Annotated in this window: 54 protein-coding genes and 1 tRNA gene (2 of these 55 running past the window's edge); 32 read left to right on the top strand and 23 right to left on the bottom strand. The window is 62.6% G+C overall.

All coding sequences use genetic code 11. The features are described 5' to 3' along the window. Window positions 1-411 carry the 3' end of a biosynthetic arginine decarboxylase gene (speA, locus tag FE240_RS09785; protein WP_193000587.1) on the top strand. It extends 1491 nt beyond the left edge of the window, so 411 of the gene's 1902 nt are visible here — the last part of the coding sequence; the start codon falls outside the window, past its left edge; it ends in the stop codon at window positions 409-411. Window positions 412-864: 453 nt separating this feature from the next. Beyond that, window positions 865-2199 carry a metal-dependent hydrolase family protein gene (locus tag FE240_RS09780; protein WP_193000585.1) on the top strand — a complete coding sequence of 445 codons (1335 nt, stop codon included), beginning with the start codon at window positions 865-867 and terminating at the stop codon, window positions 2197-2199. A 90-nt stretch (window positions 2200-2289) separates the two neighbouring features. Here the strand turns inward: FE240_RS09780 and rsmS are convergent, their stop codons facing one another. From rsmS to FE240_RS09765, 3 genes are all read right to left on the bottom strand, one after another. Next, the gene (gene rsmS, locus FE240_RS09775) at window positions 2290-2445 is read right to left on the bottom strand and encodes a pleiotropic regulatory protein RsmS (protein WP_084214669.1); all 156 of its coding nucleotides are present in this window, start codon (window positions 2443-2445) and stop codon (window positions 2290-2292) included. Window positions 2446-2510: 65 nt separating this feature from the next. Beyond that, window positions 2511-2981: an acyl-CoA thioesterase gene (locus tag FE240_RS09770; protein ID WP_193000583.1), complete on the bottom strand. Its 471-nt coding sequence runs from the start codon at window positions 2979-2981 to the stop codon at window positions 2511-2513. A 9-nt stretch (window positions 2982-2990) separates the two neighbouring features. Beyond that, window positions 2991-3284 (bottom strand): hypothetical protein, encoded by a 294-nt coding sequence (locus tag FE240_RS09765; protein WP_193000582.1) that lies wholly within the window; start codon window positions 3282-3284, stop codon window positions 2991-2993. A 104-nt stretch (window positions 3285-3388) separates the two neighbouring features. Between FE240_RS09765 and FE240_RS09760 the strand changes: the two genes are divergently transcribed. Next, the gene (locus tag FE240_RS09760) at window positions 3389-4009 is read left to right on the top strand and encodes a tellurite resistance TerB family protein (protein ID WP_193000581.1); all 621 of its coding nucleotides are present in this window, start codon (window positions 3389-3391) and stop codon (window positions 4007-4009) included. Between the two features lie 252 nt (window positions 4010-4261). Continuing rightward, window positions 4262-4897: a tellurite resistance TerB family protein gene (locus FE240_RS09755; RefSeq protein ID WP_193000580.1), complete on the top strand. Its 636-nt coding sequence runs from the start codon at window positions 4262-4264 to the stop codon at window positions 4895-4897. Window positions 4898-4937: 40 nt separating this feature from the next. Here FE240_RS09755 and FE240_RS09750 read toward each other — a convergent pair whose 3' ends face one another. Continuing rightward, on the bottom strand, window positions 4938-6350 hold the full coding sequence (locus tag FE240_RS09750; RefSeq protein ID WP_193000579.1) for an aminotransferase-like domain-containing protein: 1413 nt from the start codon (window positions 6348-6350) through the stop codon (window positions 4938-4940). Between the two features lie 125 nt (window positions 6351-6475). Between FE240_RS09750 and FE240_RS09745 the strand changes: the two genes are divergently transcribed. The 3 genes from FE240_RS09745 to FE240_RS09735 are packed head-to-tail and all read left to right on the top strand — an operon-like array spanning window position 6476 to window position 9306. Further along, window positions 6476-8041, top strand: coding sequence for a cytochrome ubiquinol oxidase subunit I (locus FE240_RS09745; RefSeq protein WP_193000578.1), 1566 nt, complete (start codon window positions 6476-6478; stop codon window positions 8039-8041). After that, window positions 8041-9168 (top strand): cytochrome d ubiquinol oxidase subunit II, encoded by a 1128-nt coding sequence (cydB, locus tag FE240_RS09740; protein ID WP_193000577.1) that lies wholly within the window; start codon window positions 8041-8043, stop codon window positions 9166-9168. Before FE240_RS09745 ends, cydB begins: the two co-directional genes overlap by 1 nt. Window positions 9169-9183: 15 nt before the next feature. Further along, window positions 9184-9306, top strand: coding sequence for a CydX/CbdX family cytochrome bd oxidase small subunit (locus tag FE240_RS09735; protein WP_193000575.1), 123 nt, complete (start codon window positions 9184-9186; stop codon window positions 9304-9306). Between the two features lie 30 nt (window positions 9307-9336). Here FE240_RS09735 and FE240_RS09730 read toward each other — a convergent pair whose 3' ends face one another. From FE240_RS09730 to FE240_RS09715, 4 genes are all read right to left on the bottom strand, one after another. After that, window positions 9337-10008 (bottom strand): NAD(P)H-dependent oxidoreductase, encoded by a 672-nt coding sequence (locus FE240_RS09730; RefSeq protein WP_193000573.1) that lies wholly within the window; start codon window positions 10006-10008, stop codon window positions 9337-9339. Between the two features lie 95 nt (window positions 10009-10103). Further along, window positions 10104-11279, bottom strand: a complete 1176-nt coding sequence (locus FE240_RS09725) for an MFS transporter (RefSeq protein WP_193000571.1) — start codon at window positions 11277-11279, stop codon at window positions 10104-10106. A gap of 167 nt (window positions 11280-11446) precedes the next feature. Then, window positions 11447-12247: a 2,5-didehydrogluconate reductase DkgB gene (gene dkgB, locus FE240_RS09720; protein ID WP_193000569.1), complete on the bottom strand. Its 801-nt coding sequence runs from the start codon at window positions 12245-12247 to the stop codon at window positions 11447-11449. Between the two features lie 11 nt (window positions 12248-12258). Beyond that, window positions 12259-12552 carry a putative quinol monooxygenase gene (locus FE240_RS09715; RefSeq protein ID WP_193000567.1) on the bottom strand — a complete coding sequence of 98 codons (294 nt, stop codon included), beginning with the start codon at window positions 12550-12552 and terminating at the stop codon, window positions 12259-12261. 474 nt (window positions 12553-13026) lie between these two features. On the opposite strand from FE240_RS09715, the gene FE240_RS09710 reads away from it, so the two are divergent. The 6 genes from FE240_RS09710 (at window position 13027) to FE240_RS09685 (ending at window position 20208) form a co-directional block, all read left to right on the top strand. Next, the gene (locus FE240_RS09710; RefSeq protein WP_193000565.1) at window positions 13027-14340 is read left to right on the top strand and encodes a sodium-dependent transporter; all 1314 of its coding nucleotides are present in this window, start codon (window positions 13027-13029) and stop codon (window positions 14338-14340) included. Window positions 14341-14446: 106 nt separating this feature from the next. Beyond that, on the top strand, window positions 14447-15343 hold the full coding sequence (locus FE240_RS09705; RefSeq protein ID WP_193000563.1) for a LysR substrate-binding domain-containing protein: 897 nt from the start codon (window positions 14447-14449) through the stop codon (window positions 15341-15343). 468 nt (window positions 15344-15811) lie between these two features. Then, complete coding sequence (gene hcp1, locus FE240_RS09700; protein ID WP_193000561.1) at window positions 15812-16330, top strand: type VI secretion system effector Hcp1; 519 nt, start codon at window positions 15812-15814, stop codon at window positions 16328-16330. A 150-nt stretch (window positions 16331-16480) separates the two neighbouring features. Further along, window positions 16481-18496: a type VI secretion system Vgr family protein gene (locus FE240_RS09695; protein ID WP_193000558.1), complete on the top strand. Its 2016-nt coding sequence runs from the start codon at window positions 16481-16483 to the stop codon at window positions 18494-18496. A 2-nt stretch (window positions 18497-18498) separates the two neighbouring features. Next, window positions 18499-19242: a DUF4123 domain-containing protein gene (locus FE240_RS09690; protein WP_193000556.1), complete on the top strand. Its 744-nt coding sequence runs from the start codon at window positions 18499-18501 to the stop codon at window positions 19240-19242. Window positions 19243-19290: 48 nt separating this feature from the next. Further along, a complete protein-coding gene (locus tag FE240_RS09685; protein WP_193000518.1) occupies window positions 19291-20208 on the top strand; it encodes an IS5 family transposase in 918 nt (305 codons plus the stop codon). 22 nt (window positions 20209-20230) lie between these two features. On the opposite strand, the gene FE240_RS09680 is transcribed toward FE240_RS09685, so the two are convergent. From FE240_RS09680 to FE240_RS09670, 3 genes are all read right to left on the bottom strand, one after another. Next, on the bottom strand, window positions 20231-21247 hold the full coding sequence (locus FE240_RS09680; protein WP_193000555.1) for an alcohol dehydrogenase catalytic domain-containing protein: 1017 nt from the start codon (window positions 21245-21247) through the stop codon (window positions 20231-20233). Window positions 21248-21297: 50 nt separating this feature from the next. After that, window positions 21298-22404 (bottom strand): alkene reductase, encoded by a 1107-nt coding sequence (locus FE240_RS09675; protein ID WP_193000553.1) that lies wholly within the window; start codon window positions 22402-22404, stop codon window positions 21298-21300. A gap of 139 nt (window positions 22405-22543) precedes the next feature. Beyond that, entirely contained in the window at window positions 22544-23458 is a 915-nt protein-coding gene (locus FE240_RS09670) for a cation diffusion facilitator family transporter (RefSeq protein ID WP_193000551.1), read from the bottom strand. A 230-nt stretch (window positions 23459-23688) separates the two neighbouring features. Here FE240_RS09670 and ydiJ point away from each other — a divergent pair, with 230 nt between their 5' ends. The 6 genes from ydiJ to FE240_RS09640 all read left to right on the top strand — a co-directional run bounded on the left by ydiJ (window position 23689) and on the right by FE240_RS09640 (window position 32226). Next, window positions 23689-26736, top strand: a complete 3048-nt coding sequence (gene ydiJ, locus FE240_RS09665; protein ID WP_193000549.1) for a D-2-hydroxyglutarate dehydrogenase YdiJ — start codon at window positions 23689-23691, stop codon at window positions 26734-26736. Continuing rightward, entirely contained in the window at window positions 26733-27218 is a 486-nt protein-coding gene (locus tag FE240_RS09660; protein WP_404800018.1) for a hypothetical protein, read from the top strand. The genes ydiJ and FE240_RS09660 overlap by 4 nt, the downstream gene beginning before the upstream one ends. A gap of 35 nt (window positions 27219-27253) precedes the next feature. Beyond that, window positions 27254-27682, top strand: a complete 429-nt coding sequence (locus FE240_RS09655) for a hotdog fold thioesterase (protein ID WP_193000545.1) — start codon at window positions 27254-27256, stop codon at window positions 27680-27682. Window positions 27683-27864: 182 nt separating this feature from the next. Then, on the top strand, window positions 27865-29736 hold the full coding sequence (locus FE240_RS09650) for a DEAD/DEAH box helicase (RefSeq protein ID WP_193000543.1): 1872 nt from the start codon (window positions 27865-27867) through the stop codon (window positions 29734-29736). Window positions 29737-29915: 179 nt separating this feature from the next. Further along, window positions 29916-30833, top strand: a complete 918-nt coding sequence (locus FE240_RS09645) for a homocysteine S-methyltransferase family protein (protein ID WP_193000541.1) — start codon at window positions 29916-29918, stop codon at window positions 30831-30833. Continuing rightward, window positions 30826-32226, top strand: a complete 1401-nt coding sequence (locus FE240_RS09640; RefSeq protein ID WP_193000539.1) for a basic amino acid/polyamine antiporter — start codon at window positions 30826-30828, stop codon at window positions 32224-32226. The genes FE240_RS09645 and FE240_RS09640 overlap by 8 nt, the downstream gene beginning before the upstream one ends. A 54-nt stretch (window positions 32227-32280) precedes the next feature. Here the strand turns inward: FE240_RS09640 and FE240_RS09635 are convergent, their stop codons facing one another. The 3 genes from FE240_RS09635 to FE240_RS09625 all read right to left on the bottom strand — a co-directional run bounded on the left by FE240_RS09635 (window position 32281) and on the right by FE240_RS09625 (window position 34825). Next, complete coding sequence (locus FE240_RS09635; RefSeq protein WP_193000537.1) at window positions 32281-33024, bottom strand: amino acid ABC transporter ATP-binding protein; 744 nt, start codon at window positions 33022-33024, stop codon at window positions 32281-32283. Next, entirely contained in the window at window positions 33008-33982 is a 975-nt protein-coding gene (locus FE240_RS09630; protein WP_302341731.1) for an amino acid ABC transporter permease, read from the bottom strand. Before FE240_RS09630 ends, FE240_RS09635 begins: the two co-directional genes overlap by 17 nt. 63 nt (window positions 33983-34045) lie before the next feature. Next, the gene (locus tag FE240_RS09625) at window positions 34046-34825 is read right to left on the bottom strand and encodes a transporter substrate-binding domain-containing protein (RefSeq protein ID WP_193000535.1); all 780 of its coding nucleotides are present in this window, start codon (window positions 34823-34825) and stop codon (window positions 34046-34048) included. A 368-nt stretch (window positions 34826-35193) separates the two neighbouring features. On the opposite strand from FE240_RS09625, the gene FE240_RS09620 reads away from it, so the two are divergent. Continuing rightward, on the top strand, window positions 35194-36348 hold the full coding sequence (locus FE240_RS09620; RefSeq protein WP_193000533.1) for a GGDEF domain-containing protein: 1155 nt from the start codon (window positions 35194-35196) through the stop codon (window positions 36346-36348). Between the two features lie 43 nt (window positions 36349-36391). On the opposite strand, the gene rnk is transcribed toward FE240_RS09620, so the two are convergent. The 5 genes from rnk to FE240_RS09595 form a co-directional block, all read right to left on the bottom strand. After that, window positions 36392-36799 carry a nucleoside diphosphate kinase regulator gene (gene rnk / locus FE240_RS09615; RefSeq protein WP_042048345.1) on the bottom strand — a complete coding sequence of 136 codons (408 nt, stop codon included), beginning with the start codon at window positions 36797-36799 and terminating at the stop codon, window positions 36392-36394. A gap of 225 nt (window positions 36800-37024) precedes the next feature. Beyond that, the gene (locus FE240_RS09610; protein WP_193000525.1) at window positions 37025-37750 is read right to left on the bottom strand and encodes a substrate-binding periplasmic protein; all 726 of its coding nucleotides are present in this window, start codon (window positions 37748-37750) and stop codon (window positions 37025-37027) included. Between the two features lie 63 nt (window positions 37751-37813). Beyond that, window positions 37814-38488: a hypothetical protein gene (locus FE240_RS09605; RefSeq protein WP_193000523.1), complete on the bottom strand. Its 675-nt coding sequence runs from the start codon at window positions 38486-38488 to the stop codon at window positions 37814-37816. Between the two features lie 49 nt (window positions 38489-38537). Beyond that, complete coding sequence (locus FE240_RS09600; protein ID WP_193000521.1) at window positions 38538-39902, bottom strand: alkaline phosphatase; 1365 nt, start codon at window positions 39900-39902, stop codon at window positions 38538-38540. Between the two features lie 10 nt (window positions 39903-39912). Continuing rightward, window positions 39913-41298, bottom strand: a complete 1386-nt coding sequence (locus FE240_RS09595; protein WP_193000520.1) for an alkaline phosphatase — start codon at window positions 41296-41298, stop codon at window positions 39913-39915. A 211-nt stretch (window positions 41299-41509) separates the two neighbouring features. Here FE240_RS09595 and FE240_RS09590 point away from each other — a divergent pair, with 211 nt between their 5' ends. From FE240_RS09590 to FE240_RS09575, 4 genes are all read left to right on the top strand, one after another. Continuing rightward, window positions 41510-41962 (top strand): type III secretion system chaperone family protein, encoded by a 453-nt coding sequence (locus FE240_RS09590; protein WP_193000519.1) that lies wholly within the window; start codon window positions 41510-41512, stop codon window positions 41960-41962. Window positions 41963-42159: 197 nt separating this feature from the next. Beyond that, a tRNA-Ser gene (locus FE240_RS09585) sits at window positions 42160-42247 on the top strand. Between the two features lie 322 nt (window positions 42248-42569). After that, window positions 42570-43487, top strand: a complete 918-nt coding sequence (locus FE240_RS09580; RefSeq protein WP_193000518.1) for an IS5 family transposase — start codon at window positions 42570-42572, stop codon at window positions 43485-43487. A gap of 250 nt (window positions 43488-43737) precedes the next feature. Continuing rightward, complete coding sequence (locus tag FE240_RS09575; protein WP_042048337.1) at window positions 43738-44355, top strand: YagU family protein; 618 nt, start codon at window positions 43738-43740, stop codon at window positions 44353-44355. 191 nt (window positions 44356-44546) lie between these two features. Here FE240_RS09575 and FE240_RS09570 read toward each other — a convergent pair whose 3' ends face one another. Beyond that, complete coding sequence (locus FE240_RS09570) at window positions 44547-45515, bottom strand: GlxA family transcriptional regulator (RefSeq protein ID WP_193000517.1); 969 nt, start codon at window positions 45513-45515, stop codon at window positions 44547-44549. On the opposite strand from FE240_RS09570, the gene FE240_RS09565 reads away from it, so the two are divergent. Then, entirely contained in the window at window positions 45514-46530 is a 1017-nt protein-coding gene (locus FE240_RS09565; protein WP_226798781.1) for an MBL fold metallo-hydrolase, read from the top strand. The genes FE240_RS09570 and FE240_RS09565 overlap by 2 nt on opposite strands. Before the next feature lie 45 nt (window positions 46531-46575). Here the strand turns inward: FE240_RS09565 and FE240_RS09560 are convergent, their stop codons facing one another. Beyond that, window positions 46576-47310, bottom strand: coding sequence for a UTRA domain-containing protein (locus FE240_RS09560; RefSeq protein WP_193000516.1), 735 nt, complete (start codon window positions 47308-47310; stop codon window positions 46576-46578). Window positions 47311-47496: 186 nt separating this feature from the next. Between FE240_RS09560 and FE240_RS09555 the strand changes: the two genes are divergently transcribed. From FE240_RS09555 to FE240_RS09530, 6 genes are read left to right on the top strand one after another with little or no spacing between them, the layout of a single operon-like run. Continuing rightward, window positions 47497-48543, top strand: a complete 1047-nt coding sequence (locus tag FE240_RS09555) for an ABC transporter substrate-binding protein (protein WP_193000515.1) — start codon at window positions 47497-47499, stop codon at window positions 48541-48543. A gap of 11 nt (window positions 48544-48554) precedes the next feature. Continuing rightward, window positions 48555-49370: an alkaline phosphatase family protein gene (locus FE240_RS09550; protein ID WP_193000513.1), complete on the top strand. Its 816-nt coding sequence runs from the start codon at window positions 48555-48557 to the stop codon at window positions 49368-49370. After that, a complete protein-coding gene (locus FE240_RS09545; RefSeq protein WP_404800017.1) occupies window positions 49367-50287 on the top strand; it encodes an ABC transporter permease in 921 nt (306 codons plus the stop codon). Before FE240_RS09550 ends, FE240_RS09545 begins: the two co-directional genes overlap by 4 nt. Next, entirely contained in the window at window positions 50280-51077 is a 798-nt protein-coding gene (locus tag FE240_RS09540) for an ABC transporter permease (protein WP_226798780.1), read from the top strand. Before FE240_RS09545 ends, FE240_RS09540 begins: the two co-directional genes overlap by 8 nt. A gap of 6 nt (window positions 51078-51083) precedes the next feature. Continuing rightward, window positions 51084-52094 (top strand): ABC transporter ATP-binding protein, encoded by a 1011-nt coding sequence (locus tag FE240_RS09535; RefSeq protein ID WP_193000511.1) that lies wholly within the window; start codon window positions 51084-51086, stop codon window positions 52092-52094. After that, the gene (locus FE240_RS09530) at window positions 52094-52750 is read left to right on the top strand and encodes an HAD family hydrolase (RefSeq protein WP_193000509.1); all 657 of its coding nucleotides are present in this window, start codon (window positions 52094-52096) and stop codon (window positions 52748-52750) included. Before FE240_RS09535 ends, FE240_RS09530 begins: the two co-directional genes overlap by 1 nt. 46 nt (window positions 52751-52796) lie before the next feature. Here the strand turns inward: FE240_RS09530 and FE240_RS09525 are convergent, their stop codons facing one another. Further along, window positions 52797-53963 (bottom strand): benzoate/H(+) symporter BenE family transporter, encoded by a 1167-nt coding sequence (locus tag FE240_RS09525; RefSeq protein ID WP_193000507.1) that lies wholly within the window; start codon window positions 53961-53963, stop codon window positions 52797-52799. A 79-nt stretch (window positions 53964-54042) separates the two neighbouring features. On the opposite strand from FE240_RS09525, the gene FE240_RS09520 reads away from it, so the two are divergent. Next, window positions 54043-54615: a helix-turn-helix domain-containing protein gene (locus tag FE240_RS09520; protein ID WP_193000498.1), complete on the top strand. Its 573-nt coding sequence runs from the start codon at window positions 54043-54045 to the stop codon at window positions 54613-54615. Here FE240_RS09520 and FE240_RS09515 read toward each other — a convergent pair. Then, a protein-coding gene (locus tag FE240_RS09515; protein ID WP_193000496.1) for an NnrS family protein crosses the window boundary here: on the bottom strand, window positions 54612-55220 show its 3' portion. Its footprint extends 588 nt past the window's final position; 609 of the gene's 1197 nt are visible here — the last part of the coding sequence; its start codon lies off the right edge, out of view; its stop codon occupies window positions 54612-54614. The genes FE240_RS09520 and FE240_RS09515 overlap by 4 nt on opposite strands.

Here is a 55220-nt window from a genome sequence, read left to right as displayed (position 1 = left end):
CTGATGGACATCACCTGCGATTCTGACGGCCAGGTGGAGCATTACGTGGATGGCCTCGGGGTCGAGACCACCCTGCCGATGCCCGAGTATGGCGAGAACGAGGATTGCCACATCGGCTTCTTCTTGGTCGGTGCCTATCAGGAGATCCTGGGGGATCTGCACAACCTGTTCGGCGACACCCACTGTGCCGAGGTCTCGCTGGGCGAGAACGGCGAGATGGACATTCGCAACATAGTGCGCGGTGACACGGTCGATCAGCTGCTGCGTTACGTGAACATCGATCCGTCGGTCATTCGCGAGAACTATCAGAAGATTGCCAACCACCCCTCTCTGTGCCCGGAGACCCGCAAGGCACTGCTCGACGAGCTCGAACTCGGCTTGCAAGGTTATGCCTATCTGGAAGAGGAGTGATCCCATCAGGGATGACGAAGTGCAATAAGATGACGGCGCCTGCGGGCGCCGTTTTTCATGGATAAAAAAAGCTCCGCAAGGGCGGAGCGAAGTATACACAGATGACAGAAACACAGCTTGACGACTGCGGGGCCATTGTCTGCGCAATCCTCAGTGGCGCCACTTGTCAGATGTGACAGGTGGCGGCGGATGACGGTCTATTCCTACGGCAGGTCAGACAGAGTCTGTCGGAGGCATGAGCAAGGGCGCGCGGGCCGGCAACGGGAACAGGCGCTGCCGCGCGGGTGCCGGTAGGGCAGAAGGGGAGGGGGATGAAGGAGAGAAGGGGCTGTATGGGGGCTGTTCTGGAACCCAAAAAAGGAGGAGACTGACACGCTCGTTCAGTTTGGATTCAGGCTGTGGCGAAAGGGCTAAACTAGAATCCGTGCTCTCAAGACCCAAGGAGATCTCTTCATGTCATTGCGATTGTTGTGTAGCGCCGTGTGCGGCGCCCTCTTGGCAGGCGGCGCCGCCCATGCGGCTGAGCCGGCCAAGTCCGCTATTTTGTTTGAAAACGTTCGCATCTTCGATGGCAAGGGGAGTTCTCTGAGCGCCCCCTCCTCGGTGCTGGTGGAAGGTAACCTGATCAGCAAGATCAGCCAGGGCGAGATCAAGGTCGAAGGCGACGTGCAGCGCATCGACGGTCAGGGCAAGACCCTGATGCCGGGTCTCATCGATGCCCACACCCACCTGATGTTTGCCACCCTGCCGCAAATCGCGGTGCTGACCAACGACATCACCTTCACCACGGTGGCGGCGACCAAGGCTGCCAATGACATGCTGATGCGCGGCTTCACCAGCGCCCGTGATCTCGGTGGCCCCGTCTTTGGCCTCAAGAAGGGGATCGACATGGGGCTGACCAACGGCCCGCGCATCTGGCCGGCCGGCGCCATGATCTCCCAAACCGGTGGTCACGGTGACTTCCGTATGCCCAACGAGCTGCCGGCCCTGGAAGGGCAGTACTCCTTCGGTGAGAAGGCCAACGCGGCCATGGTGGCGGATAGCCCCGATGCGGTGCGCCAGCGTACCCGCGAGCAGCTGGCGCTCGGCGCCTCCCAGATCAAGGTGATGGCCGGCGGTGGTGTGGCTTCCAACTACGATCCCATCGACGTGGCCCAGTACTCGGTGCCGGAGATCCGCGCTGCCGTTGAGGCCGCTGACAACTGGGGCACCTACGTGACCGTGCATGCCTACACCCCGAAGGCCGTGCGTCAGGCCATCGAGGCCGGCGTCAAGTGTATCGACCATGGTCAGATGCTCGACGAAGACACCGCCAAGCTGATGGCCGAGAAGAAGATCTGGTGGAGCCTGCAGCCGTTTACCGACGATCGCAAGTCCCCCTTCCCGGAAGGCTCGGCGAACCGCCTGAAGCAGCTTGAGATGTACAAGGGCACCGATCACGCCTATGCCATGGCCAAGAAGTACGGCATCAAGACCGCATTTGGTACCGATGCCCTGTTCAGCGCCCAGGCCGCTGCCGATCAAGGCACCATGCTGGCCAAGATGAGCACCTGGTATACCCCGGCCGAAGTGCTGAAGATGGCCACCCACGACAACGCCGAGCTGCTGGCCCTCTCCGGCCCGCGCAACCCCTATCCGGGCAAGCTGGGTGTGGTGGAAGTCGGCGCCCTGGCCGACCTGTTGCTGGTCAACGGCGATCCGCTCAAGGAGCTCTCCCTGGTGGCCGATCCGGCAACCAACTTCAAGGTGATCATGAAAGACGGCAAGGTCTACAAGAACACCCTGTAAGCTATCTGGATGACAAAAGGCCCCTGAAGGGGCCTTTTTTTATGTCTGAATGCGGGAGCATGCGAGAGGTAGGCTGGCACAGGGCCGCACCTAGCTGGGTTTTCCCTCAGCCAGTTTGCGCTGGTAGTCGCGCTGAACGATGGCCAGCGCCTTGAGCGCCAGCTCGGTGGGGATCTGGTGGCTTTCGAGCAGCTCGATGAGATCGACGGCGAGCTGAACTTCCTTGGGCGCCTGCTCCAACGACATGGCACTTCCTCGACAAGATGAGACGGGGCGGAAGTATAGCGGGGGCGCGTGCCGCGCCCAAGCCTTCACAGATGCTGGCGCATCTCCCTGTCTATCTGCTCGCGCAGGGCCACCAGCTTCAGGGCATATTGCTCGAGCTGGTGCTGGGCGTCGGTTTCGGGCTGCCAGCTCGGCACCGGGCGCGGTTTGCCCTGCTCGTCCATCGCCACGAAGATGATGATGCAGTGGGTGGTCTTGTGGCGCTCGCAGGCGGCCGGGTGACGGCTGTAGACATCGACGGCCAGGTGCATGCTGGTGCTGCCGGTGTGGATCACCTGGGCGTGTACCTCGACCAGCTCGCCGATCTGGATGGGGCGGATGAAACGGATCCCCCCCACATACACGGTGACCGCGTAGCCACCGCTCCAGCCGGCGGCGCAGGCATAGCCCGCCTGATCAATCCACTTCATCACCATGCCGCCGTGCACCTTGCCGCCAAAAATGACGTCCGAGGGCTCGGCCAGAAATTGCAGGGTCAACTCTCTGGGCGGGGTCATCCTCTCTCCTTACTGTCGGTAATGCTTGCGAAACAGCTCCGCCTGTAGGCAGGCGGGCAGCTGGGAAAAATCGGGGCGCTTGTTGCCCTCGCGCTGGCCGAAGCGGGCGAAGTCGCGCTCGCACTCGGCCTGGCTCTTACCCTCTTTGACGCAGGCCTCCACCCGCTGGCGGCGTCCTGTATCGATGTACTGCTGCTGGGCGCTGATGCAGGCGGTGTCGAGGCGGGCCTGCTCGGCCTCCCTGTCCATGATAACGGCGCCGACGGGGGCCGCGAGCAGCAAACAGCCAAAGAGGATCTTCATCACACATCTCCTAATGGATAGTAGGAACAGGAGCAAACCACCCCCCTGTTCAACCCGGATTCAGTGACCGCCACCCAGTCTGACAGAGATGGGATGGAGGTCCTATGAGAAACATACTTGACCAACTGTTAGGGGGCGGCAAGACCTTGCCCCGCCGTGCGGGGGAGAAGTACCAGGGACAGCGGCAGGGGGCACTCGGTCTGCTGTTGGGCCATCAGAAGGCGCGTAAGTATCGCGACAAGGTGGCCACTTTGGGGGGGATCAGTGCACTGGGCAAGCTGGCCTACAGCCTCTATCGGGATTGGTTGCAGCAGCAGAAAGTATCCCCCCCGACTCACGTCATTCCACAGCCACTTCACATTTTGCAAGGCAATGCACTGGAGATCCGTGCCGATCTGCTGGTGCGCGCCATGATTGCGGCCGCTCGGGCCGATGGTCATGTCGATGAGGTTGAGCACGAGACGATCACCGGGCGTCTGACTGAGCTTGGCTTTGACAATGCCGCCCACTTTATCGGTCGGGAGCTGATGCGACCGCTCGATCCTTATCTTCTGGCCCGCGAGGTGACCGACATGGAGCAGGCCACCGAGGTCTATTTCGTTTCGCTGCTCGCCATTGAGGTGGATCACTTCATGGAGCGCGGTTACCTCGACGAACTGGCCAAGGCGCTGCGATTGGCGCCTGAGCTCAGAGCCCACATCGAGGCCAGGGTGGCGGCGCTGTAAGCCACGCCAAGACCCGGCTAAGAGGCGCCTCTTCCTCTGCCATGGGGGCCGCCCTGCGCGGTTCGCTGCTCGCGCCGGCAGGCGCTGCGCCCTTGCTGCTCACCACGCCATTTTCTTTGCTCGCGAGATAGGAGAGAGGCCAAAAGGGGCGCTACGCCACCGGGGGAATTCGTTTTTTCCTGTGCTCTTTATCATTCACATCTGATTCACGCAGCCGGGTACAGCATGGCGGAAATTGCACAGGAGACAGGTATGAAGCAGATACTCGATCAGTTGCTTGGCAGTGGTAAGGGGTGGCTCGAGCAGGGAGGCGAGCAACGTAAAGGGCAGGTGCAAGGAGCGCTGGCCGGCGGAGCACTCGGCCTGCTGCTGGGCAACAAGAAGATGCGAAAATATGGCGGCAAGGTGGCGGCGGTGGGCGGGGCGGCGGCCCTCGGTGGCCTTGCCTACAAGCTCTACAAGGATTGGCAGGCGCAGCAGCAAAGTGCCCCTGCTGGCCAGGTCTCTCCCCAGCCGCTTTCTGCCCTTGAGGGGCCCGCCCTCGATCAGCGGGCCGAGCTATTGGTGCGCGCCATGATAGCGGCCGCCCGCGCCGACGGTCATATCGACGAGCACGAGCGCGGCAAGATTGCCGCCCACCTGACCGAGCTGGGGCAGGGCGATGCGGCCCGCTTCATCGATCGGGAGCTGGCCCGTCCCCTCGACCCCCATGCCCTGGCCCGCGAGGTGACCGACATGGAGCAGGCCACCGAGGTCTATTTTGCCTCACTGCTCGCCATCGAGGTGGATCACTTCATGGAGCGCGGCTACCTCGATGAGCTGGCGCGGGCCCTGCAACTCGATGGGGATCTTAAGCGCAACATTGAAGCGCAGGTGGCGGCGCTCTAAGCGCCATGCGATGAGACAAGACCCGCCACGGCGGGTCTTGTCATGTCTGGGGGCAGAGGGCGCGGATCCAGCCGGCCAGGGTGGAGAGGGCCTGCTCCAGCTCCGGGCTCCAGGGAAGAGAGGCGTTCAGGCGCAGGCCGTGCTCGTGCTCGCCGCCCCCTGAGAAGAGCGCCCCTGGGGCAAGTGAAAACCCGGCAGCCAGCGCCTGGCGATGCAGAGCGCGGGTGTCGCAGCCGGGGGGCAGGGTGAGCCAGAGAAAAAAGCCCCCCTCGGGTTGGCTGAGGGTGACCGATTCGGGCAGCAGGGCCAGCAGGGCCGAGCGCATCTGGCTCATGCGCCGCGCCAGCGTGGTGCGCAGGCGGCGCAGGTGGGCGTCATAGCCCCCTTGGGTGAGCAGAGCGGCCAGGGCCAGCTGGCTTGGCACATTGGTCGCCAGGGTCGAGATGAGTTGCAGCCGCTCGATGCGCGGGGCGTACTGTCCGGCCACCACCCAGCCGACCCGAAAGCCCGGCGCCACACACTTGGAAAACGACGAGCAGAGCAGGCTGGTGCCCGCCTTGTCCCACGCCTTGAGGGGCAGGGGCCGCTCGCGCCCGAAATAGAGCTCCCCGTAGACATCATCCTCCACCACCGGCACCCGGTAGCGGGCCAGCAGCGCCATCAGAGCCGCCTTGTGTTCGTCACGCTGGGTGTGGCCGAGGGGGTGCTGCACGTTGGCCATCAGCCAGCACGCCTTGATGGGGCGATCGCGCAGGGCCGCCTCGAGCCGGCTCAGGCAGATACCGACCCCGGGGATCACCGGGATCTCCACCGCCCGCAGCTTGAGGCGCTCGATGGCTTGCAGGGCGCCGTAAAAGGTGGGGGACTCCACTACCACCCAGTCGCCGGGCTCGGTCAGGGCTTGCAAGCTCAAAGAGAGCGCCTCCATGGCGCCGGTGGTGATGATGATCTCGCCAGGGTCTACCGGCAGCCCGTGCCGGGCGTAGCGCTGGGCGATGGCACGGCGCAGCGCCTCGTTACCGGGAGGCAGATCGGTGACGGTGCTGAACGGATCGAGGCTGCGCATGCAACTGGCCAGCAGGCGGCCGAGGCGGGGCAGGGGGAACAGGTGGGGATCGGCCACTGCCATGCCGAGGGGCACCAGGTTGCGGGCCTTGCTCGCCTGCAACACCTCGAACACCAGATCGTTGATGTCGACGGCGCCGGTGTAGCGGGTCACCCCCATGGCGGTCGGCTGGCGCGCCGGGCTCCCCTTGACGTAGTAGCCGGATTGGGGACGCGCCTGCAACAGCCCCTGGCTTTCGAGCAGTTGATAGGCCTGCAATACCGTCATGGGGCTCAGGCGGTGGGCCTGGCAGCTCTGGCGGATGGAGGGGATACGCTCCCCCGGTTGCCAGACGCCGGCCTCGATCTGGGTGCGCAGTCGCTCGGCGAGATCGCGGTAGAGGGGCATGATTGGGTCAAACTGTTATAGGTGTAATTCACTATAACTGCATCTGTTATAGGTGTCATGCTCCGTGGTGTACTGGCGCGGCACAAAAAACGTGCCTACCAAGTACATCAAAAGAGAAGCGACACATGATCAATCCGGATGACGTGGTAAACCTGTCGCGCCTGCAATTTGGCGCCACGGCCATGTTCCACTTCCTGTTTGTGCCCCTCACCTTGGGTCTTTCCTGGATCTTGGTGATCGCCGAGTCGGCCTATGTGATGACCGGCAAGATCGTCTACCAGGAGATCACCCGTTTCTGGGGGAAACTCTTTGGCATCAACTTCGTCATGGGGGTGACCACAGGCCTCACTCTGGAGTTCCAGTTCGGCACCAACTGGGCCTATTACTCCCACTATGTTGGCGACATCTTCGGCACTCCCTTGGCGGTCGAGGGGCTGATGGCCTTCTTCCTCGAATCGACCCTGGTGGGCCTTTTCTTCTTCGGCTGGGACAAGCTCTCTCGGGGTCAGCATCTGCTGGTGACAGCGCTGGTGGCGCTTGGCTCCAACCTCTCGGCCCTGTGGATCCTCATCGGCAACGGCTGGATGCAGAACCCGGTCGGTGCCGAGTTCAACCTGCTGACCCAGCGCATGGAGCTGACCGACGTGGCGGCGGTGCTGTTTAACCCGGTAGCCCAGGTCAAGTTCGTCCACACGGTGGCGGCGGGTTACGTGGCGGCCTCCATGTTCGTAATGGGGGTGAGCAGTTGGTACCTGCTGCGCCGGCGTGAGCAGGCCTTTGCCCTGCGCTCGTTTGCCATCGCCTCGGGCTTTGGTCTGGCGGCCATCCTCTCGGTGATCGTGCTTGGCGACGAGTCGGGCTATCGCACCGGCGAGGTGCAGAAGGTCAAGCTCGCCGCCATCGAGGCGGAGTGGGAGACCGAGCCGGCGCCAGCGGCCTTCACCCTGTTTGGCTTTCCGGATCAGCAGGCCGAGACCACCCACGCCGCCATCAAGATCCCCTACATGATGGGGCTTATCGCCACCCGCTCCCTCGATGAGCCGGTCACCGGTATCAAGGATCTCAAGCGCGAGCACGCCCAGCGTATTCGCCAGGGGATCGAGGCGGTCGACGCTCTGGAGCGGATCCGCGCCGGGGATGAGAGCGAGGCGACCCGGACGCGTTTTGAGCGCCACCGGGCCGATCTCGGCTATGGCCTGCTGCTCACGCCGTATGCCAACCCCATCGCCAGCGCCGACGAGGCGGCCATCGCCAAGGCGGTCGATGACTCGATCCCGCCGGTGGCGCCGCTGTTTTGGTCGTTTCGCCTCATGGTGGGGCTTGGGGTGGTGATGCTGGGACTATTTGTGGCGGGCTTTGTGCAGTTGTGCCGCCACCAGCTGACCCGCTCGCCGCGCCTGCTGCGGGCCCTGCTTTGGTCGATCCCGCTGCCCTGGCTCGCCATTGAGGCGGGTTGGTTTGTGGCCGAGTTCGGTCGCCAGCCCTGGACCATCAGCGACGTGCTGCCGGTGTCGGCCTCGGTCTCCTTGCTCAGCGCAGGGCAACTCTGGTTCAGCCTGATCGGCATCTGCACTATCTACCTGAGCCTGCTGGTGGTGGAGCTGTTCCTGCTTTGCCACGTCATCGGCAAGGGGCCGGCCATGGTGCGCGCGCCGCTTGTCTCCTCATCTTCGCTGCCAAGGAGCGCCTGATGGATTACGCAACCCTGAAACTGATCTGGTGGGGCCTGGTGCTCTTCATGCTGGTGGGCTTCGTGGTGCTCGATGGTTTCGACCTCGGCATCGCCATGCTGCTGCCGCTAGTGGGCCGCGACGACGAGGAGCGCCGCTTGGTGATCAACAGCGTCGGCCCGGTGTGGGAGGGCAACCAGGTGTGGATCATCGCCGGTGCCGGTGCCCTGTTCGCCGCCTGGCCCTTAGTCTATGCCGCCGCCTTCTCGGTGCTCTATGTGCCCCTCATCGTGCTGCTGTTTGGCCTGTTCCTGCGTCCGGTCGGCTTTGATTATCGCAGCAAGCTCGAGCACGCCGCTTGGCGGCGCTGGTGGGATCGCGCCCTGGTGGCCGGTGGCCTGCTGCCGACCCTGGTGCTCGGGGCGGCCCTGGCTCTGGTGATGCAGGGGCTGCCGTTTCGCTTCGACAGCGCCCTGCGCCTGCACTATGGCCCCTTCGACCTGCACGGCCGCTTTATCGCCGCCGTCATGCTCTGCGTGGTCGCGGCCTTGCTGTTGCACGGGGCCAGCTTTTTGCACGTCAAAGTCGAGGGGGCGGTAGCGCAGCGGGGCCGCGCCCTAGCTATGGGGCTGGGGGGGCTGGTGAGCGGCGCTTACCTGCTGGCCGGCTGGCAGTTGGCGGCCCTGCCGGGTTATGCGCTCGCCCCAGGGCTTGCCACCGACGCGGCCCTGAGCCCGCTGACCAAGCTGGTGACCTTGCACCCAGAGGGCTGGCTGGCCAACTACCGGGCGACGCCGGCCCTGTGGCTGGTGCCCCTGCTGGGGGCTGTGCTGCCGCTGCTAAGTGCTCTGCTAGCCTGGCGCCGCTTGCCACGGCTGGGACTGCTGGCCAGCGGCGGCGCCTGCGCGGCCATGCTGGTGTCGGTCGCCATCGCACTGTTTCCGTTTGTGCTCCCCTCGTCACTTGATCCGGGCAGCAGCCTGACCCTGTGGGATGGGGTATCGAGCTTTAAGACCCTGGCCATCATGCTCGGCATCGTGCTGGTGCTGATGCCCATCAACCTCGGCTACACCCTCTGGGTCTACCGGGTCGTGCGCGGGCGGATCGACCGGGCACAGCTGCGCCGCCGCAGCCATCAACTCTACTGACAAGGAGAGAGACGTATGTGGTATTTCACCTGGTTCCTTGGGCTTGGTTTTGCCCTGCTGGTCGGTCTGTGCAACCTGCTCTGGCTGGAGGCGCGCTGGGCCGCCGGGTTGGGGGATGATGAGACGCATCACGAGTGACAAAAAGAGGAGCCGATGGCTCCTCTTTTTTTATCGGTAGCGGCCGACCTCGATGGGGGATTCGCGCTCTATGGTCGTCAGGCGCGCCGCCCACTCGTCGAGCCAGTGCTCGCGCACCACCAGCTCGGCACCTTCCGGCCCATGGAACAGGGCAGGGGCAAGCACCTGATAACCGACACATTGCAAGATGCCGCGCTCAATGGGACGCAAGATGGCATGGATGTCGCCGTGCAGCCCCTCTGGCTGGTAGGCCGGCTCATCGGCTCCCGTGGTCACACAGAGCAGGGCGCGCCGCTTGGCAAAGCGGCCGTGCTGATACAGTTGGCCCTCCTCATAGATACGTCCCATGGCAAAGACCCGGTCGACCCAGCCTTTGAGGATGGCCGGCAGGCCAAACCACCAGAGGGGAAAGAGCAAGATGAGCAGCTCGGCCTCCTCCAGCTTGGCCATCTCGCCGTCAATCTCGGCGGTGAAGCTGTCGCGCCGGGCGGCGTAACGCTCCTCTTGCTGCAACCTGAGGTAGGTGGGGTGGTGCTGGGTATGGAAGTTGCGCCGATCCGAGACCGGATCAAAGCCCATGGCATAGAGATCGCTGGTCATGACGGTGTGCCCGGCGGCTTCCAGCGTCTCGATGGCGGTCTCGAACAGGGCGCCACAGAAGCTTAAGGGTTCGGGGTGGGCGTGGACGATGAGCACTTTCATGGGCGATCTCCGATGCAGTCATGGGGCCAGCATAACGGCCCCATGGCACGGCGCCCAGCCGCCGGATGAGCAAGCTGGGCGCACGATCACACGGTTTACTTGCAGGTGGCGAGAGCCGGGGTATCGGCACGGCGACCGGTATAGGTCAGCGCCAGGGCCATCAGCACGATGAGGGCGCCGATCCAGGGGGTGTGAATGAGGCCGAGGTGCTCGACGGTGGCGCCACCGACCACAGAGCCCAGCGCGATACCGATGTTGAAGGCGGCGATGTTCAGGCCCGAGGCGACGTCCACCGCCTTGGGGGCGTGGCGCTCGGCTTCCTGTACCACCAGCACTTGCAGACCCGGCACGTTGCCGAAGGCGAAGGCGCCCCACACCAGTACGGTGAGCACCACCAGCACCGGGCTCGATGCGGTGAAGTTGAGGGCCAGCAACACCAGGGCCAGGCCGGCGAACATCACCCGCAGAGCGCGCACCGCACCGAGGCGATCGGCCAGCTTGCCACCCCAGATGTTGCCGACGGCAACCGAGGCTCCGTAGGCGAGCAGCACCAGGCTCACGGCGTTGGCGGAAAGACCGCTCACCTGCTGCAAGATTGGGGCGAGGAAGGTAAACGCAGTGAAGGAGCCGCCGTAGCCGAGCGCCGTCTTGGCATAGACCTTGAGCAGGGGGGCTTTGGTCAGCACCGAGAGCTGATCCTTAAAGCGGGCCGCCTCACCCTTGGGCAGGTTGGCCGGGATCAGCAGCAGGCTGCCGAGCAGGGCGATGGCACCGAGCAGACTCACCACCAGGAAGGTCTCACGCCAGCCGAAGTGCTGACCAATCCAGGTACCGAGCGGCACCCCGGTCACCAGTGCCACGGTCAGGCCGCTGAACATGATGGCGATGGCACTGGCCGCCTTCTCGCGGGCCACCAGACCGGTGGCGATGGTCGAGCCAATGGAGAAGAAGACCCCGTGGGTGAGGCCGGTGAGCACGCGGGCCATCACCAGGGTGCCATAGTCGGGCGCCTGCCAGGCAAACAGGTTGCCGAGGGTGAAGACCCCCATCAAGGCGACCAGCAGCCACTTGCGCGGCAGCCGAGCGGTGAGGGCGGTCAGCACCGGGGCACCGACGGCGACGCCGAGGGCATAGAGGCTGACCAGCAGCCCCGCCGAGGGGAGAGAGACCGCCAGCTGTTCGGCGATGGTGGGCACCAGTCCGACGATGACAAATTCGGTGGTGCCGATGGCAAAGGCACTGAGAGTGAGGGCAAATAACGCCAGTGGCATGGAAAACTCCAGATTGGGTGGTGATATACAGTGAGCGCAGTATGCAGGGGGTGTTTGTTGTTTAAAATGACGGTAAAACCAAGACACTTTTGGTTTTATTGCATCAATAGCCTATAAGCAGACATAAAAAAGCCCACCGAGAGGTGGGCTGTTTCGTGGGGGCGGGATCAGTCCCAGGCGGGGGCGAAGTCCGGGTTGGCGCAGCGCTCACCGCGATCGAGCGGGGCAATCGCCGCCATCTCTTCGGCGCTCAGGCGCAGATCCAGAGCGGCCAGGTTGGCGGCCTGATGCTCACGCTTGGTGGAGCTGGGGATCACCGTCATCCCCTGGGCGTGCAGCCAAGCCAGCGACACCTGGGCCGGGCTGGCCCCGTGGCGCGCGGCGATCTCTTTGAGCACCGGCTCGTCGAGCACCTTGCCGTAGGCAAGCGGCATGTAGGCCGTGACGGCGATGCCCAGCTCGCGGCAAACGTCGCGCACGATGCGGTTTTGCAGCAGGGGGTGTACCTCAATCTGCTGGTGGGTGATGGCGCCGGCTCCCAGGATGGAGACGGCCTGCTTGATCTGGGCAGAGGTAAAGTTGGAGACGCCGATCTCGCGGGTCAGACCACGCTCGCGGGCCTCGGCCAACTGCTCGAGGTAGACCGCCATCGCGACTTCATCGCTCGGGCTCGGCCAGTGGATCAGCGCCAGATCCAGGTAGTCGGTCTTGAGCTTCTCCAGGCTCAGCTCGAGGCTCGGGATCACCTTGCCGGGGCCAAATTCGCTGGTCCACACCTTGGTGGTGAGGAAGAGATCGCTGCGTGGCAGGGCGCTTTGACTGAGCACCTGGCCCACTTCGGCTTCGTTGCCGTAGATCTGGGCGGTGTCGATGTGGCGATAGCCAAGCTCGAGGCCGGTTTCGAGGGAGCCGATGAGCGGTGCGCCCTCAAGGCGGAAGGTGCCAAGACCGATGGAAGGCATCTGCATGAAAAATCTCCTTAGCGGGAAAGGGGGTGATAGTAGCGAACGTCCCGCTCGACCAGAGTCGCACCAAAGGTGGTGGCGAAGTGGGCCAGGTGGGGGGCTTGATTGTGGGCGGCCAGGGCGGCATCGCTCTCCCAGCGCTCAAACAGCATCCAAGCGTCGGGATTGTCTCGCTCCTGGTGCAGGTCATAGGCAAGGCAGCCCGGCTCGGCGCGGGTGGCTTCCATCAGAGGCTGCAAGGCGCGATGCAGTGATTCACCCTGACCGGGTTGTGCCACTAGGCGGGCAATGACGATGACGGTAGACATGGGACTTCCTGCTGAGCGGTGGATGATGCCGGGCAGTATGCCAAGGGGGGAGTGGGGAAAACAGACGCCATGGCGCAGTTCACTGGTGCGTTATTGTCATTAATAGACGATGTTGAGTGCGAATTACGCATATAAATGTTTCGCCCATGCCCCTTTACCGGGGGAGCGCAGCGCAAGAGCACCGGGCTGTGGGCAGAGTGAAACTCTAGGAATAATGACTTTTTGCCATAGTGCAATCTGTGCATGCAGATAATGACAGAAATTTGTGTCAAAGATTCTTTCCATGGTTTAGGCTGTGGGCCTTTCAATTTCAAGGCTGCTATCCATGTTCAGATTGCCGCGCGACGGCTCGATGTTCCCGCTCTCTTCGGGCGCCATCCTGACGCGTACGCCGGCATGGATTGCAGTACGGGTCGCCAGGGGCGGCCCTTTTTGTAGCTGGAGTGAAGTGATGATCTATTCCGCGGAGGTGGCATGAGCCAGGTGCAGTGGTCTTCCCGTGTCGGGCATGTGCTGGCGGCGGCTGGCTCGGCCATCGGCCTTGGCGCTATCTGGAAATTTCCCTATGTGACCGCCACCAACGGCGGCGGCGCCTTCTTGCTGATGTTTCTGCTGTTTAGCTTCACCCTGGGGGTCGCGGTGCAGGTTGGAGAGACCCTGCTCGGCAGCCACAGCCAGCGCGGCGTGCTCGGCGCTTTTCACCAGTTGGTGGGGCCGAAGTGGCGCTGGATGGGTTACATGGGGATCCTGTGCGGCTTTTTCATCTACAGCTTCTACAGCGTGGTGGGGGGCTGGACCGTGGGCTACGCGGCGCTGGCCATCGGCGGTGAGCTCAACCACGGCGATGCGGCGGCGCTGACCGCCCTGTTTGGTGGTTATGTGAGCGATCCGATCTGGCCTGTGCTGACCCACCTGATCTTTGCCGGCCTCACCTGGTGGTTTGTGCAGGGGGGGTTGCAACAGGGGGTGGAGCGGGCGCTGCGCTGGATGATGCCGGCCCTGTTTCTGATGATGCTGCTGCTGGTGCTAACTGGCCTCTCGATGCCCGGCGCCATGGCCGGGGTGCGCCAGTTCCTGTTGCCAGATTTTGGCCACCTCACCGGCCAAGGGGTGCTCGATGCCCTTGGCCTTGCTTTTTTCTCCCTCTCCATTGGCTTGGGGGTACACACCACCTATGGCGCCTATCTGCCCAGCAGCGATGGCGTGGTGCGCTCCGGCGTCTGGGTGGTGACCCTGGCGAGCCTTATCTCAGTGCTGGCGGGGCTAATGATCTTCCCGGTGCTCGCCTCTACCGGCATCGATCCGACTGCCGGGCCTGGGCTCACCTTCATGACCATGCCCGCCGTGTTCCAGCACCTGCCGCTGGGTCAGGGGCTGGCGGTGATCTTCTTCCTGCTGCTGCTGGTGGCCGCGCTCTCTTCGTCCATCTCCATGCTCGAACACCTGGTGCGCTTCACCACCGAGGAGTGGGGCTGGAACCGGCGCGGCGCCTGTCGCACCCTGACCCTGCTCATCATGGCCTGCGGCATTCCGGTGAGCCTGTCGTTCGGCCCTTGGGCCGAGTACACCCTGTTTGGCAAGACCCTGTTCGATCTGCTCGACTACCTCACCTCCAACCTGATGATGCCCCTGTTCGGGCTGGTGCTGACCCTGCTGCTGGGCTGGAAGCTCGGTGCGCGCATGGTGCCGGAGGATCTGGCGCCGCTGCCACGAGCCTGCCTGCTCTGGTGCTGGCGGCTGGTGGCGCCGCTGCTGATTGCCGGCATCTTGGTGCGCGGCCTGCTGTGAAGACAAAGAGGGGAGCCAAGGCTCCCCTCTTTGATGGCCGACCCTTGCCATCATCCTGCATGTAACGCTATAAAGCGCAGACACTCTTGTATCAAAGGCAGCAATCATGAAGACCCATTCCGATGAGCTGGCCCTGTTTGTGGCGGTGGTGGAGGCGGGCAGTTTTCGCCAGGCCGCCGAGAACCTCGGCCTCGACAACTCGGTGGTGAGCCGCGGGGTCAAACGCCTCGAGCAGAAGCTCGCCACCGTGCTGCTCACCCGCACCACCCGCAGCCTCAGCCTGACCGAGGAGGGGGAGTGGTTCTATCAGCGGGCGGTGAAGATCCTGACCGAGATGGCCGAGGCGGAGGGGACGCTGCTGATGCGCCGCGAGCAGCCCGAGGGGATCTTGCGGATCGATGCCGCCACCCCCTTCATCCTGCATCAGTTGGTGCCGATACTGGGGCGCTTTCGCGAACGCTACCCCGCCATCGAGCTGCAACTCAACAGCTCGGAGGGGTTCATCAACCTAATGGAGCGGCGGGTCGATGTGGCGATCCGCATCGGCGAGCTGGGGGACTCCTCCCTGCGCGCCATGCCGCTTGGCCGCTCACGCCTGCGCGTCCTGGCTGCCCCCGATTATCTCAAGCGCCACGGCACGCCGCGCACCCCGGAGGATCTGGCGGGGCACGTGCTGCTGGGCTTTATTAGCCCCGATCACCTCAATCACTGGCCGCTACTCTCGCGCGAAGGGGATCGCCTGCCGGTGACCCCCTCCCTGCGAGCCAGCAGCGGCGAGACCCTGCGCCAGCTGGCCTTGGCCGGGGAGGGGCTGGTCTGCCTGTCGGACTTCATGACCGGGCCGGATCGGGAGAGCGGCGCCCTGGTCGAGGTGCTGGCCCGCTCCAACAGCGGCGCCTCGCGCCCGATCAACGCCGTCTTCTACTCCGATGCCCAGCGCGATCCACGGCTGCGCGCCTGGCTCGACTTTCTCAAGTCCCACCTTGCCATCGGTATGCTCTAACTAACTGTTCCGAATCGTAGATTACTGGAGGAAGGGGGCTGTGCAAGCCTTTTGGCTGGCTGTGTCCCTATCTTGCCTGTCGCCAAGACTGTCCTCTTACTGGTGCTGTTCATATCAGCGCAAGCGTTACATAGAACGGTTGTGGCACAAGCGGCATGAAACCATCACGCGCAATAACTAATGCAGAGGCATGTCCAAGCTGCTGGCTCGAGTAAAACACTGCATGTATTTGGAGAATAAAACTGTACTGCGCAATTTTTTGCTCGCCATGTAGTGGAAATAACCAATTGAGAGATTTTTGCTGGCTTATATGCGCATTTCACGCAATATCTTGCGCGGTGGGTGCTGGGGTTGTAATGGAAGTTATTGTAAGTGATTGATAAATAACAAAACAACAAAATGGCATGATTACTGTCGTTGGGATGGACGAGTGTTATCTCATTGAATCCATCGATTAGGAGCATCATCATGCCAACTCCATGCTATATCAGCATTCAGGGCAAGACCCAAGGCAACATCACTGCCGGCGCTTTCACCGCCGAATCTGTCGGTAACATCTTCGTGCAGGGCCACGAAGACGAGATGCTGGTGCAAGAGTTCCAACATGTCGTCACTGTACCGACCGACCCGCAATCCGGTCAGCCGTCCGGCCAGCGTGTGCACAAGCCGTTCAAGTTCACCGTGGCCCTGAACAAGGCCGTCCCCCTCATGTACAACGCCCTGGCGTCCGGTGAGATGCTGCCGAAGGTGACCCTGAAGTGGTACCGCACCTCCGTGGAAGGTAAGCAAGAGCACTTCTTCAGCACCGTGCTGACCGATGCCACCATCGTCGACATCGACTGCCAGATGCCCCACTGCCAAGATCCGGCCAAGGCTGATTTCACCCAGCTGATCCAGGTCTCCATGGCTTATCGCAAGATTGACTGGGAGCACACCGTGGCGGGCACCTCTGGCGCCGACGACTGGCGTGCGCCGATCGAGGCCTGATCCTCGTATCCCACCTGTTGATAGTGCATATAGTGCATCGGGCCTCAAGGGCCCGTTTCTCCGGCGTGGCAAGCGCCGCGCCGGAGCTTTTATGCTTTGCCATTCCTCTGCGAGCGGTGAAATGGCAAAGCACAAAGGAGCCTTGCCACCATGGCCAACCAGACCGGACTTCAGTTCACCGTCAAGGTGGGCTCACTGCCCGACACCACCTTCGCCGTCGCCGCCTTTGACCTTGAAGAGGGGCTCAACACCCCCTTTACCCTGACCCTGGAGCTGGCCAGCCAGCAGAGCGACATCGACTTTGCTGCCGTGCTCGATCAGCCCTGCGAGCTGCTGGTGTGGTACAACGGCGAGCTGCAACGGCGGGTGTGCGGGGTGGTGAGCCAGTTTGCCCAAGGGGACAGCGGCTTTCGCCGCACCCGCTACGTGGCCGAGGTCAAACCGGCCCTGTGGCGATTGGGGCTACGCCACAACGCCCGCATCTTCCAAAGCCAGAGTCCGCAGGAGATCATCAGCATCTTGCTGCAAGAGGCGGGCATCACCGACTACGCCTTTGCCCTCAAGAATGAGCACGCCCAGCGTGAGTACTGCGTCCAGTACCGGGAAACCGACCTTGAATTTGTGAACCGCCTCGCCGCCGAAGAGGGGCTCTTTTACTTTCACGAGTTTGAAGCAGGTCAGCATCGCATCGTGTTTGCCGATGACGCCGCAGCCCTGAGCGCCGGGCCCGAGCTGTTTTTCAACCTCGCCAACCAGGGGCTCTCTCAGGGCGCCTTTGTGCGCCAGTTTCGCTATCGCGAATCGGTGCGCCCCTCTGACGTCGAGCTCAAGGACTACAGCTTCAAGACTCCAGCTTACGGCCTCTCCCACCAAAAGCAGGGGGCAGAGCTCGACCATCAGCGCGACAACTACCAGCACTTCGACTACCCGGGCCGCTTCAAGCAGGACGCCAGCGGCAAGGCCTTTAGCGGTTACCGGCTCGATGCCCTGCGCCGCGACGCGGTGAGCGGGGAGGGGGAGTCCAACGCCGCCGCTCTGCTGCCGGGCCAGACGTTCAGCTTAAGCGAGCACCCGAACGGGGCGCTCAACATCGACTGGCAGGTGGTGCAGATCCGCCATCGGGGCGAGCAGCCGCAGGCGCTGGAGGAGGAGGGGGGCGGCGGCCCGACCGTCTACCACAACGCCTTTGCGGCGGTGAAAGCCAGCACCACCTGGCGCGCTCTGCCGCCCCACAAGCCGATGGTGGATGGCCCGCAGATCGCCATCGTGGTGGGCCCCGAGGGCGAAGAGATCTACTGCGACGAGCACGGCCGGGTGAAGCTGCAATTTCCGTGGGATCGCTATGGTAGCTCCAACGACCAGAGCTCCTGCTGGGTGCGGGTGAGCCAGGGCTGGGCTGGCGGCCAGTACGGCATGATGGCCATCCCACGTATCGGCCATGAGGTCATCGTCGAGTTCCTGGAAGGAGACCCTGACCAGCCCATCATCACGGGTCGTACCTACCATGCCACGAACCGCCCACCTTACGAGCTGCCTGCGAACAAGACCCGCACCGTGCTGCGTACCGAGACCCATCAGGGTGAGGGCTTCAACGAGTTGCGTTTCGAAGATCAGGCCGGCCAGGAAGAGATTTACATCCACGGTCAGAAAGACCTGAATGTACTCATCGAGAACGATGCCGCTTGGCATATCAAGCACGACGAACATCGCGACATCGATTTTGATCGGGTCACTCGCATCAAGGGGAGCGACCACCTGACGGTGGAGGGCGAGAAGCGCGATCACATCAAGGGCGATTTTTCCCTCACAGTGGATGCCTCGCTCCACCAGAAGATTGCCCAAGCGTTGTTGGTGGAAGCGGGTCAGGAAATTCATTTCAAGTCGGGTCAAAAAGTCGTGCTGGAAGCAGGAGCTGAAATCACGGTCAAAGTCGGCGGCAGTTTTGTAAAAGTTGACCCGAGTGGCGTCACCCTGGTCGGTCCCTCCATCAAGATGAACTCTGGCGGCAGTCCCGGCTCGGGCTCCGGGTGGGCGGGTCAGATGCCCGGCTTGCCGGGAGGGGTTGACGTCCCAGCCTACACCCCGCCGCCGTCGTTCAAGGGAGGCGAAGCCTGCCCGCTGCTTGCACGGGCGGATGCGTCCATGTCGATCAATGAGTGCGAGTAACCATGACAACCCTCTATGAACAGTGGCGTGCAATGCCAACATCAGAGGCTCATGGCCTGTACGTTATTCTGGACCGTCTTTACGAACCCAACCCGGTCGCGCACTGGTGTGAGCAGGAGTGGGTTACTCAGATGCATCCCCTGTATTATCAGACCCCCATGGAGAGCGTGCTCAACGCGAGCCCGTGGTTGTGTCAGGTTGCGATAGAAAAATGGGCTGATGTGGAGCAGTGGATAGATGAACAGCAAGAGCCAACATGGGGTTGGCTTTATATCTGTGAGCAATCCTGGCAGCAGCAGCTCACCCATTGGCAGAGCCATCTGCGGATTGTGATTGATGGTGAGTTGCGGGCGGTTCGGCTGCAAGATCCCAGGGTGCTGTCGGTGTGGCTTTCGGTAAAAGAGCCTGCCCTTTGGCAAGGGTTGCTGAGCCCTGTCACGGCGTTGCAATTACCCGATCGCGCCCCCGACCGTCGCCCGGATCAACTGGCGTCAGTCTCTGCTTCGCTACCCTGGGTACTCCCAGCTGCATTGAGCGATGCATGGCACCACAGCCCATTTGGGATCAAGGTGGCGGCCAGTAACTTCGAAGTTGCGTTGTGGGAGCAAGATGCACCACTGAGTGAGTCTCTCTACCTACAAGGTGGAGACATTGAGAGTCAACTATCGGTGTGGTTGCGCGCCTTGATTGACGAAGGGCAATCAATGGCGTTGTTTCCCAAATCGATGCAGCTTGAATGGAACTAACAGAGGACTTGGTGATCTGATCACCACCATCCTCTTCAAGTCTGCATTATGGGCAAGTCGCTTCACCCCATCACCAATTGGCCTAAATACAACAAGTCTTTGATTAACCGAGGTTCACTCACCTTCTGGGTTGATGCCGAAGTCATGAACAACTGGCTCTACCACGACCATCATGGGCGGCGGGGCCGCAGCCAGCTTTACACTGACCAGACCATCTGTACCTTCCTGATGCTCAAGGGAATTTTCAACCTCACTCTGCGGGCTACTCAGGGACTATTCGACTCCCTGTTCGAGTTGATGAATGTGCCGTTGTGCGCACCGGACTATAGCTGTGTCAGCAAGCGGGCCCGCACGGTGACCGTGACCTATCGGCAGCCCAGCAAGGGGCGCATCACCGACCTGGTTATCGACTCGACTGGCCTGAAGGTGTTTGGCGAAGGCGAGTGGAAGGTTAGAAAACATGGCGCTGAGAAGCGGCGAGTGTGGCGCAAGTTGCATCTGGCGGTAGACCCGGTGAGCCACGATATCGTGGCGGCGGAAGTCTCGCTGGAAAATGTCCATGATGCTGAGGTGTTGCCCACCTTGCTTAACCCTCTGCGGCGTAAGCTGGGGCGTGTTTATGCAGATGGCGCCTATGACAGCAAGGCCAGCCATCAGCTTATCTCGCGCAAAGGGGCGATAGCCTGTATCCCGCCTCGCAAGAGTGCGGGGCTCTGGAAAAAGGGGCATCCAAGAAATGAGGCTGTGCTGGTGATGCGCAAGGAAGGGTTGGCGCACTGGAAGAAGATATCGGGGTATCACCGTCGCTCGCTGGCAGAGACGGCGATGTACCGGTTCAAACAGTTGCTGACGGGGAAAATCAGTCTGCGTAACTACAACGGTCAAGTGGGAGAGGTCATGGCCTACGTGTGTGCGATGAACAAACTGAATACCCTTGGCCTACCTGTCAGAAAGCCCCGAGTGTAGCGCTCACCCTGGGCTGGGAACGTCATGACTTGCTGGCTGATTTGGGAAACAACGCCACCCGAAGCAGGAACTTGCGTCCGCCCCCTTGTCGCTTGGCCTCGGCCAATGCGGCCGGCAGGGCGGCGAAATCGCGCACGGCCAGCGGGGCGGTCGGCATGGCGCCGCTCACCATGGCGGTGAGCATCGACTCCCCGGCCTGCACCAACTGCTGCCACTGCCGCGCAGAGCCGTGGGCGTGCTGAGCGCCGAGGGCGATCTCGTGCAGCGAGAGGCAGCGGGTGAAGGGGGGCAGGGGGCTCTGCTCCACCCGTCCCAGCACCGCCACCAGATGGCCGTAATAGCCGAGGGCGTGGCACAGCTCGCTGGCCTGAGCGCTCGAGACCAGATCGATGATGGCGTGAAACGGCTCACCGCCGTTGGCGGCGCGCAGGGTGGCCAGCCAATCGGTGTCGTGATAGTCCGCCACCTGCACCCCGAGCCGGCGCAGGGCGTCGTGGTGGCGGGCGTCGGCCGAGGCAAACACGCGGGCGCCGCGGGCCAGCGCCAGCGAGACGGCGTAGCGCCCCACATTGCTGGCGGCGCCGGTGAGCAGCACCGCCTCCCCATGCAGATCGGGCAGCTTGGCCAGCGCCTGCCAGGCGGTGAGGCCGGGGCAGGGGAAGGCGGCGGCCGCCTCGTCAGAGAGCGCCTCCGGCACCGCCAGCAGGGCGCGCGCCGGCACACAGGTGTGGCGGGCGAAGCTGCCGTGGCGGCGTAGATCCGTGTGGTAGGCGACCCGGCTGCCGAGGCGCAGGTGATGCACCCCTTCGCCCAAGGCCACGATCACCCCCATGCCATCGACGCCGGGCACTTGTCCCGGCTGCCAGTCGGGGTGGCCCCACTCGATGAGCTTCCAGTCGACCGGGTTGATGGCGATGACCCGGTTCTCCACCACCACCTCACCGGGGCCGGGGGCGGGCAGGGTAAGATCGGTTAGGATGAGGGCATCGGGTTCACCGGCAGCCTGCCAGCACCAGCCCTGGCTTTTTATCGCGTTCATTGTGTTCTCCTTGCAAACAGGCCCGCCATGGGGCGGGCCTTGCATCACTCTCAGGCGGCCGAGCCGTCGGCCTTAGGGTAGTCGGTCAGCCCCTTGGCGTCGCCGCCAAACAGGGTGGCCGGATCGTGGGGCGCCCAGGGGAGATCGTGGCGGATCCGCTCGGGCAGATCCGGGTTGGCCACGAAGGGGCGGCCAAAGGCGACCATGTCGGCCCAACCCTCGGCGATGGCGGCACGGGCGCGGGCGGCATCGTACTTACCGGCATAGATGAGGGTGCCCGGATAGACCTCGCGCAGGGCCTGCTTGAACTCACCACGCATCACAGGGGCGTCGTCCCAGTCGGCTTCGGCGATGTGCAGGTAGACCACGCCCAGCTCGCCGAGCAGGCGGGCGGCAGCGGTGTAGGTCTGCTCCGGATCGGCATCGACCGTGCCATTGAGGGTGGTGAGGGGGGCCAGGCGCACACCGACCCGCTCCATGCCGATCTCGCCGCCGACGGCCTCGACCACTTCGCGCAGGAAGCGCAGGCGGTTTTGGAGCGATCCGCCGTACTGGTCGGTGCGGGCATTGGACTCGGAATCGAGGAACTGGTTGATGAGGTAGCCGTTGGCGCCGTGCAGCTCGATGCCGTCAAAGCCGGCCTCGATGGCGTTGCGGGCCGCCTGGCGGTACTCGTTCACCACGCCGGCGATCTCCTCTACCGAGAGGGCGCGCGGGGTGACGGTCTCGACAAAGCCCGGGGTGTTGTCCTTATCGACAAACACCCGCACCCCTTCGGCGCGCAGGGCCGAGGCGCTGACCGGCTGGGCGCCGCCGATGTTGTCCGGGTGGGTCACGCGTCCGACGTGCCAGAGCTGGGCGAAGATGGCGCCGCCTTTGGCATGCACCGCGTCGGTCACCTTGCGCCAGCCGGCTACCTGCTCGGGGCTGTAGATGCCGGGGGTCCACGCATAACCTTTGCCGGTGGGGGAGATCTGGGTGCCTTCGCTGACGATGAGACCGGCACCGGCACGCTGGGCGTAATAGGTGGCCATCAGATCGGTGGCCACGTCACCGGGTTGGGCGGCGCGCGAGCGGGTCATGGGCGGCATGACGATGCGGTTTTGCAAGGAGAGCTGGCCGAGGCGCAGCGGGCAGAAAAGGGGATCGTGGGACATGGAAACCTCGTTAAGTAGGGAAGCGGACAGTATGACGCCAGGACAGGCGTCGCTGTCGATGGCGTCATAGTAGGCCGCTATGGCCTTGCCTAAAAGAGGGTTAATCCCAGAAGAGTGCTGCGATTATGACAATAATCCCTCAAAGCCAGCGGGCTTCGCGGGTGAAGCAGACCGAGAGCCAGGTTTCGCCCAGGGTATCGCCAAGGCGCCCCCACAGCTCCTGGCGCAGGGCATCCTGACGGGCGACGGGCCACTCCTGCCCGTGGGGTACCAGGATGTTGAGCTCAAGCTCGAAGCGGCGGCCGCTCTTGGCCAAGTGGCTGTAGCACTCGACCCCGTAGCGCTGGCGCAGGGCCTCGACTTCGGCTTGCACTTTCTGCTGCACTTCCCCCTCGGGGGCGATTTTGAGCACTTCGCGCAGGTTGCGCCCCAGCACCTTGATGGGGATCAGGGTGGCGCACAGGGCCAGCACCGAGACCAGCACCGGATCGATGTAGCGGTTGTAGCGGCCATAGCCGGCCTGCTCGAGCCCCATGGCGATGACAAAGCCCAGCAGCAGGGTGGCGCTCAGTATGGTGTCGACCTGCCACTCCTTGGCATCGACTCGCACCAGCTCGGAGTCGAGCCGCTCGGCGGCCTGCGCCTCAAGGCGGTAAAGTGCGGCGCAGAAGAAGGTGGAGACGGCGGCGTAGAGCAGGGCGTGGTCGAGGTTTATCTCGCGTCCACCGGCATTGAGGGTGGTGAGGCCGCCATAGAGGGCCGCCAGACAGAGCAGCAGGATCAAGGTGCCGTTGATGACGTTGGCGATGGGCTCAAAGTGGGCGTAGCCGTATTGGAAGCGGGCGTCATCGGGGCGGGTCACCAGGTAGGCGGTTACCAGGCCAAGGCCGGTCATGCCCATGCTAAAGAGAGTGAAAACGCCGTCGAGTAAGATGGCGTGGGAGCCAACAAACAGGCCATAACCGACGCCAAAGCAAGCAAAGGTGATACAGCCGAACAGAGAGAGGGTGAGGGCCTGTTTCTCTGTACTGATAACATGGCTAAATAAAGCCATAACAATCCTCCATCGATAGTTGAACAAACGGTTTACGTCGCAGCGGCAAGTGGCGCGACGGGCTTGATCCCGACTGAGCAAGGGCTGATATACTGCCGGCCAACGTACAAAAAGACGTGAGCGAATGCCAAGGCGGGCGCAGGACGCACCGCCCGGCATTGTGGTCGCCGGAGCGCCGGCTAAATTGCCTGTCATCAGCAGGTATCAAAACCAGTAGGGAACAAGGATTCATGATCCCGAGACTCGATTACCAAGGCAGTGTGTCACCCCTGACTCTGGCATTTTTAGATGCCCTCATTGAGAAGGGGTTTCGGGGTGACGTTGACAAGTCATATGCGGGCCGGCTCGCCATGGCGACGGACAACAGCGTCTATCAGGTTACTCCTCAGGCGGTGATCTTCCCCAGGGATGCCGACGACATCAGTCTGATGCTCTCGTTGGGGCAGGAGCCGCGCTATCGCGAGCTGACCTTCTCCCCCAGAGGCGGCGGCACCGGCACCAACGGCCAGTCCCTGAGCGCCGGCATTATCGTCGATCTGTCGCGCCATATGAACCGGGTGCTGGAAATTAACCCGGAGCAGGGCTGGGTGCGGGTGCAAGCCGGCGTCATCAAGGATCAGCTCAATGCGGCCCTCAAGCCCCACGGCTTTTTCTTCTCGCCGGATCTCTCCACCTCCAACCGTGCCACCATCGGCGGCATGGTCAATACCGACGCCTCGGGGCAGGGCTCCTTGGTCTACGGCAAGACCTCAGATCACGTGCTGGGGCTCAAGACGGTGCTGGAAAATGGCGAGATCATCGCCACCGAGCCGCTCAAGGGGGAGCGACTGGCCGACAAGCTGGCGCTTGAGAATCGGGAAGGGGAGATCTATCGCTCCCTTTACCGCATCGGCAAGGAGCGCCGCGCCGACATCGAGGCCACCTTCCCCAAGCTCAACCGCTTCCTGACCGGTTATGATCTCAAGCACCTCTACGATCCGGCCGAGGATGCCCTCGACGTGAGCCGGGTGCTGTGTGGCTCGGAAGGGTCCCTCGGCTTCATCGTCGAGGCGCGCCTCAACATCACGGCGATCCCGCGCTATCGCACCCTGGTCAACGTCAAGTACGACAGCTTCCCGTCTGCGCTCAGAAATGCGCCCTTTATGGTGCAGGCTCAGGCGCTGTCGGTCGAGACGGTGGACTCCAAGGTGCTCAATCTGGCCAAGGCCGACATCATCTGGCACTCGGTGCGCAGCCTCATCGAGGAGGTACCGGGCAAGCGGATGGACGGGCTCAACATCGTCGAGTTCGCCGATCTGGATGAGGCCGAGCACCAGGCCAAGGTGACCGAGCTGTGCCGGCGTATCGACGAGCTGATGGCCCGTGGTGAGGCCGGCATCATCGGTTATCAGGTGTGTGACCACCTGCCGAGCATCGAGACCGTTTACGCCATGCGTAAAAAATCGGTGGGGCTGCTTGGCAACGCCGCCGGACGCAAAAAGCCGGTGGCCTTTACCGAAGACACCGCCGTGCCGCCGGAGTCGTTGGCCGATTTCATCATGGAGTTTCGCGCCCTGCTCGATGAGCATGGGCTCGACTACGGCATGTTCGGCCACGTGGATGCGGGCGTCTTGCACGTGCGCCCGGCGCTGGACTTGTGCGATCCCGAGCAGGAGGTGATGCTGCGGCGCATCTCCGACAAGGTGGTGGCACTGACCGCCAAGTACGGCGGCCTGATGTGGGGTGAGCACGGCAAGGGGTTCCGCTCCGAATACAGCCCGGCCTTCTTCGGCGATCTCTGGGAGGAGTTGCAGCGGGTCAAGGGGGCGTTCGACCCGGATAACCGCCTCAACCCCGGCAAGATCTGCATGCCCTATGGCAGCGATGCCGAGCTGGTGTCGGTGGACGGCCCCAAGCGCGGCAAGTATGACCGCCAGATCCCGCTGGCGGTGCGCACCAGCTACACCCAGGCGCTCGACTGCAACGGCAACGGCCTGTGCTTTACCTTCGAGACCGACTCGCCCATGTGCCCCTCGGTCAAGATCAGCCGCGATCGCCGCCACTCTCCCAAGGGGCGTGCCGGCCTGATGCGTGAGTGGCTGCGCCAGCTCGCCCTGCAAGGCTTCGATCCGCTGGCCGAGGAGGTCGCGCTGCAAACCGGCGGGGTGCGCTTTAAGCAGATCGTCGACAAGGTGCGCAACACCTGGGCCCGCTCGCGGGGTCAGTACGACTTCTCCCACGAGGTGATGGAGGCGATGGAGGGGTGTCTTGCTTGCAAGGCGTGCACCAGCCAGTGCCCAATCAAGGTGGATGTGCCCACCTTCCGCTCCCGCTTCATGCAGCTCTATCACAGCCGCTACCTGCGCAGCCCCAAGGATTACATCATCGGCACCTCCGAGGGCTACACCCCTTGGCTGGCCAAGGCGCCGCGCATGGTGAACTTCTTCTTGGAAAAGGAGTGGCTGCAAAAGGCGACCGAGAAGACGGTCGGTCTGGTGCACCTGCCGCTGCTGTCGGTGCCGACCCTGGCCGAGGAGCTCAAAGAGAGCCGCGCCCGCTATTTCGACCTGCCGAGCCTTGAGCGCATGAGCGCCGAGCAGCGCGCCAAGGTGGTGCTGATCGTGCAAGATCCCTTCACCAGCTACTACGATGCGCCGGTGGTGCGCGATCTGGTGCGCCTGTGCGAGCGCCTCGGTTACCAACCCTACCTGCTGCCGTTCAAGCCCAACGGCAAGCCGCAGCACGTCAAGGGGTTCCTGCGCGGCTTTGCCCGCACCGCCGCCACCACGGCCCAGTTCCTCAATCAGATTGCCCGGCTCGGGGTGCCGCTCATCGGGGCCGATCCGGCCATGGTGCTCTGCTATCGCGACGAGTACGTCAAGGCGCTGGGCGAGGCGCGGGGCGATTTCAAGGTGTTGCAAGTGCAGGAGTGGTTGTTGCAAGCCGAGCTGCCCGAGGCGCGCGAGTGTGACGAGACGCCCTGGTATCTGTTTGGCCACTGCACCGAGAAGACGGCGCTGCCGACCAGCACCGGTGATTGGAAGAAGGTGTTTGAGCGCTTTGGTGCCCGCCTCGAGCCGGTCTCGGTCGGTTGCTGCGGCATGGCCGGCACCTATGGCCACGATGCCCGCAACCTCGAAAATTCGCGCGGTATCTACTCGCTGAGCTGGGCCGAGCCCCTGTCGCGGTTGTCGATGGATCGCTGCCTGGTCACCGGTTATTCCTGTCGCAGCCAGGTCAACCACATGGAGGGGGAGCAGCTCAAGCACCCGTTGCAGGCCCTGCTCGAGCGAGTGTGATGCTCAAGACCGCCCGTTTTCAGGTCCCCCAGCACTACGCCCACGCCGGGTTTGTGCTGCGGGCCTGTGACGAGGCGCAGGCGGTGCGCGAGTACGTGGCGCTGCTGCGTGAGCGGGAGCAACTGCACCAGCTGTTTCGCGCCGATGACCCCTGGCCATCGGCGCACTTCTCGCTAGCCCAGCACGAGGCCGATCTGGCGTGGCAGGTGTCGGAGTTTCGCGCCCACCGCTCGTTTGCTTACACGGTGTGGGAGGGGGAGGAGCAGGCGCTGATCGGCGGCCTGTACCTTTATCCCTCGCTGCTGCCTGGCGTCCAGGTCGAGGTCTTCTTCTGGTTGGGCGCCGATTCGCCAGTGGCGGCGTCGACGTTTAGCGAGGTTATCCGGCGCTGGCTTAGGCGGCGCTGGAACTGGACGTCGGTGCGCTTTCCCGGCCGCGACACGCCGTGGGTCGAGTGGCCCGGTGTCACATACCCGTGGTAGCGTAGGACGGCTAATACCTTCAAAAGAGAGCACTCATGTCCATCTGGAAAAAAGCGATGAGCCTGGAGGGGCTGGAGGCCAGCTCCCGCAACACCCTCATGGCACACCTTGATATTCACTACAGCGCCTTTGGCGATGACTGGATTGCGGCCACCATGCCGGTTGACAGCCGTACCCATCAGCCGTTTGGCATGTTGCATGGCGGGGCCTCTGTGGTGCTGGCCGAGACCATGGGCTCGATTGCCGCCAACATGGCGGTGGATGAGGAGCACTACTGCGTCGGCCTTGACATCAACGCCAACCATATCCGAGCCAAGCGGGAAGGGAAGGTGACCGGGGTGGCGCGTCCGGTGCATCTGGGGGCCACCACCCAGGTGTGGCAGATTGAGATCAGCGACGAGCGCGAGCGACTCATCTGCACCAGCCGGATCACCATGGCGGTGCTGCGCCACAAGCGGCCCTGAGGGCGAAGCGATCACAATTGCGCAGATAGTGCATGCCAGGGCGGATGGGCAGGCATATACTTGGCAGGCTGTTTGAGAGACGAATCACATTTTTCAAGACAGCAGGGCAAAGTGGCGCTATAATCGCCGCCTTTTTGCTGTTCCGCGGTGTGAACCGCCTGCCTAAATACCTGGAAGAATCTATGTCTGATACCGAACATCTGCCCCTTTTTGACGAGCTTGGATTGGCCGCGCCCATTTTGAAGGCGCTGCACGACGTGGGCTACGAGCGCCCGTCCCCCATCCAGGCCGCCGCCATTCCGCCACTGCTGGCGGGCCATGATCTGCTGGGGCAGGCGCAGACTGGTACCGGCAAGACGGCGGCCTTTGCGTTGCCGCTGCTCTCCCGCCTTGAGGCAGGCAGTCGCTCCACCCAGATCCTGGTGCTGGCGCCGACTCGTGAACTGGCCATTCAGGTTTCCGAGGCGTGCCAACGCTACGCCAGCCACATGCCTGATTTCCAGGTGCTGCCCATCTACGGTGGCTCCTCCTATGACACCCAGATCCGCGCCCTGCGCCGCGGTGCCCAGGTGGTCGTCGGTACTCCGGGCCGCGTCATGGACCTTATCCGCCGCAAGAGCCTGGATCTCTCCGGTCTGCGTGCCCTGGTGCTGGACGAGGCGGACGAGATGCTGCGCATGGGCTTCATCGACGACGTCGACTGGATCATGGAGCAGTGCCCGGCTGGCCGTCAGGTAGCCCTCTTCTCCGCCACCATGCCGGAGCAGATCCGTCGTGTGGCTCAGAAGCACCTGAAGCAGCCCAAAGAGATCAAGATCGCCTCCAAGACCGCGACCGCGACCACCATCCGTCAGCGCTACTGGCAGGTGACCGGCTCCCATAAGCTGGAAGCCATGACCCGTCTGCTGGAAGTGGAATCCTACGAAGCCCTGCTGGTGTTCGTGCGCACCAAGAATGCGGCCGAAGAACTGGCCGGCAAGCTGGCTGCCCGTGGTCACGCCTGTGAAGCGCTGCATGGTGACATCCCGCAGAAGCTGCGTGAGCGTACCGTCGAGAAGCTGCGCCAAGGCCAGCTGGACATCCTGATCGCTACTGACGTGGTAGCCCGTGGTCTGGACGTCGAGCGCATCACCCACGTGGTGAACTACGACATTCCGTACGACACCGAGTCCTACGTGCACCGTATCGGCCGTACCGGCCGTGCCGGTCGTAAGGGTGAGGCTATCCTGTTCGTGGCCCCGCGCGAGCGCCGCATGCTGCGTTCCATCGAGCACGCAACGCGTCAGAGCATCGAGCCGATGAAGATGCCGACCATGGCCGACATCAACCAGCACCGCCTGACCAAGTTCAAGGAGCGCATCCGCGAAACCATGATGGGTGAGGAGCTCGAGACCTATTACGAACTGGTCAACGAGCTGGTACAGGAAGAGTCCGTCGATCCGATCGAGCTGGCCGCTGCCCTGGCCAAGCTGGTGCAGGGTGATCAGCCGCTGCTGCTCGACGAGTCCAAGCCGGATCCGCTGCTCTCCCAGCCGTCGCGCGAATTTGAGCGCCGTGATCAGCGTGACTTCGGTGATCGCGATTTCAACCGTGGCGATCGCCCGGCCCGTCGTATGCCGGGTCTGGAGCCGCGTCCGCTCAAAGACAATCCTGACGTGAAGATGGAGCGCTTCCGTGTTGACGTGGGTGCCCATCACGGCGTCAAGCCGGGCCAGATTGTCGGCGCCATCGCCAACGAAGCCAACCTCGAGAGTCGCTTCATCGGTAACATCGAGATCGCCGATGACTTCTCCACCGTCGATCTGCCCAAGGGCATGAGCGCCGAAGTGATGGAAGTGATCAAGAAGGCGCGTGTCTGCCAGCGTCCGCTGATGATCACGCCCTACACCGAAGTGCCGGAAGGGACCCGCAGCGCCGCTCCGCGTCAGTTCCGCGATCGCCCCTTCAACAAGGAGCGTCGTCCCTTCAACAAGGATCGCCGCGAAGGCAATCGTGAAGGTGGGTTCGACAAGGGCCGCAAGTTTGGTAACAAGCGCCGCGAGCACAACAGCTAATAGCGTCTGAATAGCGTCAAATAGAAGGGCCGATCGCAAGATCGGCCCTTTTTTATTTCTGCGGTTTCCGCTGTGAAGGGATTGCATCGCTCCCCGCACTCCTGTAAAAGATGTTTAGACGTCCAAATGGCTAGGTGTTTGGGTGTCTTGATATCTTTATTAGCAGGCTGGAGAGTAGGATGGAAAACAGAGAAGGGGTGGTGATTCTGGATGGTGGTATGGGCCGCGAGCTGGCCCGGCGCGGGGCCCCCTTTCGTCAGCCAGAGTGGTCGGCGCTGGCGCTGATGGAGGCGCCGCACACCGTCAGCGAGGTGCACGAGGCATTCATTCACAGCGGTGCCGAGGTGATCACCACCAACAGCTATGCCCTGGTGCCGTTTCATATCGGCCAGGCGCGCTTTGCCAGTGAAGGGGAGGCGTTGACCCGCCTCAGCGCCACCTTGGCGCGTCAGGCCGCGGATCGCCATCCCGGCGTTCGGGTTGCGGGCTCCTTGCCGCCCTTGTTTGGCTCTTATCGCGCCGATCTCTACCGCCCCGAGCAGGTGGCCGCCCTGGCGACACCGCTGGTGCGGGCACTGGCCCCTCATGTTGACATCTGGCTGGCTGAGACCATGAGCCTGATTGCCGAGCCGCTCGCCTACCGGGCCCTGCTGCCTAACGATGGCAAGCCGCTGTGGGTCTCGTTCACCTTGGAAGATGACGTGCCCGGTAGCGAGCCACGGCTGCGCTCCGGCGAGCCGGTGAGCTCGGCGGTGCGCGCACTGGTCGAGGCGGGGGCTGACGCCATCCTCTTTAACTGCTGCCAGCCGGAGGTGATCGAGGCCGCGCTGGCCGAGGCGGTGGCCACCCTGGCCATGCTGGAGCGGCGCGATGTGCGCCTCGGGGCTTACGCTAACGCCTTCCCGCCCCAGCCCAAGGAGGCCACCGCCAACGACGGGCTGGATGAGGTGCGCGCCGATCTGGGGCCGGCGGATTATCTGATCTGGGCCGAGCGCTGGAAGGCGGCCGGGGCTCGCCTCATCGGCGGTTGCTGCGGCATCGGCCCCGAGCACATCGCCGCCTTAAGCGCGCACTTTGCGGGGGTGGCCGATGAGTGAGAAGAAGATTGGGCTCTGGTCACTCACGGCCCTGGTGTTTAGCTCCATGGTGGGGGCAGGGGTGTTCAGCCTGCCCCAGAACATGGCGGCGGTGGCCGGCGCTGAGGCGGTGCTCATCGGCTGGCTGGTGACCGGGATCGGCATTTTGGCGCTGGCGGCCTGCTTTCTCTATCTGGCGCGGCTGCGCCCTGCGCTCGACGGGGGGATCTACAGCTATGCCCGCGAGGGGTTTGGCGATCTGGTCGGCTTTTTCAGCGCTTGGGGTTACTGGCTGTGCGCCACCATAGGGGTGGTCGGCTATCTGGTGGTGGCCTTTGCCGCCATCGGGGGATTTACCGACACCCCGGAGCGGGTCTGGTTTGGTGAGGGGAACACCGGCTGGGCTTTCCTCGGTGAATCTTGCATCCTCTGGGCGGTACACCTTCTGGTGGCGCGCGGGGTGCAGCAGGCCGCCCTGTTCAACCTGGTGGCGACCCTGGCCAAGAGCTTGCCGCTGCTGCTGTTTGTCGCCTTTGCCTGCTACTGGTTTGACCCTGTTGTGTTTCATGCGGAGCCGGGTGGCGAGAGTTTGCAGCAGTCGGTCTCCGAGCAGGTGCGCAACACCATGCTCATCACCCTCTGGGTCTTCACCGGTATCGAAGGGGCGGCGGTGCTCTCGGCGCGGGCGCGCAACAAACGGGATGTGGGGCGGGCCACCGTGCTTGGCGTGGTGCTGGCGCTCACCCTCTATGTGCTGGTGTCGGTGCTGGCGCTTGGGATCCTCAATCGCCCTGAGCTGGCGGCCCTGCCCAATCCCTCCATGGCGGGGCTGATGGCCCACATGACCGGCTCCTGGGGTAAGGCCCTCATCAGCCTCGGCCTCATCGTCTCGGTGCTGGCCTCTTATGTGAGCTGGACCCTGTTCTCGGCCGAGGTGCCCTACAGCGCCGCCCAGCGCGGCGCCTTCCCGGCGCTGTTCACGCGCCAGAACCGGCACGGTACCCCGATTGCCTCGCTCTGGCTCACCAGCCTGACGGTGCAGGGCTGCCTGCTGCTGGTGTGGCTGCTCGGCAAGGGGTACACCAACTTGTTGCTGATCTCCACCTCCATGATCCTGGTGCCTTACTTCCTCATCGGCGCCTTCCTGCTCAAGCTCACCCTGAGCGGAGAGGGAGATCGCAAGGCGCGCCTGGCGGCGGTGATCGCCACCGGTTACGGCCTGTGGCTGCTCTACGCGGCGGGGCTTGAGTACCTATTGCTCTCGCTGCTGCTCTACGGGCCGGGTCTGCTGCTGTTTTTGCACACCCGGCGCAAGCTGGGGCTGAGCCTCAGCGGCCGCGAGCGGTGGCTGGCGGGGCTGGCCTTGGTGGCGCTACTGCCGGCGCTGTGGAGCTTCGGCCAGCAGTGGAGCTGAGTGAAAAAGCGAAGGGGAGCCACAGGCTCCCCTTCTTGTCGTCGGCGACGAGGCTCAGAGCACTTGGCTTAGGAAACGCTGCAACCGCTCCGAGGGAGGGGCATCGAAGAAGCTGGCGGGGGTCTCATCGACCAGCAGCTCGCCGTTTTCCATGAACAGCACTCGATCAGCCACCTCGCGGGCAAAGCCCATCTCGTGGGTGACCACCACCATGGTCATCCCCTCGCGAGCCAGCTCCTTCATCACCTCCAGCACCTCACCCACCATCTCGGGATCGAGGGCGCTGGTCGGCTCGTCAAACAGCATGATGCGCGGCTGCATGGCGAGCGCCCGGGCGATCGCCACCCGCTGCTGCTGGCCGCCGGAGAGCTGGGAGGGGTAGCTCTGTGCCTTGTTGGAGAGCCCCACCTTGAGCAACAGCGCCTTGGCCCTGTCTTCGGCCTCCCGGCGTGTGAGCCCGCGCACCTTCTGCGGCGCCAGGCAGATGTTGTCGAGCACCGTCAGGTGCGGGAAGAGGTTGAAAGACTGGAACACCATGCCCACCTCTTCGCGCAGCTTGTTGACGTTCCCCGGCTCGGTCAGGCTGATGCCGTCGACCACTATGCTGCCGTCGTTGATGGTCTCGAGCTGGTTGAGGGTGCGCAGGAAGGTCGACTTGCCCGAGCCGCTTGGCCCCACGATCACCACCACTTCCCCCTCGGCCACCTGGGTGGTGACGTTCTTTAGGGCGTGCACCTCGCTGCCGTAGAACTTCTCGACCCCTTCGGCGCGGATGATGGGATCAGTTGCTTTTTGCATATTTCACCTCGAGACGGCGGACCAAGAAGGAGAGGGTGCCAGTGAGCACCAAGTAGAGCAGGGCCACGGTGAACCACACCTCGAACGGGCTGAAGGTGGAGCTCACCACCTCGCGGCCGGCCTTGGTCAGATCGGTGATCGAGATGACCGACACCAGGGAGGAGTCCTTGATCAGGTTGATGAACTGGCCGGCGAGCGGCGGCAGCACCCGCTTGAAGGCCTGGGGCAGGATCACGTAGCGCATGGTCTGGGCCGAGGTCATGCCGAGGCTGCGGCCCGCCTCCATCTGCCCCTTGTGGATCGAGCTGACCCCGGCGCGCACGATCTCGGCCACGTAGGCGCCGGTGAAGACGGCGAGCGCCGCCACCCCGGCGGTGAAACGATCGAGGTTGAGCACAGTGCCGATGAAGAAGTAGACGATGAAGATCTGCACCAGCAGTGGAGTGCCGCGGATGATCTCGACATAAGTGATAGACAGGTTGCGCAGGGCCGGGTTGGGGGAGAGGCGTGCTAGCCCCGCCAGAGTGCCGAGCAGGATGGCCAGGATCCCGGCGCAGAAGGAGAGTTTGACCGTCACCCAGACGCCGAGGGCGATGGGGCCGGCGGTCCATGCCTTGCGGCTGTCGATGGCATCGCCACGAAACACCATATCCCCTTCGGCCACCAAGGCGCCCTGGGCCGCCACCTTCTGGCGATGAGTGGGGTCCAGATCGTCTTGCAGCCACAGGGTGCCTTGGTCGGCCACCACGGTGCCGTCGAACTCGGCCATGCTCTTTTGCTCGTCTTGATAGACGATGTATTGCGGGATGCGCTCCCAGCGCCAGGTGTAGTTGACCGCCTGCACGGCCTGATAGATGGCATAGCCCGCCAGCAGCAACAGCAGCGCGAAGACGCCATGCCACAGCAGGGGGTTGGGCCGTTTCTCCATCTGACGCACGGGGTTGGGGGTTCGCACCATGACTACCTCTCGATTCGTGTGCAACGCCGGAAAAAAATGAGGGCGGCGGAGCCGCCCTCGGGATCACTTGAGCTGCTTGAGCCAGTCGGTGGATTCAAACCACTTCTTGTAGAGGCGGTCATAGCTGCCGTCCCCCTTGATCTGGCGCAGGTAGTTGTTCAGCCAGTTGATGAAGTCCGCATCCCCCTTGCGCACGGCCCAGGCCAGTGGCTCGAAGGTGAAGGGTTTGTCGAGGTGCACCACGGCGCCGGTGTTCTGGGAGGTGAACACGGCGTTGTAGGGCAGGTCATAGACGAAGGCATCGACCTTGCCGTTGATCACCTCCAGCTTGGCGTCATCTTGGGTCTCGAACTGGAATATTTGAGCCTTGGGGATGAGACGCTTGACCGCCTGCTCGCCGGTGGTGCCGAGCTTGACCGCGATCTTGTACTTGGGATCGTTGAGATCTTGGAACGAGGTGATGGTGCCAGCCAGATCCTTGCGCAGGACAATGGTCTGCCCGACCACAATGTAGGGCTCGGCGAAGTTGACGCGTAGGTTGCGCTGGGGGGTGACGGTCATGCCGCCCATGATGACGTCGAACTTGTCGGTGAGCAGGGCGGGGATGATGCCGTCCCAGGCGGTGTTGACGAACTCCACCTTGACGCCCATCTCCTTGGCGACCATTTTGGCGAGATCCACGTCAAAGCCGATGTACTGGCCCTGCTTGTTGGTCATCTCGAAGGGTTGATAGCCGGCATCAAAGCCAACGCGCAGGGTGCCGCGCTTGAGGATGTCATCGACGGTGCCAGCCTGGGCCAGCCCGCAAAACAGCATAAAGGAAAGGATCAGCGTTCTTATCATGGTGACGTCTCTGTCTGGGTTGTGTTCGGCCTTGAACCTGTGCCCGCATATCCACGCGGGGACATCTGCTGCATCCGGCAACAGGCAAGACATGGATGGTAAAGCCATGCCGAGAATATTTCAGCGCAGAGCAAAATTTCGCCAGATTCAATTAAATCTAGTTAAATCAATAAACTGTTTCGATATTTTGCGGCTGTTGCAGAAATAATATCTCGCCAATGCAACATATCTATCCTTATCGCCCGGTGCAAGCCTTTCTGTCAGAGGATTCGTGTTGAGAAAATGTTGCCCATCGAGTGATTTGCCAGGAGCCAGCGCGAAAGGCTTCTTTTATACTGCACCGACCTCTTCATCGCCCGCCTCGAATCATGGAAGCGCTGCTCCTTCGTCTCGATATCTACACCCTGATGCTGATGGCTCTGTTTGGCTACAGCCTTGGTTTTCTGACCCTCACGCTTACCTGGCTGGCACACAGGGACATTCCCGGCACCCTGTTGTGGTGGGCCTCGGGACTGCTGGCAGTGATCGGTCAGAGCGGTTTCGTGATGCAGATCCTCGCCCCCTTCACGGCGGGGCTGTGGGCGGGCAACGTCTTTCTCATTACCCATGTTGCCCTGACGCTGGCCGGGGTGCGCTGCTTTTTCCTACGCCCGGTACGCTGGCTGGTGTGGTGGTGCGGGGTGCTGCTGTTTGCTGCCATGATGGGGTGGGCTTTTGCGGTCAATTTGAACGTGGAGTACCGCATCGCCATCAGTAGCCTTGCCTTTATCTTCCTCTCACTGCTCACGATCTGGCAGTTGGTGCGCGACGGCTGGCGCGACTATCGACTGGCGGTCACCATGATGATCGGCCTCTTCGCCCTGCTCATTACCTTCACCTTGTTACGGCTGGCCCTGCTTGGCATTGAGGAGGTGGGCTCCCCCTTCCGGCGGCAGTTGGTCAATGTGCTGCCCTATGTCACCATGCTGATGGGCGGGTATTTGAGCTCCATCGGGGTGCTGCTGCTGTGCACCCACCACCGCACCCTGGCGCTGCGCGAGCTGGCCACCCGCGATCCACTGACCGGGGTGTTCAACCGGCGCGGTCTGCACCACATGCTGGGGCGCTGGCTGGGGCAGGAGCGGGTGGCACTGCTGATGCTGGATCTGGACGACTTTAAACAGCTCAACGACAAGCATGGCCATGAGCTGGGAGATAGAGTGATCCAGAAGGTGGGGCGCTATCTGAATGAGCGTAGCGATCTGGTGGTTGGCCGCTTCGGTGGTGAAGAGTTCGTGGTGCTGGCGCGCTGGGCGGACGAGGCGGCGGCCCGCAATGGCTGCGAGCGATTGCGGCATGATATTGCCGCCATTGAGGTGGACGAGGTGAGTATCACGGTGAGTGTCGGGATGGACTGGATGGCACCGGGTGAGGCCTTGTCACAGGCGTTGCAACGAGCCGATCAGGCCCTCTATCGGGCCAAACGAGAGGGCAAGAATCGGATCACGTTGTTTGAGACTGCCGTGATGCCGACCGCCCGGTAGCGGGGCTGGCATGGGGCACGCCAAGCCCCACGCCGCTGACGCCCTAGCGGTGCAGCTCGCCGGCCCGCTCCGGCTGATAGACCACTTCGAGGATCTCGACCTCAATCAACTGGCCGGAAGGGCCGGGCCAACTGATGTTATCCCCCACCTTCAGGCCGAGCAGGGCGCTGCCGACCGGGGCCAGTACCGAGATGCGGCTGCTCTCGCCCTTTACATCCTTCGGATAGACCAGGGTCAGGCTGTGCTCCTCACCGCTGGCAATCAGGCGAAAGCGTACGGTGGAGTTCATGGTGACCACATCGGCGGGCATCTGCTCCGGCTCGATCACGTCCGCGCGATCCAGCTCGGTTTGCAGCGGGTGGTTGAGGGCCTGCTGGGTCGGCAGTGTCTCAAGCAGGCGCTCGAGGCGATCGAGATCGAGGGAAGAGATCACCAGATTGGGCTGTTTCATCTCGGCATTCCTTATCGGTTTTAATGGTGATAACCACGCCCCTCCGTCCGGTGGGGCGTGCCTGGCAAGAAAAGATGGCTGAAAGCCCCCGGACACCAGCGCGTCACGGCGGGCTGCGTCGGGGGCTTAGAAGGGTGTGGGCCTGGAGAGGCAAAACATGATGCTGTTCATGGGGATACCATAACCAGATTGGCGCACTTTGGCAATTGGCGATAGGCGCACCGCTCAGGGGGCCTGGTAGTCGTACTGGGCCAGGATCCGGGCGAGCGAGCCATCCTGGCGCATCTGGGCGATCACCTGCTGCCAGCGAGCCGCCAAGGCGGTGGGGAAATCGGGGGCGGCGGCAAGATAGAGGTGGGTGCGCGCCAGCTCCTCGCCACGCACCAGTCGCTCCAGCGGCAGCCCATTTTGTTGCTGCTGGTAGCGCGCGGTATTCCATGAGGCTGCCCAGCCTTGAATACGCCCGCGAGCCAGCTTCTGGGCATTGAGTTGCTCGTCGTGGGCCAGTTCGATGCGCAGGTCACGGCGGCCATTTAGCCATTCATGGCTGAACGAGTCGCGCAGGGTGCCGATCAGCACGTTCTGCTGATCCAGCTCCTTGAGGGTCAGCGGCTCGGGGTGGTAGCGCCGATCGGTGAGCAGTACAAAAGACTCCTCAATGAGAGGGGCCACCCAGCTCAGGCGCTCGGCGCGTACCGGGCTCCAGGCCGGCGGCAGCAGCAGAGCATCGGGGCGGTGATGGATCTGGCTGAGGGCGCGGGGGAAGGGGAGTAGCTCGATGGTCAATGATTCGTGCAGGCGGCGGGCGGCCTCTTCCATTACTTCAATGGCCATACCCGTTGGCGCCCCCTGTTGGGGGCGGATCACAAAGGGGGGCACCTCGGCAGCCAGCAGCGTGACGGCGTGGGCCAGCGAGGAGTGCAGAAGACAGAGCAGAAGCAGCAGGCGCATAGTGACCGACTCGATAACAATATCGGCAGTTTATCACTTTGCCGCCGGACTCGCCGGGCTGTTTCAGTCGAAGAAGTCACGAATATCGAGTTCCTGGAAGCCATCCAGGCTCTGCCAGGGGAGGGCGGTGGGCAGGGCCTTGGGGGTGACCGTCATGCGATAGTGACGCCAGCCATCGAGACTGCCCGACTCCACCACCAGTGCCAGTTGCCGCGCCTGTGACCACAGCACCCGGGTACGCTCGTTGCCCTGCTCCTCCTGATACCAGCGCGCCCCCTCGGGGGCTGGCGTGTTGAGCGGCTGCATGCGGGTGAGGTGGGCCGGGTCGAACAACTGGCGCAGATTCGCCCAGTCGGGTTGAAAGTCCACCATGCCATATTCGGGGGCGGGCACCTCCACCACCTGTTTGTGCCAACGATCGGCGTAGCGTAGGTAGGGCTTGCCCTGTGCATCAGGCTCGACCCAGCGGGCCGCCATCTGATGAGTAAAGTGCTTGTGGCCGCTCTGGCGGTCATGGCGGGCATGAAAGGCGCGAGCCAGGGGCAGGGGGATAAGCCGCTCGCTCCATAGGGTGTCGCCGACGCGCAGCCAGCGCTCCTGCCAGCGGCTCTCCTTGACGATGCCATCCGGGGTGGTCGTTCGGGTTTCATAGGTGATCTGGGCCGCCTGATCGGGCAGCGGATTGGCGCCCGCCAGCGAGCTGGCCAGCAGTAAGGCGGTGAGGGGGAGTCGAATCATGATGCCTCTTTAAGCAAAAAGGAGGGGCGCTGGTGCGCCCCTTGCGCGGTTACAGGCCGAGGGCGGCCTTGATCTTGCCAAACACCTGGGTGTTGTCGAAGGTACCCTTGAAGGCGCGACTGCCGGGGCCATCGGCGAAGAGCATCACATCACCGCCGCCATGGGTCTCGGTGGTCATATACACGCCAGCCTCCTGCCGGTATTTATCGCCCATGACCAGCTCGCTGGTCAGCATGTTGCGGCTATTGGAGCGATTTTTGCCGTTACCAAATACCAACGTGGTGTAGGGGTTGCCGTCGGCGTCGAGGGCCGGGTTGCCCTCCTTGTCCTTGACCAGATCCAGCACAGGGTTGCCCTTGGCGGCGTAGCCGTTGAGGGTCATGGTGTGATCGTGGTCGGCGGTGACCACGATCAGGGTTTCCTTGAGATCCACCTTATCCAGCGCCGTCTTGACTGCCTCATCAAGGGCCACCGCATCGGTCAGCGCGCGCTTGGCAATGGTGCTGTGCAGGGCGTGGTCGATGCGGCCCCCTTCCACCATCAGGAAATAGCCTTGGTCGTTGGCCGAGAGCAGATCGATGGCCTTGGCGGTCATCTCGGAGAGCGAAGGTTGGGTGGCCGCGTCCCCCTTAGCCTGACGGTCGAGGTCATAGTCCAGGTGCGAGGTCTGGCTAAACAGACCTAGCACCCGGCCACTGTCGACGGCGGCCAATGCATGCTTGTCGGTCACATAGTGGTAACCCTGATCTTGCAGCTCCTTGGTCAGATCGCGGCCGTCGGCGCGCCCTTTCTGGTTGTCGGCGCTGTAAGGGGTCCAGTGGTTGGCACCGCCCCCCATCAGGACGTCGACCCCATCCTTGAGCGCACTGTTAAAGCCCGCCCCACCCGGGACGGTCTGCGCGGCGATGGCATAGGCTGCATTGCGGTGACAGATGTGGGCGTAGGTGGCGGCCGGGGTGGCGTGGGTCAGCTCGGTGGTGGTGACGGCGCCAACCGATTTACCCGCAGCCTTAGCCAGTTCAAGCAGGGTCGGTACTGGCTTGCCGTTGTCGCTGGTGCAGTTATTGATACCCTGGTTGCCATTGGCATCCTTGCTCGGCGCGACCGCGACGGTGTCGCTGCTCATGCCGATCACCTCGTTGTTCATCTTGACCCCCGTGGTGTAGGCGGCCATGGAGGGGGCGGAGTCGGTGGTCTGGGCATCGTTGGAGAAGGTCTTGATGCGCGCCGCGTAAGGCAGCTTCATCATCTCGAGATCCCCCTCTTCCCCCACCTTGTAGAGGCGGGTGGCGGTGAGTACGGCAGGGCCCATGCCATCCCCGATGAAGAGGATGACGTTCTTGGCATCGGCAGCCGAGGTGGCGGTGGAGGCGAGGGCCAGACCGAGCGCGATAGCGATAGTGTGCTTGTTCATGATGTTCTCCTTACAGCTCGGCGGCGGCCTTGACGGCGGTGAAGACGGCGGTGTTGTCCATAGAACCATGGAAGCGTTCAGCTCCTAGGCCGATGGCGCCGAGGAACACATCGGTACCGCCATGGGTTTCACTGCCGGCCACGTCGCTGATGCGCACCACCGCCTCTTGGGTGTAATCGTCGGCGCTGACGGTGGCCTCATCTAAGTTCTGGCGCGGCCCTTCGACCCGGTTGTGGCCATTGCCAAAGCCGATGATGGTGTAGTGCTTGCCACTGGAGTCCTTTGCCAGTTTGCCCGTGCTGTAGCTCTTGACCAGGCCAAGTACACCCGGATTGTCAGCGGTCGTCTTGCCGGTGCGCTTGGCATAACCGTTGAGCACCAGGGTGTGGTCGTGATCGGCCGTGACCACGATGAGCGTGTTCTTGAGGTCGGGATCGCTCTTTTTCACCTCGTCCAGCGCGGCCTTGATGGCGTCGTCGAAGGCGATCGTATCGACCAGCGCCCGCTTGGCGTTGGTGTCGTGCAGGGCGTGATCGATGCGCCCCCCTTCCACCATTAGGAAGTAGCCCTTCGGGTTTGACGTGAGACGGGAGAGGGCGCTGACGGTCATCTCGGCCAGAGAAGGTTCGCCGCTCTGGCGATCCAGCTCGTAGTTCATGTGGCTGCTGCCAAACAGGCCGAGCAGCTTTTTGTCCCCACTGGCGGCCTTGAGTTCACTCTCGTTGCTGACGTACTGATAGCCTTGGGCCTGCATCTCGGTGATGAGGTTGCGTCCGTCGCGGCGCTTGCCCTTCTCCGACTCGGGCAGGAAATGGCGGCTGCCGCCCCCCAGTACCACGTCGACCCCATCTTTGAGTGCGGCGTTATAGCCGGCGCCGCCAGGCACCAATTGAGCGGCGATGTCGTTTTCCAGATCCCGGTTGCAGAGATGGGCATAGGTGGCTGCCGGGGTGGCATGGGTGACTCGAGTGGTGGTGACCACACCGGTGGCTCGGCCGGCCTGTTTGGCCAGCTCGAGCAGGGTGGTGACCCCCTTGCCGGCACTCTTACTGCAGTCATCTTGCTGGGTGGCGGCGGCATCCATCGAGATGACGCCATTGTTACTCTTGACCCCGGTCATGTAGGCCGACATGGAGGGGGCTGAGTCGGTCACTTGGGAGTCGTTGGAGAAGGTCTTGATAAAGGCGCTCTCGGGCAGGGTATCGATGGTCAGTGAGCCCTCTTCCCCCACGCTGTAGATACGTGAGGCGGTGAGGGTGGTGATCCCCATGCCATCGCCGAGGAAGAAAATCACATTTTTTGGGGTGCTGCTGGCGCTGTCGGAATCGTTGCTGGAGTTGCAGCCGGCTGCCAGTGCGGCACCGATCAACAAGGCCAGTCCGGCCACTTTTTTCATCGTTATCACTCCTTGTATAAAGAGCCGGCAGGATAGAAGACGCGTGTGTCGCAAGGGTTTCAATCGAGTGACGTTAGTGTGAACGCCGCACCATCTCAGGGGATGATGCGTGAAACCATCGCTTAACAGGGTGGATAGGCGTACAGCGCTTTTGGTCTGTGACAATTTGGTTTAGACTGCGCCCCTCCACAGTGAAGAGTTCCTCCCAAGCATGAATACTCCCAGTTCCGAAATGGTGATGCGTTGGCTGCAAACGGCGCGCGTTGAGCACTATGTCTGCGATCAGTGCCACGGCATTCACATCGTCTCCCTGCAGTCGGTGGATGGCGTGCAGGAGAGCCGCATCTTCGTCGAAGAGGAGGGACTGCTCTTTTCCACTGAGCTGGAGCTGCGTCCTTCGGCCCTGCTGGCGGTGGTCTCCGATCTGGGGCGCCTTAACATGAACTACCCCTCGCTCAAGGTGTTTCTCGACGTGACCGACGACAGCCTGCCGCGCCTGGTGGTGGGCCACACCGTCTTTACCAAGGCGGGGCTCTCGGTCGAGCAGTTCCTGCTGTTTGTCAACAGCACCATCGCCGCCACTCATGAAGTCATTGCCGAGTGTGAGCGTGAGGCTTACCTCAACCTGCCCGAGATCCAGGTTGGTAACGCCGCCGTACACTAATTGCGCGAACAGACCGGCTTGCCCATAAATCGGTTGACGCCGCGAGGGGATTTCCCTAAAGTACGCCCCGTTCCGGCGCACAGCGCGGAGCAATGAATTGAGCAAGGTGTCCAAGTGGTTACCGGTCGACAAGATCGATATGAAAAGCGCGCAACACGTGCCTTACATAGCCAGCAAACATTACGCTGACAAAATTTGGTGAGGTGTCCGAGTGGCTGAAGGAGCACGCCTGGAAAGTGTGTATACGGCAACGTATCGAGGGTTCGAATCCCTCCCTCACCGCCAAATGATAAGCCCAAGCAATTCAATTGCTTGGGCTTTTTCTTTGCGTGCGGTTTTTGCTGTGCCTATATCCTGTCCACTCCAACGGAGAGACGGTCACTCGGCGGTATTGCTACTTCCCCCTGCCTTGTTGGAATTATGCCTTCCTAGCAAGGGGTTGGTTCATCTTCATCCCGCACCATGGTGGCGTGGTGCCCCTGATTGTGCTTGGCGACTCCCCATCTTGTGGCCATAAGGGGCGTTGTTTCCCAAATCGATGCAGCTTGAATGGAACTAACAGAGGACTTGGTGATCTGATCACCACCATCCTCTTCAAGTCTGCATTATGGGCAAGTCGCTTCACCCCATCACCAATTGGCCTAAATACAACAAGTCTTTGATTAACCGAGGTTCACTCACCTTCTGGGTTGATGCCGAAGTCATGAACAACTGGCTCTACCACGACCATCATGGGCGGCGGGGCCGCAGCCAGCTTTACACTGACCAGACCATCTGTACCTTCCTGATGCTCAAGGGAATTTTCAACCTCACTCTGCGGGCTACTCAGGGACTATTCGACTCCCTGTTCGAGTTGATGAATGTGCCGTTGTGCGCACCGGACTATAGCTGTGTCAGCAAGCGGGCCCGCACGGTGACCGTGACCTATCGGCAGCCCAGCAAGGGGCGCATCACCGACCTGGTTATCGACTCGACTGGCCTGAAGGTGTTTGGCGAAGGCGAGTGGAAGGTTAGAAAACATGGCGCTGAGAAGCGGCGAGTGTGGCGCAAGTTGCATCTGGCGGTAGACCCGGTGAGCCACGATATCGTGGCGGCGGAAGTCTCGCTGGAAAATGTCCATGATGCTGAGGTGTTGCCCACCTTGCTTAACCCTCTGCGGCGTAAGCTGGGGCGTGTTTATGCAGATGGCGCCTATGACAGCAAGGCCAGCCATCAGCTTATCTCGCGCAAAGGGGCGATAGCCTGTATCCCGCCTCGCAAGAGTGCGGGGCTCTGGAAAAAGGGGCATCCAAGAAATGAGGCTGTGCTGGTGATGCGCAAGGAAGGGTTGGCGCACTGGAAGAAGATATCGGGGTATCACCGTCGCTCGCTGGCAGAGACGGCGATGTACCGGTTCAAACAGTTGCTGACGGGGAAAATCAGTCTGCGTAACTACAACGGTCAAGTGGGAGAGGTCATGGCCTACGTGTGTGCGATGAACAAACTGAATACCCTTGGCCTACCTGTCAGAAAGCCCCGAGTGTAGCGCTCACCCTGGGCTGGGAACGTCATGACTTGCTGGCTGATTTGGGAAACAACGCCGCCATAAGGTAAAGAGGGTTTCGAACAGGGACTCACTTCGGTTACACTCCGGCGGCGCATGCAGACGGACTCTCTTTTCTCTGTCAAGGGCGATTGGCGTGCCTATGTGGGGCGCTGATGAAATTGCCAGAACGTGCATTATGGGATTGCCTTGATGTCTGTTTCGCACTCACCTCTTATCTGTTGGAGCTTATATGAATATTTTTGAGCAAACGCCCCCCTCGCGCCGTCGTTATGGGCTGGCGGCCTTTATCGGCCTTATCGCCGGTATCGTCTCTGCCTTTGTAAAGTGGGGGGCGGAAAATCCCCTGCCACCGCGCAGCCCGAGCGACCTCTTCAACAGTGCTTGCGCCCCTGAGTCGCTGCTGCGGGCCGCAGACCAGATCGACTGTTCGCGTAACTTCCTCAACCCGCCCTATGTCTTTTTGCGCGACTGGCTGGGGATTGCCGATCCCAACGAGGCGGTCTACACCTTCGCCGGTCACGTATTTAACTGGGTTGGGGTGACGCACATCCTCTTCTCAATCGTGTTTGCCGTGGGGTATTGCGTCGTTGCAGAGCGTTTCCCCAAGATCAAGTTGTGGCAAGGCCTGCTGGCCGGTGCGCTGGCACAGCTGTTTGTCCACATGATCTCCTTCCCGCTGATGGGGTTGACCCCGCCGCTGCTTAGCCTGCCTTGGTATGAGCATGTCTCGGAGATCGTCGGTCACCTGGTCTGGTTCTGGTCGATTGAAATCATCCGTCGTGATTTGCGTAACCGCATCACTCACGAGCCCGATCCGGAAATTCCGCTGGGGTCGGCCAGCCGATAATATGGCGTGCTGATGCATGGTAAAGAGCCGGCCCCTTTGGGGCCGGCTCTTTTATATGAGAAGTCTGTGGTGCTGGATGGGGGATAGGAAGCAATGAGGGGATGATGTTGACCTCAATGCTCCATACCCCGCATCTTGTCAGTGGACGTCATCGACGGCGTAATGCCAAAAAGAGTAAGAAGAGGCGAACACTATTTCGCCGCGCGGCTCTTTCCGAATACCTGGCGCCAGCCTCGGGGGCTGATCTGACATTTTTTCTTAAAGTGCTGGCGAAATGACACTGATGTTTGAAATCCAGTCAGCTCGGCGATTTTATCGATAGATAATGACGTCGTTTCGAGCAGTTCACGCGCCCGTTGCAGCCGCTCGTTCACGAGCCAATCACCGAGCGGTAAACCGGTGGCCTTGAGAAAGTGGCGGGTGAAGGTTCTCCGGCTCATGGTGGTTCGCTTGGCCAGCTCATCAATAGAGTGAGGCCGGGCAAGGTTTTCTCGCAGGTAATCGAGCAGCAGATTGATTTGGGCGTCTTGGGTTGATGAGGCTATCGGCTGCTCAATAAATTGGGCCTGGCCCCCTTCTCGGTGAGGGGGAATGACCAGTGTACGCGCAATTTTATTCGCAATCTGGTGCCCGTAATACTCCCGCACTATGTGCAAAGAGCAATCCAGTCCGGCCCCGGTGCCGGCAGAGGTGATCACCCGGTTGTCTTCGACATAGAGCGCATTCATATCGAGGGTAACGTTTGGAAAGCGCTGGCTAAAATCTGGCTCTGCCATCCAGTGGGTCGAGGCTCGCTTGCCATCGAGGAGCCCGGCATACGCGAGCACGTAGGCGCCATAACACAATCCCACCACATGAGCCCCCCTGGCGTGGGCAGACAATAATGCCTCCGTCAGATCTGGGGCGGGCGGCTCGTTAAGGTCGTGCCAGCCGGGGACGATCAGAATGTCAGCCGTTTTTGTGAGTTCGAGCCCGCCATCGGGTTGCACCGTTAATGCCCGTTCAGCCACCAGGCTTGGTGCGCCCGATGAGACGATCTTCAGGTCGAACAGGGGTTGGGTGGGCAGCTCTGCGCTGAACACCAAGTACGGCACTGCAAAGTGGAAGGGGCTAAAGCGGGGGTAGGTGATCAGCGCGACCACGGGTACGGCATCAGACATGGCGCTGTTTCTCTATGATGGTGGCCCAAATGTGTCGAAGCTTGTCTTTCAGGTCAATATTAAGTGGCGCTTGGCCCATTCACAATACGGTCTCACCTCAATACTTACGTGGAGCCGCAATATGCAACCCATGATCGCAATACGTGCCATCGCCATTTCCATGAGTGTCCTCGCCGGGAGTGTATTTGCTCAAGACGCAGTGAAAACCACAGAAAACGTGGCCGACCAGGTGGTGCAAATACAGCAAATTCGTAATGCAACCGCGAAGATCACGTATGCCGGAAAAATCTTTTTGCTCGACCCTTTTCTCGCCAAGAAAGGAGCCTATCCCGGTTTTGCGGGCACCTTTCACAGCGAATTACGCAACCCGCTGGTTGAGCTGCCGATGCCGGTAAATGACATCATGAAAGGTGTCGATGCGGTGATCGTCACCCATACCCATCTGGATCATTGGGATGGGGGGGATAATAATGCGATCCTTAAAGATCTCCCTGTATTTGTGCAGCATGAAGGGGATTCCAAGATCATTCGTGATCAGGGTTATCGCAATGTTCGCATTCTCAATGAAGACACCCTCTTTGAGGGGGTTCATCTGACGAAGATCGGTGGTCAACACGGCACGGATGAGATGTACGCTAATCCCCAGCGAGCCGCGCTGCTGGGCGAAGCCATGGGGGTGGTTTTCCACGCTCGTGGTGCGAAAACAATCTATTTTGTGGGTGATACCATCTGGCAAAAGGATGTCGATCACACGCTGGCCCAATTTAATCCCGACGTCATTGTCATCAACGCCGGCGATGCGCGCCTGGCGGGCTATACCGGCTCCATCATCATGGGTAAAGACGACATCATTCATGCCGCTCAAGTGGCACCGAAGGCGGTGATCGTCGCCACCCATATGGAAGCTATCAACCACATGACATTAAGTCGCAAAGCGCTTCGGGATCACGTTCAGCAGCACGGTATGCAAGAGCGTGTGCGTATTCCCGCCGATGGCGAAACCATGCACTTCTAATCTCGGCAGGGGCGAGCTTTCCCGCCCCTGAACGTCATAACGGCTTCATTCTTTTACGCTGCTTTCAAAACGGATCCGGATCGCATCGGTGCGCCAGTGCTCAATGTCGCCGTCCACTAATTGGCCGAAAGGATCGCAGTTGCGGCGCCGAATGCGCAGCACCTGGCTCCCTTCGGCGAGGTTCAAGCAGCGAGCCACCTCGCCGCGGGCGGCGGTGGCCTCAATCTCAAGGGTGGCCTGACCCTGCGCTATGCCAAAGCGCCGGGCATAGAGCTCGGTGAGCGACCCTTCTAGATCTTCGTTTTCTATCCCGACAAAGCGCGCCGCCAGCAGTTGGTGAGTCACGTGCAGCACAGGGCGCGCGTCGATGGTGCGCAGCCGCCGGATCTCGACCAGAGGCGTGAGCGGCGCCACCGCGAGCCACTCACACTGCTCGGCGCCGGCCAAGCGTTGGGTCAGCCCCAGCAAGCGGGTTGTGGCATGGCGTGCGGTGCTGTGGATCCAGTGGTGAAAGTGCAGGTGGCGCGCCGGCTCATAGGTGAGGCGCGCAGGAGAGACAAACCAGCCGCGCCGCTCGGCCCGGTAGATGAGCCCCTCGGCCTCGAGCCATTGCAGCGCCTCTTTCACCGTGATGCGGGTGGTGGCAAAGCGCTCGCTCAGGGCCCGCTCCGCCGGGAGTTGCTCACTTGGTGCGAGGGTGCCGCGCAGGATCAGATCGCGCAGGGCATGGGCAATGCGCTCGCTCTTGCGCACGGGGCCGTGTTCGATGGCAAAGGTCATAAGGGCTCCTTGGACTAGGCCAGAGCAGAGATACCCGCTGACCGTGACAGAGGGGTGACAGGGCCGTCGTTCGGTTAAAGCGGCACCGATTGTCACCAAAACGCCATCAAACTGCCCCGTCACCGTCATTTTCGGCCCCTAGCATCCCTTCTGACCTTAACTGACCTAGTCCAGAAGGATGGGATGATGAACGCACCACTCGTGACCGCCTTGGCCGTGATGGCCAGCCTGCAACCGGCCCTGGCCGCAGACTCGCTTGCCGACATCGAGAAGGCCGCCCGCCAGGAGGGGCAGCTCTATAGCATCGGCATGCCCGACAGCTGGGCCAACTGGAAGGAGACCTGGCAACAGCTCGGCAGCATCTATGGCATCAAGCATCAGGACACCGACATGAGCTCGGCCCAAGAGATCGCCAAGTTTGCCGCCGAAAAAGAGAATGCCACCGCCGACATCGGCGACGTGGGTGGGGCGTTTGGCCCGATCGCGGTGCAGCAGGGGGTGACCCAGCCCTACAAGCCCTCCACCTGGTCGGATATCCCGAACTGGGCCAAGGACGCCGACGGCCACTGGATGCTCGCCTACACCGGCACCATCGCGTTTCTCATCAACAAAGATCTGGTGAAGAAGAGCCCCACCTCCTGGGTCTCCCTGCTCGATGGCAGCTATAAGGTGACCTTGGGGGATGTGGGTGTGGCCTCCCAGGCCAACAACGGCGTGCTGGCGGCGGCGTTTGCCACCGGTGGCAACGAGAAGAACCTGAAACCGGCGCTGGATCTGTTTGGCAAGCTGGCCCAGCAGGGGCGGCTGTCGCTCAACGATCCCACCATCGCCAATATCGAAAAGGGCGAGGTGGAAGTGGGGGTGCTGTGGGACTTCAACGCCCTCAACTACCGCGACCAGATCGATCCCAAGAAGTTTGACGTGGTGATCCCAAGCGACGGCTCGGTGATGGCGGGCTACACCACCCTCATCAACAAGTGGGCCAAGAACCCCAACGCCGCCAAGCTGGCCCGTGAATACATCCTCTCCGATGCCGGCCAAATCAATCTGGCTCGTGGCTACGCTCGCCCCATTCGCAGCAATGTGGTGCTGCCGGACGAGGTCAAGGCCAAGCTGCTGCCGGCCGGGCAATACGCCAGCGCCAAGCCGGTGACCGATCACGCCGCCTGGGAGCAAAGCTCCAAGGCCCTGCCGCGCCAGTGGCAGGAGAGCGTCATGATCCACATGCAGTAAAGGAGCGTGTGATGCGACACAAGGTCATCCTGGTGTTGGTGGACGGCCTGTCGGCCAGGGTAGCCCATGGCATGGGCTACCTTGCCGCCTTGGTGGCGGCAGGGCAGGGGAGTCATCATCGCCTCGCGTGCGAGCTGCCCTCCCTCTCACGCCCCCTCTACGAGTGCCTGCTGACCGGCGCGAGCCCGCTGCAAAGCGGCATCACCCACAACGGGGTGAGCCGCCTTTCGAGTCAGATCTCCCTGTTTCACCTCGCCACCCGTCAGGGGCGCCGCACCGCGGCCGCGGCCTATTACTGGGTGAGCGAGCTTTACAATGTCAGCCCTTGGCAAGAGCACCATCGGTTTACCCATGATGACACGCTGCCCATTCAGCACGGCCTGTTTTATTGGGACGACGCTTACCCCGACAGCCACCTGCTGGCCGATGCCGAGGCGCTGCGTACCCGTCACGACCCCGATTTTCTGCTGGTGCACCCCATGGGGGTGGATGATGCGGGCCATCGCTTTGGCCTCGATTCCCCCGAGTATCGCAACCGCGCCCGCAAGATGGACACGCTGCTGGCGGGCGTGCTGCCCCATTGGCTTGCCGCCGGCTATCAGGTGGTGGTGACCGCCGATCACGGCATGAACGGCGATCGCACTCACGGCGGCACGTTGGATGAAGAGCGGCAGGTCCCCCTTTGGCTGCTGGGGGCGGCGTTCGATCATGGCGCCCCCGAGCGGGCCATTGCGCAAACGTCCCTGTGTGGCTTGTTGGCCGATCTGATGGGGCTTGAACACGACAAGGCGGCGCTCCCCTGGCTGTTGGCAGGGGAGGGGCGATGACCACACAACACGATATGACAGTGCGCCGCACCGCGCCGTCAACCACCCGGCCCATCAGAGTGCAGGGGGCGCGCTTGGTTCGCCGCGGGTTGCCGTTTCTCTGGCTGCTGCCCTTTGTCGCCCTGTTCTTGCTGTTTCAGGTGGCGCCGCTGATCTGGGTGTTGGTGGGCAGCGTGCAGACCCCGGACGGGGTGGGGCTCTCTCACTATCGCGCCATCTGGGACTCCCCCTTCTATCGCCAGTCATTTGGCAACTCGCTGAAAATTGGCCTCTGGTCGAGCCTTCTGGGGCTTGCCATCGCAACCCTAGGGGCGGCGGCCCTGCGCCACAGCGGCGAGCGGGTGCGCCGGGTGATGCTCGCTTTTGTCACCATGACCGGGAATTTCAGCGGCGTGCCGCTGGCATTTGCCTTCATCATCGTGCTGGGGGTCAATGGCGCCCTGACCCTGCTGCTGCGCCAGTGGGGAGTCATTGAGGGGTTTAACCTCTACTCGGGTAGCGGTCTTATCCTCATCTACACCTATTTCCAGATCCCGCTGGCCTTGCTGCTGCTCTATCCGGCGTTCGATGCCCTGCAAGATGACTGGCGCGACGCGGCGGCCCTGCTCGGGGCCTCCCGCACCCGCTATGTGTGGCATGTGGCGTTGCCGGTGCTGGCCCCGGCGCTGTTGGCCACCTTTATCATTCTGCTGGCCAACGCGGTGGGGGCCTACGCCTCGGCCTATGCACTCACCACCGGCAACATCAATCTGGTAACCATCCGCATCGCCAGCCTGGTGTCGGGGGACATCTTCCTCGAGCCCAACCTCGCCGCGGCGCTGGCGGTCTGGCTGATGGCCGGCTTGAGCCTGGTCACGGCCTTGAATCAATGGCTCATTCGCCGCGCCCAGCGCCACAAGGAGGCTACCCATGGTTGATGTCTCTCACGCCGCGAGCCCCCCTTCGCCGTCGGCCCCGCGCTGGGCCCGTGTCAGCTTATGGGCCTTGAGCGCCCTGTTGCTGCTGCCCCTGCTGGCCACCTTGCTCTATTCGCTCTCGAGCCGCTGGGGGGCGACCCTGCTGCCAGACGATCTGACCCTGGCCTGGTATGGCAAGCTGTGGAGCGATCCCCGTTTTCTGGCCGCCTTTGGCCGCAGCCTGTTGGTCTGCGTTGGGACGCTCCTGCTCGGCACCTTGGTGCTGGTGCCCCTGGTGCTGGTCATCTTCTATTACGCGCCGCGCCTCGATCCCTGGATGAACTTGCTGATCCTGGTGCCCTTTGCCGTGCCCCCCGTGGTCTCGTCGGTGGGGCTCTTGCAGATCTACGCCGACTCGCTGGTCGGCACCCCGTGGGTGCTCATCGGCACCTGGTTCACCATCATGCTCCCCTTCATGTACCGGGCGCTGGCCAACAACCTGCAGGCGATCCCGCTCAAGGATCTGATGGACGCGGCCCATCTGCTCGGCGCCACTACCCCGGTGGCCTTCATGCGGGTGGTGCTGCCGTGCCTGCGCAAGGGGCTGCTCTCGGCCCTGTTTCTGTCGCTTTCGTTCCTGCTCGGGGAGTTCGTGTTTGCCAACATGCTGGTGGGCACCCGCTATGAAACCTTGCAGGTCTACCTCTACAACATGCGCTCCACCTCGGGTCACTTCACCAGTGCCTTGGTGATGAGCTACTTCTTGCTGACCCTGGTGTTCACCTGGGCGGCCAACCGTTTTAGTCGGTGACATCCCATGTTTCATCTCGAAGTGAGTCAACTGCACAAGTCCTACGGCGATACCCCGGTGTTTGCCGGCATCGAGTTTGGCATCCGCAAGGGGGAGCTGGTCACCCTGCTCGGCCCCTCGGGGTGTGGTAAGTCGACCCTGCTGCGCGCCATCGCCGGTTTGACCGAGGTCGACAGTGGCAGCATTCAGGTGGCGGGGGAGGCGATCACCCACCTGGCGCCGCAACAGCGCGGCATCGGCATGGTGTTTCAAAGCTATGCCCTGTTTCCGACCATGACGGTCTATGACAACGTCGCTTTCGGCCTGCGCATGAAGCCGCAGCCGGGGCGTGAATTGAATCGCGCCGTGCGTGAGGCCCTCGAGCTGGTGGAGCTCGCCCACCTAGCCGAGCGCTACCCGGCGGCCCTCTCCGGTGGTCAGCGCCAACGGGTGGCCCTAGCCCGCGCCCTGGTGGTGCGCCCGCGCATCCTGCTGCTCGATGAGCCGCTTTCGGCCCTCGATGCGCGGATCCGCCGGGTGCTGCGCAGCCAAATTCGCGACATCGTGCGCCGGCTTGAGCTCACCACCTTGTTTGTCACCCACGATCAGGAGGAGGCGATGATCCTCTCGGATCGGGTCTTTTTGATGGAGCAGGGGCGCATCGTTCAGGCCGGCACCCCGGAGGCGATCTACACCCGCCCGGCGAGCCGCTTCGTGGCGGGCTTTATGGGCAGCTACAACCTGCTTGAACCTGAGATCGCCAGCCGCCTGCTGGGGCGCCCCTTTACGCGCGCCGTGGCCCTGCGCCCCGAGACTCTGAGCCTGGCCCAGTGCGCCGCCGAGGGGGAGGGGCGGCGGGTGTTGCCCGCCGTGGTGGAAGAGGCGCAGCTGCTTGGCAACGTGGTACGCTACCGGGTGCGCTGCGGCGACACCGACTTCACCGTCGATGCCCTCAACCGCAGCGCCAAGGAGTTGCACCCCGTGGGACGCCCGCTACAGCTGGTGATTCCGCTTGACCAACTGTGTGAGGTGGCGTGATGGCGCTGGCCCTGTTTGATCTCGATGAGACCTTGCTGCGTGGCGATAGCGCCAGTCTCTGGCTCGAATACCTAGTGGAGCAGGGGCTGGCCCCGGCCGACATGCTGGCCCGCGAGCAGGCCATGATGAACCTCTACCACCAAGGCAAGATGGACATGCACGCCTACATGGCCTTCACCCTGGCGCCGCTGGCCGGCAAGGCGCGCGCCTGGGTCGACGGCCACTGTCAGCACTTTTGCGAGCAGTGGCTGTTGCCGCGCCTCTACCGTGAGGGGCTCGATCGCATCGCTTGGCACCAGCGGCGGTGCGATACCCTGGTGCTCATCTCCGCCAGCGGCGAACACATCGTCGCCCCTGTGGCCCGCGCCTTGGGGATGGATCACTGTATCGCCATCGAACTGGATATGGTGGATGGACGGCTTACCGGTGAGACGTGCGGGGTGCTGAGCTTTCGCCAAGGCAAGGTGGCGCGCCTGCATGAGTGCTTCGGCAAGGCCTGCGCCGGCAGCTTTGCCTACAGCGATTCGATCAACGATCTTCCCTTGCTCGAATGGGCCGAATTTCCCCACGCCACCAACCCGGCCAAGGCCTTGCGCGAGCTGGCGCAGGCGCGTCATTGGCCGGTGCTGGAGTGGGATAAGTCCCTCCTTGAGTGAGAGCATGGAAGAGAAATAGACAGGCCCAGTAGGGCCTGTCTATTTCTTAGCGGCAGAGGGGGGGCGGTGATCTGCGTTGCCACTGCCACACCAGGGCGCCAAGCAAGATCCCCCAGAAGGCCGAGCCGATCCCAAGCCAACTGATCCCAGAAGCGGTCACAAGGAAGGTGATGAGGGCACTCTCGCGGCTGGGCTCTTCGGCCAGTGCGCCGTGCAGGCTGCTGCCGATGGTGCCGAGCAGTGCCAGCCCCGCGATGGCGGCAACCAGGGCCGGCGGCAAGGCGGCAAACAAGCTCACCACGCTGGCGGCAAACAGACCGCTCATTACATAGAAGATCCCGGCCCAGACGGCGGCGGGCCAGCGCCGTGCGGGCGCCTCGTCGACCTCTTTTCCCATGCAGATGGCGGCCGTGATGGCGGCTAGGTTGTAGGCAAAGCCGCCGAATGGCGCGAGCAACAGGCCGGTCAGGCCGGTCCAGCCAATGAGGGGGGAGGCCTTGGGGTGATAACCGTGGGCATGCAGCACCGCCATGCCGGGCAGGTTTTGGGAGGCCATGGTCACCACGAACAGCGGGAGCCCCACCCCGATGAGGGCATGCCAGGAGAAACGCGGGCTCATCCACACCGGCTCGGTGAGCAAGAGGGTGACGCCATCGAGGTGAAACGGGGTCAGCCACCCGGCGAGCAGGGTTCCGCCAATGAGGACCACGACCATGACCAGGCGAGGGACGCAGCGCTTGGTCAGCAGATAGAGGGCCAGCATGCCGAGGATCAGCAAGGGGGCATCGGGCAGCGGTGCAAACAGATTGATGCCAAAGCGCAGCAGCACGCCGGCCAGCATGGCCGCCGCCAACGGTTTGGGCAGCACCCGCAGCAGTTTATCGACGCTGCCGCTTAAGGCCAGCAGCACCATCAGCGCCGAGCTCAACATGAAGGCGCCGATGGCCTCACCCAGGCTCACCCCCGTTAAGCTGGTGGCCAGCAGGGCGGCACCCGGGGTTGACCAGGCGGTGAGCACCGGAATGCGGTAGTAAAGGGAGAGACCAATACAGGTCAACCCCATGCCGAGCCCCAGCGCCCACAGCCAGGAGGCCGTCTGGGCGGCATCCGCTCCGGCCGCGGCGGCGGCCTGCAAGATGATCACCACCGAGCTGGTGTAGCCGACCAGCACCGCCATGAAACCGGCACTGAGGTGAGAAAGCGAGAAGGGCATGGGTGCTCCGTGCGTTATAACGTACAATTGTCCTCACTATAGTGATGAGCGTTATAACGCACAAGAAGGAGATGCCCCCATGACGGATCCCCTCGTCCTCCCCCCGGGACAGCAGATCGCCGCCCGCATGCGCGAGCTGCGCCAGACCCTGGGGTGGAGCCTGGATCGCACCGCTCAGGAGACCGGCGTCAGCAAGGCCATGTTGGGCCAGATTGAGCGCGGTGAGTCGAGTCCGACCGTGGCGACCCTGTGGAAGATAGCCACTGGCTTTAAGGTCTCGTTTTCGAGCTTTCTCGATGGCCCCATGCCGGATGCCACCACGACGCTGTTTCGCTCGGCGAAGCGCCTGCGCCGCCAGCCGGGCGAGGCGGGCATGCTGGTGGCCCCCCTCTTTCCGTTTGATCCCACGCTTGGGTTTGAACTCTTCGAGCTGACCCTGCTACCTGGCTATGAGCGCGAGTCTGAACCCCATGAGCGCGGAGTGAGTGAGCATGTGGTGGTGCTGGAAGGGGAGATGGAGGTGCTGATAGAGGGGCAGTGGCACCGCCTGTTGCGGGGAGAGGCGGTGCGCTTTGCCGCCGATCTCCCCCATGGTTATCGCAATCTGGGTGAGGCCGCGGCCCGCTTTCATAATCTCATTCGTTATCCCTAACCAGGACGGCCATCGATGCGGGGTTGGCTCAGGATGGGCAGATAGACCCAGGCAAACAGGCCGTAGGCGATGACCCAGCCCCAGGCTCCCCCGTGCCAGGCGGCGAGCGTCTGGCTCGGCAGCAGCAAAGGGAGGGCGGCGCGCAGCAGGGCTGAGAGTAGCAACAGGGCGAAGGCGACGCTGATGCGCTTGCCTATCGCCAGCGCTCGCCCTGTGTGGCCGAGGGAGACACGCGCCATCATGGCGAGGATCATGCCCCCCATGGCGCCGGCACTCAGGAAATGGCTGGCGCTCGATAAGGTCAAGGCGCCGCCAAGCGTCCACCATCCCAGTGCGGCGAGGCCGAGGGGAATAAACAGATAGGCAAGGTGCAGCGACCAGAGCAGGGGGTGGGCTGCGGTGGCGCGCCAGCGCCAGCGTGATTGGCGGATCAGGTGAGCGAGGGCGGCGAGCGCGTAGAGCGGCGCCCAGGCCGGTTGTTGCAAAAGTGACGTGGGCAGCGCGATCCAGCTTACCAGCAGCAGCCAAAGCGACCCCAAGGCGATGCGCTCGAGCCAAATTCGTGGCTCTGGCTTGGAGGTCTGGGTAGCGCGCGAGGTGAAAAA

The organism is Aeromonas simiae (assembly GCF_014892695.1).
GTDB classification, from domain to species: Bacteria; Pseudomonadota; Gammaproteobacteria; order Enterobacterales; family Aeromonadaceae; genus Aeromonas; species Aeromonas simiae.
This window is presented reverse-complemented; position numbering and strand designations above follow the sequence as displayed.

Excerpts from the sequence above, each read along its gene's own strand:
- rsmS (WP_084214669.1), bottom strand. The coding sequence starts at position 2,445 with ATGTCGTTGGAGCAGGCGCCCAAGGAAGTTCAGCTCGCCGTCGATCTC.
- FE240_RS09595 (WP_193000520.1), bottom strand. The coding sequence starts at position 41,298 with ATGAAAAAAGTGGCCGGACTGGCCTTGTTGATCGGTGCCGCACTGGCA.
- FE240_RS09520 (WP_193000498.1), top strand. The coding sequence starts at position 54,043 with ATGACGGATCCCCTCGTCCTCCCCCCGGGACAGCAGATCGCCGCCCGC.
- FE240_RS09600 (WP_193000521.1), bottom strand. The coding sequence starts at position 39,902 with ATGAACAAGCACACTATCGCTATCGCGCTCGGTCTGGCCCTCGCCTCC.
- FE240_RS09730 (WP_193000573.1), bottom strand. The coding sequence starts at position 10,008 with ATGAAAGTGCTCATCGTCCACGCCCACCCCGAACCCTTAAGCTTCTGT.
- FE240_RS09780 (WP_193000585.1), top strand. The coding sequence starts at position 865 with ATGTCATTGCGATTGTTGTGTAGCGCCGTGTGCGGCGCCCTCTTGGCA.
- rnk (WP_042048345.1), bottom strand. The coding sequence starts at position 36,799 with ATGAAACAGCCCAATCTGGTGATCTCTTCCCTCGATCTCGATCGCCTC.
- FE240_RS09715 (WP_193000567.1), bottom strand. The coding sequence starts at position 12,552 with ATGTCTACCGTCATCGTCATTGCCCGCCTAGTGGCACAACCCGGTCAG.
- FE240_RS09620 (WP_193000533.1), top strand. The coding sequence starts at position 35,194 with ATGGAAGCGCTGCTCCTTCGTCTCGATATCTACACCCTGATGCTGATG.
- FE240_RS09550 (WP_193000513.1), top strand. The coding sequence starts at position 48,555 with ATGCGACACAAGGTCATCCTGGTGTTGGTGGACGGCCTGTCGGCCAGG.
- FE240_RS09565 (WP_226798781.1), top strand. The coding sequence starts at position 45,514 with ATGGCGCTGTTTCTCTATGATGGTGGCCCAAATGTGTCGAAGCTTGTC.
- FE240_RS09705 (WP_193000563.1), top strand. The coding sequence starts at position 14,447 with ATGAAGACCCATTCCGATGAGCTGGCCCTGTTTGTGGCGGTGGTGGAG.
- FE240_RS09590 (WP_193000519.1), top strand. The coding sequence starts at position 41,510 with ATGAATACTCCCAGTTCCGAAATGGTGATGCGTTGGCTGCAAACGGCG.
- FE240_RS09545 (WP_404800017.1), top strand. The coding sequence starts at position 49,367 with ATGACCACACAACACGATATGACAGTGCGCCGCACCGCGCCGTCAACC.
- dkgB (WP_193000569.1), bottom strand. The coding sequence starts at position 12,247 with ATGCAGATGCCTTCCATCGGTCTTGGCACCTTCCGCCTTGAGGGCGCA.
- FE240_RS09760 (WP_193000581.1), top strand. The coding sequence starts at position 3,389 with ATGAGAAACATACTTGACCAACTGTTAGGGGGCGGCAAGACCTTGCCC.
- FE240_RS09580 (WP_193000518.1), top strand. The coding sequence starts at position 42,570 with ATGGGCAAGTCGCTTCACCCCATCACCAATTGGCCTAAATACAACAAG.
- FE240_RS09745 (WP_193000578.1), top strand. The coding sequence starts at position 6,476 with ATGATCAATCCGGATGACGTGGTAAACCTGTCGCGCCTGCAATTTGGC.
- FE240_RS09605 (WP_193000523.1), bottom strand. The coding sequence starts at position 38,488 with ATGATTCGACTCCCCCTCACCGCCTTACTGCTGGCCAGCTCGCTGGCG.
- FE240_RS09725 (WP_193000571.1), bottom strand. The coding sequence starts at position 11,279 with ATGCCACTGGCGTTATTTGCCCTCACTCTCAGTGCCTTTGCCATCGGC.
- FE240_RS09645 (WP_193000541.1), top strand. The coding sequence starts at position 29,916 with ATGGAAAACAGAGAAGGGGTGGTGATTCTGGATGGTGGTATGGGCCGC.
- FE240_RS09575 (WP_042048337.1), top strand. The coding sequence starts at position 43,738 with ATGAATATTTTTGAGCAAACGCCCCCCTCGCGCCGTCGTTATGGGCTG.
- FE240_RS09710 (WP_193000565.1), top strand. The coding sequence starts at position 13,027 with ATGAGCCAGGTGCAGTGGTCTTCCCGTGTCGGGCATGTGCTGGCGGCG.
- FE240_RS09610 (WP_193000525.1), bottom strand. The coding sequence starts at position 37,750 with ATGCGCCTGCTGCTTCTGCTCTGTCTTCTGCACTCCTCGCTGGCCCAC.
- FE240_RS09635 (WP_193000537.1), bottom strand. The coding sequence starts at position 33,024 with ATGCAAAAAGCAACTGATCCCATCATCCGCGCCGAAGGGGTCGAGAAG.
- FE240_RS09650 (WP_193000543.1), top strand. The coding sequence starts at position 27,865 with ATGTCTGATACCGAACATCTGCCCCTTTTTGACGAGCTTGGATTGGCC.
- FE240_RS09735 (WP_193000575.1), top strand. The coding sequence starts at position 9,184 with ATGTGGTATTTCACCTGGTTCCTTGGGCTTGGTTTTGCCCTGCTGGTC.
- FE240_RS09765 (WP_193000582.1), bottom strand. The coding sequence starts at position 3,284 with ATGAAGATCCTCTTTGGCTGTTTGCTGCTCGCGGCCCCCGTCGGCGCC.
- FE240_RS09570 (WP_193000517.1), bottom strand. The coding sequence starts at position 45,515 with ATGTCTGATGCCGTACCCGTGGTCGCGCTGATCACCTACCCCCGCTTT.
- FE240_RS09655 (WP_193000545.1), top strand. The coding sequence starts at position 27,254 with ATGTCCATCTGGAAAAAAGCGATGAGCCTGGAGGGGCTGGAGGCCAGC.
- FE240_RS09685 (WP_193000518.1), top strand. The coding sequence starts at position 19,291 with ATGGGCAAGTCGCTTCACCCCATCACCAATTGGCCTAAATACAACAAG.
- FE240_RS09770 (WP_193000583.1), bottom strand. The coding sequence starts at position 2,981 with ATGACCCCGCCCAGAGAGTTGACCCTGCAATTTCTGGCCGAGCCCTCG.
- FE240_RS09630 (WP_302341731.1), bottom strand. The coding sequence starts at position 33,982 with ATGGTGCGAACCCCCAACCCCGTGCGTCAGATGGAGAAACGGCCCAAC.
- FE240_RS09560 (WP_193000516.1), bottom strand. The coding sequence starts at position 47,310 with ATGACCTTTGCCATCGAACACGGCCCCGTGCGCAAGAGCGAGCGCATT.
- FE240_RS09555 (WP_193000515.1), top strand. The coding sequence starts at position 47,497 with ATGAACGCACCACTCGTGACCGCCTTGGCCGTGATGGCCAGCCTGCAA.
- FE240_RS09680 (WP_193000555.1), bottom strand. The coding sequence starts at position 21,247 with ATGAACGCGATAAAAAGCCAGGGCTGGTGCTGGCAGGCTGCCGGTGAA.
- FE240_RS09695 (WP_193000558.1), top strand. The coding sequence starts at position 16,481 with ATGGCCAACCAGACCGGACTTCAGTTCACCGTCAAGGTGGGCTCACTG.
- FE240_RS09640 (WP_193000539.1), top strand. The coding sequence starts at position 30,826 with ATGAGTGAGAAGAAGATTGGGCTCTGGTCACTCACGGCCCTGGTGTTT.
- hcp1 (WP_193000561.1), top strand. The coding sequence starts at position 15,812 with ATGCCAACTCCATGCTATATCAGCATTCAGGGCAAGACCCAAGGCAAC.
- FE240_RS09690 (WP_193000556.1), top strand. The coding sequence starts at position 18,499 with ATGACAACCCTCTATGAACAGTGGCGTGCAATGCCAACATCAGAGGCT.
- FE240_RS09750 (WP_193000579.1), bottom strand. The coding sequence starts at position 6,350 with ATGCCCCTCTACCGCGATCTCGCCGAGCGACTGCGCACCCAGATCGAG.
- FE240_RS09540 (WP_226798780.1), top strand. The coding sequence starts at position 50,280 with ATGGTTGATGTCTCTCACGCCGCGAGCCCCCCTTCGCCGTCGGCCCCG.
- FE240_RS09675 (WP_193000553.1), bottom strand. The coding sequence starts at position 22,404 with ATGTCCCACGATCCCCTTTTCTGCCCGCTGCGCCTCGGCCAGCTCTCC.
- ydiJ (WP_193000549.1), top strand. The coding sequence starts at position 23,689 with ATGATCCCGAGACTCGATTACCAAGGCAGTGTGTCACCCCTGACTCTG.
- FE240_RS09525 (WP_193000507.1), bottom strand. The coding sequence starts at position 53,963 with ATGCCCTTCTCGCTTTCTCACCTCAGTGCCGGTTTCATGGCGGTGCTG.
- FE240_RS09670 (WP_193000551.1), bottom strand. The coding sequence starts at position 23,458 with ATGGCTTTATTTAGCCATGTTATCAGTACAGAGAAACAGGCCCTCACC.
- FE240_RS09755 (WP_193000580.1), top strand. The coding sequence starts at position 4,262 with ATGAAGCAGATACTCGATCAGTTGCTTGGCAGTGGTAAGGGGTGGCTC.
- FE240_RS09535 (WP_193000511.1), top strand. The coding sequence starts at position 51,084 with ATGTTTCATCTCGAAGTGAGTCAACTGCACAAGTCCTACGGCGATACC.
- cydB (WP_193000577.1), top strand. The coding sequence starts at position 8,041 with ATGGATTACGCAACCCTGAAACTGATCTGGTGGGGCCTGGTGCTCTTC.
- FE240_RS09530 (WP_193000509.1), top strand. The coding sequence starts at position 52,094 with ATGGCGCTGGCCCTGTTTGATCTCGATGAGACCTTGCTGCGTGGCGAT.
- FE240_RS09625 (WP_193000535.1), bottom strand. The coding sequence starts at position 34,825 with ATGATAAGAACGCTGATCCTTTCCTTTATGCTGTTTTGCGGGCTGGCC.